This window comes from Pseudarthrobacter humi (assembly GCF_024294965.1).
GTDB classification, from domain to species: domain Bacteria; phylum Actinomycetota; class Actinomycetes; order Actinomycetales; family Micrococcaceae; genus Arthrobacter; species Arthrobacter humi.
Genome location: NZ_JANCLV010000005.1, coordinates 165,732 through 222,385, shown reverse-complemented (window position 1 = coordinate 222,385; position 56,654 = coordinate 165,732). Strand labels below are relative to the sequence as shown.

Here is a 56,654-nt window from a genome sequence, read left to right as displayed (position 1 = left end):
TGTTTTTCGCCTTTGTGCTGGTGGCAGTCGCCCTCGCCTGCACCCCCGGCGTGGACTGGGCCTACTCCATCACGGCCGGTCTGCGGCAGCGCAGCTTCGTCCCGGCCGTGGCCGGACTCTGCGGCGGCTACCTCCTGCACACACTGCTGATGGTGGCCGGCCTCGCGGCCCTGCTGTCCGGCCTGCCGGGCGTCCTGGGCTGGCTCACCGTGGCCGGCGCGGGCTACCTGCTGTGGCTGGGCATCAGCACCCTCCGCTCGTGGCGCGGGGCCTCCTTCAGTGCGGCAGACGCCGTCGGGAAGCCCGCCAACCAGCTCCGCACCTTCCTTCAGGGCATGGGAACCAGCGGCATCAACCCCAAGGGGCTGCTGTTCTATGTGGCGCTGGTGCCGCAGTTCGTCAGCCCGGAGGCCTCCCTCCCGGTCCCCGTCCAGTCCGGCCTGCTGGGCCTGACGTTTGTCCTGCTTGCTGGAACCGTCTACACCTGCGTGGCGCTGCTGGCCCGCAAACTCCTGCAGTCCCGGCCCGGCGCCGCGCGGACAGTCACCCTGGCCAGCGGCATCATCATGGTTGCCCTCGGCGTGGTGCTCCTCTCAGAGCAGCTGGTTCCTCTGGTTGCAGGGCTCACGCAGCAAACCTAGGCCCTGCGCTCCATAAACCATTCCGTGAACTCCGACGCCCGGCCGTCCGGTTCGAGGCGGATGACCCACAGGTTGTCGTAGCTGGGACGATCACCAAGGTAGTCCGTGAACCCCTGCACAAAGGCCAGCCCGCCGTCGGTCCCCAGCCCGCTATCCGCGCCCAACAGCGTCCAGTCGAAGGTCCAGGTCCCTGGGTCGTCCCGCGCCTCCAGCCAGCGGTCCACGATCTGCTCGCGGCCCCGCCATGCGTCGGCATCGTGCGGCCGGGTGGCGTAGACGGCTTCCTCGGTGAACAGTGCTCGGATGTCCTCCGGGTTGTTGGAGGTCCACGCCGCGATGTACTTTTCCATCCAGGACCGGACTGCGTCGCTCATGCCTCCGTTGTACTCCGGGGCGGCCCGGTCCACAAGGCAAGCCCACCAGGCAATGCCACCAGGCAAGTCCCTAAGGCCGCCCGCACCCGAAGCCTATTTCCCGTCCAGGTTTTCCCACTCCTGCTCCCACAGCCGGCGCTCATCAATGTCCTTGCGGATGACTTCGAACGTTTCCAGCTCCGCCGGCCGGCCGCGGAGCCAGTCCCGCGGGTTGAGGGATTTGCGGCCGTTGTCGAGCACCAACAGGGCACGGTCGGTGATGGCGTCGTTGCGGAGCACCACGTCTGTTTTCCGACGGCGGAGCACCTCTTTCAGGGCGTCGTGCGCTTGTGCGTGGGCGCCGAGCCGCCGCAGCGCGCGCCCGCGGAGCAGCAGCAGGGCCGCCGAGAGGTCATCGGAGTTCAGCAGCCCCTCGGTCCAGATCACCACCTCCTTGTCGCGTCCCAGCGCGAACGCCAGCGCGCAGCGGGCCAAGGCTGAAGGCAACGACGGCGGCAGCCCGGCCACCGTCTGCAGCGCGGCTTCCAGCTGGCCTGTCTCCCGCAGGGAGTGCGACAGGGCCAGGAAGACCGATTCCTGGCTGAACAGCACGGGGACTTCGATGCGTTCGGCGACCTCCACGCGGGTGACCACGCGCGTGAGGTAGGTGGCCGCATACTGGTTGGCGTCGTCGTCGTTCCTGATGGACAGGCCGCGCTGGAGGAGTTCGGACGCACGCAGGTAGCCGCCGTGCTGGTAGGCCAGGAGCCCGGCCATAACGGAGCAGAGCCCCGCCCAGCCCGGATACATGCGGCCCACGGCGATGAGCCGCTCAGGTTCCCTGCTGGTGAAGATGGCATCGTGGACTGCTTTGGGCGCCTTGCCCGGCATCCGCTTGAGCCTGGGGACCTCGCCGTCCACGGCGATCAGCGCGGCGTCCCGGCCGCCCAGCACACCGTGGATCAGCCCGCCCACGCTGCCGGCGAGCTCCCGGACGGGGGTCTGCAGGTGGACGTTCCCGAACGGCGTCAGGTCACGGGTATCCCGGTAAATCGGTCCTCTGGCATCCCCCGCAGTCATCTCTCCATGCTACGTGGCGGACTGAAGGTGAACGCCTAGGTGGCGGCCGCAACCCAGAGCCCGATCACCCAGGTGCTGGCCGCCAGGCACGCCAGCCCGAACTCCACCAGCATGCCCAGGCCGGTGGCCTTCAGGGCGGCCCAACTGGTGGACGTTGCCGTGCCGAAGTTCCGCGTACGGGCGAATTCGCTGAGCAGCAGGCCAGCGGCGAAGCCCACAAAAAGCCCCACCACCGGGATGACGAACATGCAGGCAACGCCCGCCGCAAGGCCGATCACCACACTGCGGCTGGGGATGCTGTGCTGCCTGAGCTTCCGTCCGGTCAGCACGGCGCTGGCTGCCATCCCGGCCAGCACAAACACCATTCCCACCGCGAATACCACCCAGCCAGTGGTCCCGGCGCCGCCCCAGATGGCCCACGCCACCAGGCTGAGCCCGATCAGGAAGCTGCCGGGCAGGATGGGGATGATGGTGCCCGCCACGCCCACCAGGATCGCCAGGCCGCACAGGACGCTCACCACGGTTTCGGAGTTCATGGGCCCCAGTTTAGGGCGGCGGGGCTGTCAACCCTGCCGCTTAACGCCCGACGGCGACGCGTCCCCTGCGCGGGGAGGCACCGCCGTCGGGCGTTGTGGCAGTGTGTGGCGGCGGAGGTTACTCGGCTTCCACTGCGGCGGCTACGGCGGCCGTCACTGCCGGGGCAACACGCGGATCCAGCGGGCTGGGCACGATGTAGTCCACCGAAAGGTCAGCTTCCGCGAGTTCGGCAATGGCGCGGGCCGCGGCGAGCTTCATGGCAGGCGTGATCCGGCGGGCGCCGGCGTCCAGCGCGCCGCGGAAGATTCCCGGGAAGGCCAGGACGTTGTTGATCTGGTTGGGGAAGTCGCTGCGGCCGGTGGCCACAACGGCGGCGTACTTGGCGGCCACCTCGGGCAGGACTTCGGGGTCCGGGTTGGAGAGGGCGAACACGATGGAGTCGGGGTTCATCAGCTTCAGATGCGCCTCGTCCAGCTTCGAGGAGGAAACCCCGATGAACACGTCGGCGCCGAGCAGCGCTTCGCCGGGGCCGCCCGCGACGCTGCGGGGGTTGCTGCGCTGTGCCATCTGGGACTTTTTGCTCTGCGGGTCGGCGGCGATGTCCGCCCGCTCCCGGTTGATGACGCCCTTGGAGTCGAGCAAGACTACATCCGTGATGCCGGCGGCGAGCAGGATTTCGGCGACGGCGATGCCTGCGGCTCCGGCGCCGGAAACCACCACGCGGAGGTCTGCGAGTTCGCGGCCGGTGACCTTGGCGGCGTTCGTCAGGGCGGCGAGGGCCACCACTGCGGTGCCGTGCTGGTCATCGTGCATGACCGGGCAGTCCAGCGCCTCGATCAGCTTCTCCTCCAGCTCGAAGCACCGGGGGGCCGAGATGTCCTCAAGATTGACGGCGCCGAAGCTGGGGCGGAGGCGGACCAGGGTTTCCACAATCTCATCAACGTCCGTGGTGTTCAGGACCAGGGGAATGGAATCCAGCTCGCCGAACGTCTTGAACAGGGCGGATTTGCCCTCCATCACGGGCAGGGAGGCGGCGGCGCCGATGTTGCCCAGGCCCAGCACCGCGGTGCCGTCGCTGACCACAACCACCAGGCGCTGCGCCCAGGTGAGGGTCTTGGCGAGTTCCGGGTTGTTGTGGATGGCGCGGCTGACCTCGGCCACACCGGGGGTGTAGGCGATGGACAGGTCGCGCTTGTTGGACAGCGGGACCGTGCTGGTCACGGAGAGCTTCCCGCCCTGGTGGGCGTCGAAGATCTCGGCCTCGCTCAGGGCAGTGGCTGCTGAATTGTCGGACGGTGCGATTACGTCAATGGACACGTCGTTGTCTCCTGGGGCTAGCCGTGGGCGCACGGCGCAGAAAGGCTCAAGCACAGGGAGGCTCAAGGTGGTCATATTCGGCGCTTCGTGGGCCCAATGGTGGCGGGCCCGGGGTGAAGCCCTTGCAGATGCTGGTTGCCAGCCACTCCGGTCCTGCCATAATAATCAGCGCTGGCGGGCCAAAAAGTGCATTTGGACGTCCCGGGGCATGCCAAATCGTTTAATCAGGATGTTTTGTGAGCCACGTCACGGCATAAAGACGTATTTATTGGCTTACTGGTCTAGACCAGTTACGCCGATCGGTGGGCCGCACGGGCCCCGGAAGCTACCGGAGCAAGCAAGGTGCAGGCCTTTTTAAGGTCCTCTTCGGCCTCAAAGAGCGAAAGTCGGCGGTTGCGGACGGACTGGACCAGACCAGTGACGGTCAGCAGGAGCACCCGGGCCGCCACGGCGTCGTCGGAGGCGGTGGCTACAGCCGTTTCGCTCAGGGCATCGATTTCATGCAGGAGCGCCGTGGTGTCCTTGTCCTTGAGGTACACGCAGCGGGTCAGGCACTGCTCGACGGCGGGCTGCATCACGCGCATGTGGAAGATCTCCATCACCACTCCGGTGAGGGCGCGGCCGCCGAAGCTGGCCGCCGACGTGCGGGCCCTGCCCTGAAGCTCGTCCAGCTGCTGGCGGTAGAGGGACAGCATCAGGTGGTTGGCGGTGGGGAAATAGCGGTAGACGGTCCCCGACGGCACGCCGGACTTCTCCGAGATTTCCGCGAGGTCCACGGACTCCAGCCCCTTGCGGGCAAACCCTGCGGCAGACTCAAGGACGCGCGTGTAGCGCAGCCGCTGACGCGGCGTGGAGGGCCGGGCGGCCATGGACGGATGGGCTGAAAGTGTCTCGGGCATCAGGATTCCGGGGTTGTGTTCCTATGGTGCAGCGGCCGGCGGATCCCCATCCCGGCCGCCCTGCAGTCTGCCTCAACAATACGCCACGCGGCGTTGGCGCCTCAGTCCACGCCCTTGATCTTGACCACGAACACAGCGCCGAGCAGCCCAATGACGGCCGCAGTGGTGAACAGAGTGACGTACCCGCCGAACTGCGTCACCGCGAGGAAAGCGAGGCCTGTCGCGAACACCTGCGGCAACGAGGCGGCCACGTTAATGACTCCCATATCCTTGCCGCGGTCCGCGGCCTGCGGCAGCACCTGCGTCAGCAGCGCAAAGTCAACGGCTTGGTAGGCGCCGTAGCCGATACCCAGGATGGCGGCCCCAACCAGGGCGCCGGTCCACACGGGGAAGAACGCCATAGTCAGGCCCGCCATGGCAATCATGACGGAGGAAGCGATCACGAAGGGCTTGCGCTTGCCCACCCGGTCGCTCCACGGCCCCGCAATCACCGCAGTAACCATGACCAGCGCCGCATAGATCCCGGTCAGGGTCAGGACTCCCAGCGCCGGGTTCTCATGCTTGAGGACGTCTCCGAGGAAAAAGATCAGGTACACAATGGTCAGCTGGTTGCAGACGTTGACCAGGAAGCGGGTGAGCCAGGCCCAGGCGAAGTCCGGGTGGCGGGCCGGGCTGATCCAGAAGCCGCGGAGAAAACTGCCCCACGAGAACGGCGGCCGGAGCTCCCTGGGCAGCGGCGGGTCATTCCGGTGGAACAGGTAGGGCACCACGGAGAACAGCAGGGCGGCCGCACACATGGTGTACCCCACCATGAAGTTTCCCGAAACCACCGCCCCGAAGACTGCGCCCAGGAGGATGCCCGCCGTTTGGCCCAGGGCCGCCAGTCCCCCCACTCCGCCGCGCTGCAGCACCGGCACCCGGTCCGGAATGGCGGCAGTGATGGCCGCATAGGCCGCGTTGGCGCCCAGCTGGACCAGGGACCAGAACAGGACCATCAGGGCAACAGCCGTGGCTCCGGACATCGCCAGCAAGGCGGCGGTGGCCAGGACGGCGCCGGCCAGGACCCAGGGGGAACGACGGCCGAAACCGGAGACCGTCCGGTCGGACAGCGCCCCGAAGAGTGGATTGGCCACCAGGGATACGGCGGCGCCGCACCCAAGTACGAGGGAAGCGATGGCTTCCTTGTTTGTTTCGTCGATGCCAATGGCCTGCTGGGCGATGAAGATGTTGATGGGTCCGAAGAACGCGGCGTTGATGCCAACATTGACCAGTACCAGACCGGTCACCCAGCGCGCGGTGACCCTCTGCGTCGGCTCGGCGAGTGCCGCCGTCGGGCCTTCCGCTCCCGCTTCGGGAGCCGATGCGGCGCTGGGATCCGGTGCTGCGGGTGTGTCGGACAGGCTCATGGCTGGTTCCCCCTGGAACGGTTGGTGATGCTGAAAATCAGACTATCGTGGGCTGCATCGCCCCGCTTTGCTATTCGGAGCCCAACTTGTGCGGCTAAGGAAAAGCGCGGAGCCCGCCACGACAACAACTGGAGATCCAATGACCGCATCTGCCGCAGGCAACACCATCCGCCCCGTCAACACCGCCGACCTCTACGACGAGCGCGGCGAGGACCTGGCGTCCGTTTCACTCCAGTTCCAGTCCCTCGGCGGCCGTTCACATTTCAGCGGCCCGGTTCGGACGATCCGCTGCTTCCAGGACAACGCCCTGGTCAAGTCCACGCTGGCCACGCCCGGCGATGGTGCCGTGCTGGTGGTGGACGGCGGCGGTTCGCTGGGCACAGCCCTGATGGGGGATATGATCGCCGAGAGCGCCGTGGCGAACGGCTGGGCCGGCGTCGTCATCAACGGCGCCATCCGCGACCGCGAGGCGATCGCCCGACTGGATCTGGGCGTCAAGGCGCTGGGCAGCAACCCGCGCAAGAGCGCCAAGGCCGGCGCCGGTGAGGTTGACGTGGATGTAGTGCTCGACGGCGTGATCTTCCGTCCCGGCGCCACCGTCTGGTGCGATCCGGACGGCATCCTCGTGGAGCGCTGAGCGGGGTCCTCCAGTTCGGGCGGGGCCCGGCAGGAGCGCCGGTTTCGGAAGAAATATCTGGCAGCGGGAATGAAACGCGAACTAACATAGTTACTGAAAGCAACTATCGAGTGTAATCCCTTTTCTTTCCTGGAGTAGCCCATGTCCAAAACAACCGCTGTGCGTGCCGCCGGCGAAACCCTGACACAGCGTCAGATCGTCACCGTGATGGTGGGGCTGATGCTGGGTATGTTCCTGGCGTCGCTGGACCAGACCATCGTGTCCACCTCCATCTACACCATCGCCAACGACCTCGACGGGCTGTCCCTGCAGGCGTGGGCCACCACCGCATACCTCATCACCTCCACCGTCAGCACGCCGCTGTACGGCAAGCTGAGCGACATTTTCGGCCGCCGTCCGCTGTACCTGATCGCCATCGTCATCTTCCTGGTCGGCTCGCTCTACGCCGGCTCAGTGCACTCCATGACTGAACTGGCCATCGCCCGCGGCGTCCAGGGCCTGGGCGCTGGCGGCCTGTTGGCCCTCGCGCTGACCATCATCGGGGACATCGTGTCCCTCAAGGACCGGGCCAAATACCAGGGCTACTTTATGTCGGTGTTCGGCATCTCCTCCGTGCTCGGCCCCGTGGTGGGCGGCGCGTTCGCGGGTTCGGCCAACATCCTCGGCTTTGACGGCTGGCGCTGGGTGTTCTTCATCAACCTGCCCATCGGCCTGGCAGCCCTGGCCGTGGTGTTTATGTTCCTGCACCTGCCGGCCAAGCACGTGAAGCAGAAGATCGACTACTTCGGCGCAGCCGCCATCACTCTCGCCATCGTCCCGCTGCTCCTGGTGGCGGAACAGGGACGCAGCTGGGGCTTTGCGTCGCTGAACTCCTTCCTTTGCTACGGCCTGGGCGCGGTGGGCATCATCTGGTTCCTGCTGGCCGAAAAGCGCGCCGGGGACTACGCCCTGATCCCGCTCCGGCTCTTCCGGAACGCTACGTTTGGCCTGTCCTCGCTGCTGAACTTCATCATCGGCATCGGCATGTTCGGCGCCATCGCGATGCTGCCCATGTACCTGCAGCTGGTCAAGGGGCTCACCCCTACAGAAGCCGGCCTGATGATGATCACCTTCACGCTCGGCATCCTGACCGGTTCCATCACCGCGGGCCGCACCATTTCGGCGTCGGGCACGTACCGGATCTTCCCCATCGTGGGTACGGCCATCCTCACTGCCGCCGCCGTGGCCATGGGCCTGTCCTTGGGCGTGGATACCGGCCTCTGGGTTCCCGGCGTGATCGCCGTGTTCTTCGGCATGGGCCTGGGGTTCTGCATGCAGCCGCTCACCCTGGCCATGCAGGTCTCCGTGCCCCCGAAGGACATGGGCGTGGGCACGTCCTCCGCGGCGTTCTTCCGTTCCATGGGCGGCGCGGTGGGCACGGCGGTCTTCATCTCGATGCTCTTCAGCGTGGCCGCGGGCCGAATCGCCGAAACGATGAAATCAGCCATGGCCAGTGCCGACTACCAGGCCGTGCTGCGCGACCCGGCCGTGGCCGCGGACCCCGCCAACGCCAAGCTGTACGAGTTCTTCCAGAACGGGGCATCGAACGAATCGCTCAATGACACCAGCTGGCTCCACTCCGCCAACAGCGTGCTCACCCGGCCCATTACGGAGGGCTTCGCGTACGCGATCGACACCGTGATGATCACCGCGGCCGTCCTCACCGGGATCGCGTTCCTGATCAGCTTCGCGCTGCCGAACAAGAAGCTGACGGACCCGAAGGTCGCCCCGCGGGGAAACACAGCTGCGGTGGCGGCCCACTAGGGCGCCTCGCTGAAACAGACAGACGACGACGACGGCGCACCCGCCGTCGTCGTCTTTCTGTTTCGGAAGGCAAAGGTCCCTAAGTGGAACCACGGGCGGTGACGTGCCACACTGTTTAGCGCGTGTGCGCCGGCCTGCGGGCCGGTACCGCAGCCGACGACGTCCGCACCCGCATCCACCCAACCCCAAACCCAGGGAGCACCATGTCCACCGCCAAGGAGCAGACCACCGCCAAGATCCCGCAGCGGGTGATCTGGCTGGCACTCGCAGGCGCGGTAGGCGGCTTCCTGTTCGGCTTCGACTCCTCCGTGGTGAACGGTGCAGTGGATGCCATCAAGGACGAATTCGCGCTCTCCGAGGCTGTGACCGGCTTCGCCGTGGCCATCGCCCTGCTGGGTTGCGCCGCCGGCGCGTTCCTGGCCGGAAAAGTTGCCGACCGCTACGGCCGCATTCCCGCCATGAAGCTGGGCGCGGCACTGTTCCTGGTCAGCGCCCTCGGAACCGGCTTCGCCTTCGGCGTCTGGGACCTGATCTTCTGGCGCCTGGTGGGCGGCCTGGGCATCGGCCTGGCCTCGGTGATCGCACCGGCGTACATTTCCGAGATCTCCCCGCGGCAGGTCCGTGGCCGGCTGGCATCGCTGCAGCAGCTGGCCATCACCACCGGTATTTTCGCCGCGCTCCTGTCTGACGCGCTCTTCGCCACCACTGCCGGCGGCGCGGACCAGTCCTTCTGGCTGGGCCTGGAGGCCTGGCGCTGGATGTTCCTCGCCGCAGCGCTCCCCGCCGTGGTTTACGGCTGGATCGCGTACACCCTCCCGGAATCCCCGCGGTTCCTGGTGTTCCAGGGCAAGGAAGACGAAGCCCGCAAGGTGTTCGACTCCATCGCCCCGTCCGAGGACACCGACCGGCACATCCGCGAGATCCAGGACGCCATCGAAGAGGACAAGCTGTCCGGTCAGAAGGGCTCGCTCCGCGGTAAGACGTTCGGCCTGCAGGCAGTGGTCTGGGTGGGCATCGTTCTCTCCGTCCTGCAGCAGTTCGTTGGCATCAACGTGATCTTCTACTACTCCACCACGCTGTGGAAGGCCGTCGGTTTCCAGGAAAAGGACTCGCTCACCATCTCGGTGGCAACCTCCATCACCAACATCCTGGTCACGCTGGTGGCCATCGCCCTGGTGGACCGGATCGGCCGCCGCCCCATTCTCCTGGCAGGGTCCATCGGCATGGCCGTCTCATTGGGCACCATGGCGCTGGCGTTCTCCGCCGCGGTCGGTTCAGGCTCCGAGATCTCCCTGCCGGGCGCCTGGGGTCCGGTGGCCCTGGTCGCAGCCAACATCTTTGTGGTCAGCTTCGGTGCCTCCTGGGGCCCGCTGGTCTGGGTACTGCTCGGCGAGATGTTCCCGTCGCGGATCCGGGCCCGCGCCCTGGGCCTGGCCGCCGCCGCGCAGTGGGTGGCCAACTTCGCCATCACGCTCAGCTTCCCCGTCATGGCCGCGGCTTCCCTGCCCCTGACCTATGCCATGTACGCACTGTTCGCCGCGGCGTCGTTCTTCTTTGTGATGTTCAAGGTGCCGGAAACCAACGGCATGTCCCTGGAACAGGCCGAGACGCTGTTTGTGCCCAAGGGTTCCAAGAAGGCCTGACGCCGGGTCAGAGAGTAAGCTTCATGCCCTCATGGCTGGCGTCAAAGCCGAGCCGTTCGTAGAACCGGTGGGCGGCTGTCCGGGACTTGTGAGTGGTCAGCTGCATCAACGAGCAGCCGCGGCGCCTGGCCTCGTCAATCGCCCACCCCACCATCAGGTTTCCCAGGCCCTGGCCACGAAGACTGCCCGCCACGCGGACCGCCTCAAGCTGGGAGCGCCATGAGCCCTGCCGCGAGATGCCGGGCAGGAAGCTCAACTGGAAGGTGGATACGACGCGGCCGTCAGCTGCCCCGGCCGGCACGTGCTCGCCCACGACAAGCAAGTGGCAGGGGTCGGCGTCGATCGCTTCGAAGGCCTGCTCATACGGCGCCATGTCGTGGCCCAGTTCTCGGGTGGCCCCGAGGGAATCGTCGGCCAGCAGCGCCACAATGGCGGGCAGGTCCGCGGACACGGCGTGCCTGAGGCGGAACGTCCCGCCGTCGACGTCGGCAGTCAGCAAGGCGGTCAGGGCACCGGGGTTCGTGGTCATCTCCCCAGCATTCCACAGCCGGGTTCCTTGTGATCCAGGCGGGCTCGTGCTTGGCTGGGGCGGCCAGCACGGAACAACAGTCGTTGGGGGGAAGGTCTGGAATGGATCAGCACGCGGTCTCACGTTTGCCGGCAACAACTCTGCGGACAGGAATAATTGCGGGCGTCATCGGCGCCTTCTCGATCATCCTTGCACCGCAAATCATGCAGTCGCTGGAGTCAGGGCCAGCCTATTCACAGGCGCCCGGCGTGGTCCTGCACACAGCCTTCCAACTGGTCACCTTGTTTTTCCTCCCGTTTTCCGCCGCCCTGCTAGCCGCCTCACTGGTCATGCGCTATCTGGGTGGAGTACTCGCCCGGGTGAGCCAGCCGGACTCCTGAGGCGCGAGGGTCGCCGAAGAACGTAACGCACGACGCCGGCACTCAGGTGAGTGCCGGCGTCGTACTTTACTGCGAAGGGGTTCCCGAAAAACCCGCATTATCTGCGAGAGGGTTGCTCGAAAACCCGCATCTAGTGAGAGAGCGTCCTGGGGGTGGGTGCGTGCGGTGGGGGTCAGGCCGGGGCCTTCGCCCCTTCCGCCTGGCGTTCCTCCACCAGCGTGGATACCGCTGCAAACAGCGGGTGCTCCGGTGCCAGCCCGGTAATCCTGGCCGTGGCGTCGGCAGGCGATGAGGAAGCCAGGATCTGCGCGAGCTCGGTGGCCTCGGCGTCGGCGGGGTCCGTGAAGCGCAGGGCCGCGGCGATGGCACCCAGAAGCGCCTCGGGCACGATCCCGCGTTCGGCCAGCTCAGCCGCGGGGCCGATGAACCGTTCGTGCCGGCTGAGCTTGCGCATGGGGGCTCGGCCCACGCGGTTCACCGTGTCCGGCAGGTGCGGGTTGGAGAACCGGACCAGGATCTTCTGGACGTAGGCTTCCTGCTCGTCGTTGCTGAAGCCGTGCTTGGCCACCAGCAGCTCCTTGGTCTCTTCAAGGACAGCACGGACGTCCTCGGCCACATCCTGATCCGCCATGGCCTCGGAGATCTTTTCCAGCCCGGCCTCAAAGCCGAAGTACGCTGCGGCCGCGTGCCCCGTATTCACGGTGAAGAGCTTCCGCTCGATGTAGGGCGAGAGCTCGTCCACGAACGTTGCGCCCGGGATGACCGGGGCCGCATCGCCAAACGCTGTCCGGTCGATGACCCACTCATAGAACGTTTCCACGGTCACGTCCAGGCCCTGGCCCGGCTCCTGGTTGGGCACAATCCGGTCCACGGCGGTGTTCGCAAACACCGCAAGGGAATCCAGGGAGCCGGCGGCGTCATCCCAGAGCGCGGCCACTTCGGCCCGCAGGATGTCCGTGGCGTTGATGGCGTTCTCGCAGGCCATGACCTGCAGCGGCGCCAGCCCGGCAGCCCGCGCGGCGATGCCCTTGGTGATGGCGGGCGCCACGAACTTCAGGATGTGAGGCCCCACGGCGGTGGTGACGATGTCCGCCGTCGCGATTTCCCGCACCAGCTCCGCTTCCTGCGTGCCGGAGTTCAGCGCGCGGAAGTTGTCCACCCTCCGGACGGTGGGGTTCTCCCCCACCTCGTGGACGTTGTAGCTGTCTGCTGCCGCGAGCTGGTCGATGAGTGCGTCCGCGACATCCGCGAAGACCACCTCATAACCGGCCTGGTGCAGCAGCAGCCCCACGAAGCCGCGGCCGATGTTCCCGGCTCCGAAATGTACCGCCTTCACTATGCGTTCACCTTTCCGAAGAGCTCCAGGACTTCCTCAACGGACGTGGCCGCTTCCAGCTGGGCCACCTGGGCCTTGTTGGTGAAGACCTTCGCGATGGAGGACAGGATGTGGAGGTGTTCGTTGTTGATGCCGGCCACGCCTACCACGAACTTGACCTGCTTGCCGTTCCAATCGATGCCGTCCGGGTAGCGGATCACGGACACCGCGGACTTCAGGATGTGGTCCTTGGCGGCGTTGGTGCCGTGCGGGATGGCAAGGAAGCTGCCCATGTAGGTGGACACGGATTCCTCGCGCTCGTGCATGGCCGCGAGGTAGCCCTCGTCCACGGCGCCGCGGGCCAGGAGCAGCTGGCCTGCTTCGTCGATGGCGGCATCGCGGGTGGTGGCGGTGCCGTTGAGGATGACGCTCTCGGCCACGAGGATGTCGGACGGCGCCGCCGTCTCCGCAGCCTCGGTGGGTTCCGTACCGCTGCCGGCTGTGGGTGCCGCATCCACCGGGGCACTGGCAACGTGCGCGCCGTGGCCGGCGGCGGCAGCGGCGGCGGCGGCGGCAGCACCGGCGTCGGGCGTTGCGCCTTCAGTGTTGTGCTCCTTGACCAGCTCCACAATCTCGTCGTACCGCGGGCTGTTCATGAAGTTATCCACCGAGAAGTGCGCAGCGCTGGACGTGACGGGCTTGGCGCGTTCGGTCAGGTCCTGGTGCGTGATCACCACGTCGTACGTGTCACTGAGGTTGGCGATCGCGGCATTGGTGACCTTGACGTCCGGGAAGCCGGCAGCCTTGATCTTGTTCCGCAGCACCGAGGCGCCCATCGCACTGGAGCCCATGCCGGCGTCGCAGGCGAACACGATGTTCTTGATGGGGCCGGCGAGGACAGCGGTGCCCACGCCGGCACCGGCGCCGGTCAGCACCGAGGAGACGGAGCTCTTTTTGCCCTTCATCGCTTCCATCTTGGACGTGGCGTCGCTCAGGTCCACTTCGTCGCTGTGCTTGGTGGTCTTCAGGATCACCGAGGCCACCAGGAACGAAACCGTGGTGGCGAGCACTACCGCCAGGATCACTCCGACGTAGCTGTCCCGGGACGTCTGGGCGAGCACCGCGAAGATGGATCCAGGGGCCGCCGGCGCAACGAGTCCGGAGCCGGTGACCGAAAGGGTCGCAATGCCCGTCATACCGCCCGCAATCGCCGCGAGAATCAGCAGCGGGCGCATGAGGACGTAGGGGAAGTAGATTTCGTGGATGCCGCCGAGGAACTGGATGACGGCCGCACCTGGCGCTGAAGCCTTCGCTGCGCCACGGCCAAAGAACATGTAGGCGAGCAGGATACCGAAGCCCGGGCCGGGGTTGGCCTCCAGCAGGAACAGGATGGACTTGCCCTGTTCCAGCGACTGCTGGATGCCCAGAGGCGTCAGTACGCCGTGGTTGATGGCGTTGTTCAGGAACAGCACCTTGGCGGGCTCGATGAAAATGCTGGTCAGCGGCAGCAGGCCATTATTGACCAGGAACTGGACCACGTTGCCGGCACCGGTGCTGAAGGCCTGAACCAGCGGGGCGATCCCGTAGAAGCCCAGCATGGCAAGCAGCGCGCCCCAGATCCCGGCTGAGAAGTTGTTGACCAGCATCTCGAAGCCCGGGCGGATCTTGCCCTCCCACAGGAGGTCGATCTTCTTCATGGTCCAGCCGCCGAGCGGGCCCATGATCATGGCGCCGATGAACATCGGGATGCCGGCACCCACAATGACGCCCATGGTGCCGATGGCTCCCACGACGCCGCCTCGGACGTCGTAGACCATCCGGCCGCCGGTGTAGGCGATCAGGAGCGGCAGCAGGTACGTGATCATGGGGCCAACCAGGCCCACATTGGGCACTCCTTCGGCGTTGGTGCCGAAGCCGCCCAGGGCCGGGACCGGGATCCAGCCCTTCTCAATGAAGAGGGCCGTGATAAGGCCCCACGCGATGAACGCGCCGATGTTGGGCATGATCATGCCGGACAGGAACGTCCCGAACTTCTGGACGTGAACCCGCAGGCTGGTGCGGGGTTTCGCAACTGTCTCTGTTGCCATGTGCTTTCCTAACCGTCATTCCTGCTGCAGCGCAGGATGGGTCCGATACTTACGACGACGTACTGGTGGAGATTCGGTGAAGCCATTCGAGGAAAAGTTTGAGTTCCGAGCTTGAGAGCTGGTCTGAGTGCGAAGCCTGAAGCGCGGCGTTCAGGGCAATCGCTGCCACCACTACCGAGGACTTGCCGGAATCTTCCGGGGCGGCCCCTTCGGCTTGTGCCGCAGACACCGCGAAGATCATGGCGTCCCGCGTCATGATGGACAGTTCAAGGTTCCGTTCGGCGGCGGGTTCCGCAATCAGCATCAGGGTCACACCCACGTTGGCGGCCAGGATGGACCTGGCTGCTTCCCTCGGCTGGACGTTCAGCTGGCCCGCTGCCGCTGCCTTATTCAGCATCTCCTCCATAAGAGCCTCGGCATCGGCAACGATGGCGGGGCGGCTTTCAGGACGGATATTGCCGAACATCACCAGGTACAGTTCCGGCTGCTTGAGCCCGAACTGGACGTGGTTATCCCACATCCGCCGGATGTCTTCCAGCGGATTTCCGGACGGGGCGAAGTCCCTCTCGCCCGCAACATACTCTTCAAAACCGGCGGCGACGACGGCGTCGAAAAGACCTTCCTTGTCACCGAAGTGATGGTAGAGCGTGGGTGCCGTGACCCCTGCCAACTGCGTGATCTGGCGGGTGGAGACGGCTGCTCCCGCGGACTTTGCCAGCAATTCGGCCGCTGCACGCAACAGACGCATTTTGGGGGGAAGCTGGCCATCCAAACTCATAGCCGCTACCCTATCACCTATAGCATTGCTATATGAACTGGATCACATACAATTTTTTCAGGCACGTTTCCGCCCCCGCACATAGTGGTCGCGGCGGCCCCGGCATGGCGCCGGGATAAACCTAGGCGGGCCTGGCTACCGGCAGAGAATGAGGACCTTCAGTGCAGACCTTCCCAGGAGTTGGCGTCAGCCCCGGCCGCATCATCGGCACCGTCCGGCAGATGCCCAAACCGATCAGCGAACCCCCCGCAGGCGAGCAGCTGGCCGGCGGGACGTCCGCCGAGGAAGCCACCGCCGCGCTCAAGGCAGCCTCGCAGTCCGTCCACGACGAACTTAAGGCCCGGGCCGCGCACGCCACCGGAGACGGCAAGGCCGTCCTGGAGGCCACAGCGCTGATGGCCAAGGACACCATGCTGATCAAGGGCGCGGCCAAGCTCATTGCCCGCGGCCTCTCAAGCGAGCGCGCCATCTGGGAATCCGGTTCCTCCGTCGCTGAAATGCTTCACAACCTGGGCGGCTACATGGCCGAACGCGCCACCGACGTCCTGGACGTGCGCGCCCGGATCGTCGCCGAGCTGCGCGGCGTCCCTGCGCCCGGCATCCCCACCTCCAGCACGCCCTTTATCCTGGTTGCCGAGGACCTGGCACCGGCCGACACCGCAACCCTGGACCCGAACAAGGTCCTGGCACTCGTGACAGCCGGCGGCGGCCCGCAGTCCCACACCGCCATCATTGCGCGTTCGCTTGGCCTGCCAGCCGTCGTGGCTGCCGTAGGGGTGGACGAACTTCCTGACGGCACGGAAGTCTATGTTGACGGCGCCGCAGGCAGCATCACCGCCGATCCCGACAACTCGCTGCGTGCCGCAGCGGATGCGTGGGCGGCCACAGCTTCCCTGCTGGCCGAGTTCAGCGGCACGGGCACGACGGCGGACGGCCACCTCGTGCCGCTGCTCGCCAATGTGGGCGGCGGCAAGGACGCCGAGGCGGCGGCCAAGCTGGGCGCCCAGGGCGTGGGCCTTTTCCGCACCGAATTCTGCTTCCTGGAACGCGATACCGAACCCTCCGTGGAAGAGCAGGCAGCCGCCTACAAGAGCGTGTTTGATGCCTTCCCGGGCAAAAAAGTGGTTCTGCGTACGCTCGACGCCGGCGCCGACAAGCCGCTTCCGTTCCTGACCGACTCCACGGAGCCCAACCCTGCCCTGGGCGTCCGCGGCTACCGCACGGACTTCACCACGCCGGGCGTGCTGGACCGCCAACTGGAAGCCATCGCCTTGGCCGAGAAGCAGTCCGAAGCGGACGTCTGGGTCATGGCCCCCATGATCTCGACGGCGGAAGAGGCCGCCCGGTTCGCCTCAATGTGCGCCGACGCCGGCATCAAGACGCCCGGCGTGATGGTTGAAGTCCCGTCCGCCGCACTCACGGCCGAGGCCATCCTGCGCGAGGTGGGTTTTGCGAGCCTGGGCACCAACGACCTCACGCAGTACGCCATGGCGGCCGACCGCCAGCTGGGCCCGCTGGCCAACCTCAACACCCCGTGGCAGCCTGCCGTGCTGCGCCTCGTGGGATTGACGGTGGAAGGCTCCCGTGCGGAAGGCCACAACAAGCCCGTGGGCGTCTGCGGTGAGGCGGCCGCTGACCCGGCCCTCGCCGTCGTACTTACTGGGCTGGGCGTCACCACGCTGTCCATGACCGCGCGGTCCCTGGCCGCCGTGGCCGCGGTGCTGAAGACCGTTACGCTGGCCGAGGCGCAGCAGCTGGCCAAGCTGGCGCTGTCCGCGCCCAGCGCCACCGAGGCCAAGGCCTGGGTCCGGGAAAAACTGCCCGTCCTCGAAGAACTCGGTCTCTGACCGGCCGCCGCCAGCCACAAAGAAGCACCCACCAGGAGGAACAATGCCCGAACGCATCGCCACCATCGCCAGCCGCTCCGGCCTGCACGCGCGCCCCGCCGCGCTGTTTGCGGAAGCCGCCGGAGACGTGGGAGTTGAGGTCACCATTGCCATGCAGGGCGACCCGGAGGACGACGCGCTGGACGCTTCGAGCATCCTGTCGCTGATGACCCTGGGCGCCGCCAAGGGCGATGTTGTGGTGCTCCGGGCTGAAGGTGACGGGGCCGACGCGGCACTGGATTCCCTGGTCAAGCTCCTGGAAACGGACCTCGACGCCGAATAGGGGCCCAGCTGGTGAGCGCCGCGGCCGCCGGCCCCGGGGCGGTGTGCTGGAACACATGGCCCTGCCCCGGGATCTCGGCCAGGCGGCCTTGGGGCGACTGCGCAACCAGCCGCTGGCACCAGGAGCGGCCAGCCACCGGGTCCCTGCTGCCGCGCAGCACCAGCAGCGGCTGGCTGATTTCGCGGATCCTGGCCTCAAGGGGATACTGCATCATCACGGGCAACTCGGTGAGGTACCAGCGTGGACCGGCCCGGAAATAGTCCGCGAAGACGACTGCATTCGCGGACAGGCTCTCGCTGAACATGGCGTCGCGGGTCAGCGCCAGCGCCTGCCGCGCTACTGACTTTCGGCGGGGGTCCACCACGGGGCCCATCAGCACCACTGCGTCCACGAGCTCCGGCTCCTGCAGGGCGAGTTCAACGGCATGCTGGGTTCCCATGGAATGCCCGACCACCACGCAGGACGTCACGCCGGCCTCGGCGAGCGCCGTCCGCACAAAGGCCGCGTATTCCCCTACCGTTACCTGGCGCCGGGGTTTGGGTGCATCGCCAAACCCTGGAAGGTCAAAGGAGTACACGTCGGCTGCCGGGGCCAGCTCCCGGTGCAGCCGCGCGAAGTAGCGGTGGGAAACGCCAATCCCGTGGAGCAGGACATACGTCGGTCGCGTCACATCGCCGGCTGGCGCCACGGAGCGGTACAGCCTGCCTGTCAGCCCGCCGGATTCAATGTCCTCGCCATCTCTGAGCTTCACCCCGCGAGCTTACCGCCGCCGCCCGGAAGTGCGCGGGTTAGGCTTCTGGCATGGCACTGATAGCTCCGAGAATGACGGCTGCGCTTCCACCCGAGGATGCCGGGAAACTGCAGCGGGCCCTGGCAGGGGGCGATGACATTACGGTTTTTGTGGATGGCACTGTCCACCGGCTGACACCCCAGGCGAGGGACGCCGTCGTGGACCTCCTCAGCCGCTTCAGCCGCGGCGAAGCGGTGACCGTCAGCAGCGTGGAGGAAATGCTCACCACCTCCCAGGCCGCCGAACTCGCCGGGATTTCCCACACATACCTGCGCAACATGACCGATCGCGGCGAGATCCCCGTGGAATACCGCGGCACGCACCGCCGGATCAGGCTGGCGGCCATCATGGCGTGGCTCGACGAGCAGAAGAAGGGCGAGCAGAAGAAGGGCGAGCAGGCCTAGGTCCGTAGAGGTATACGCCTCAGGGAATTAATTCCCTCCCGCGTTACATGGAATTGTCCGGCGCCCGGACCGAAGGCAATCACCGTATCAATTGCCCGCACCGTCCAGCCCGGCTACCACCGTCAGTTTGCCGCCTGGGCACCTGCCGGTCAGGAACTGGCGCATGAAGGGCCCGGCTACCTGCTGACGCCAATCATGACGTACCTGTTCCTGCCGTTGAGCACGCGGTTGCTTCGGCCGTGGCTGGAGGCCCCAAGGAAACGCGCGAAGGGCTCCGCCGGACGTTAGTCCTCTGACCGGCTCCAAAGTCCGCAAGCTAAATCCGCGGTCGCGATGCCCAGCGCCGCATTTTCAAGGCGGCGTGGAGTTCCAGCCGCGGCATCCCCTTCAGCGGGTCCACGCCCAGGAGCTGCCGGATGCGGCCCAGCCGGTTGTAGATGCTGCTGCGGTGCAGGTGGAGTTTGGTGGCCACGTCCTGGACCGATCCGTCGTTGTCATAGATGAGCTCAAGTACAGGGAGAAGCTCATCGTTGCGGTCGTGGTCCTCCAGCATCCGCACATAGACGGACCCGGAGTCGGCCCAGGCGCCGGCTCCCCCGCCTGCCGAGGCCAGCAACTGGTACACCCCGGTGGCACGGCAGTCCACCAGTTCGCCCAGCTGGGGGTCCACGGCCGCCGCCTGCGCCGCCAGCCGGGACTGCCGGTAGGCCTCGGCAAGCTCGCGCGGCTTGGCAAAGCCCTCACTGATGCCCAGGATGATGCGGTGCACGGGCCGGCCCGAACGTTTGGCCAGCTCCAGCTGGTAGTGGACCAGCACCTGGGCATGGTTTGCCCGGCCCACCGACTCACGGAACAGCACCACCGAATGGGTTTCCGTGCCGGCGCTGAACAGCGCCACGTCCACCCCCACCGTGGCCTGCAGGGCGGCTGAGCGGTGGATCAGTGTGGAGGCGATGGGATCCGGGCCGCCGGCCCAGCCGTCGGCGTCGAGCACCGTGACCATCTGCCACGGCCCCTTGCCCTGAATTTCCTTCCAGCCCGCAACGGCGGCCACTGCGTTGGCTTCGCCGGAACAGGCGGCCAGGAACTCGCGTTCGCGGCCCCGCCGGAACTCGGACTCGGCGGTGTTGGAGTCCAGCAGCAGGCCGGAAAGCAGCTCGATCTCCGGGGTCACATCCGGCAACTGGGAGAGGATCGCCGTCGGACTTTCCTCTGCCGAGTCCTGCTGCACCCAGAGGTAGCCGACGCGGAAACCGCGCACCATCAAGGGGACGCACACCCGGCCCAGCATCCCCAGCTCCTGGTTGGCGGGAATCGCTACCGGGCGGACCGCTGTGGCGATGCCATGGGAAAGCTGCCAGGCGCTGACATCGGCCGGTACCCGCTTGCTCAACAAAAAGTTCACCCGGACCCGGTCCGCGTGGGACTGGTTGGAACTGTAAGCGAGCAACAGGCCGTCCAGGTCCTCCAGCGACAGTCCCCGGCCAAGCTTCTGCGCCACCTGCTCCACCAGTTGTTCCACGTCCTGCTGCATGGGGTAACCCTACTGCTCCGGCAGGCATTCAGGCGAACGAACAGCAGGCGACACCTGACGCCCTGACGCTGAACATTTGTCGACTCGCGAAAGCAGAAACTCCCGGAATCACGGGAACCTTAAACGCCCCGAACCCTGCTTTCCTGTCAGTTGGGTCACAATCGGATTTATTCTGGAATCACAACTTCCCGCCGCAATTTCGGGCCTACCCGGCCCGAGAATATGGAGCCACAAATGATCATCGGTGTCCCCAAAGAGATCAAGAACAACGAATTCCGCGTCGCCATCACCGCTGCTGGCGTTCACGAGTTCCGCACCCACGGCCACACGGTCCTGGTAGAGCGCGGCGCAGGCTTGGGCTCAGGGATCACGGACGAGGAATACGCGATCGCCGGCGCCGAAATCGTTGCCGAGGCCGACAACGTCTGGGGCCGGGCCGACATGGTCATGAAGGTCAAGGAACCCATCAAGGCCGAGTACCACCGCTTCCGCAAGGGCATGATCCTCTTCACGTATCTCCACCTCGCCGCCGAGCCGGAACTCACGCATGAACTCATCAACTCCGGCGTCACCGCCATCGCCTACGAGACCGTGCAGGAAGGCCGCACGCTGCCGCTGCTGGCCCCCATGTCCGAGGTTGCCGGCCGGCTGTCCGTGCAGGTCGGCGCCACCTCCCTGATGGCACCCGCCGGCGGCAAAGGCGTCCTCCTGGGCGGCGTACCGGGTGTCCGCCCGGCGAAGGTGGTTGTCCTGGGCGCCGGCGTCGCCGGCACCAACGCCGCCGCCATGGCCCTGGGCCTGGGCGCCGACGTCACCATCCTGGACATCAACATCAACCGCCTCCGCGAGCTCGACGCCCAGTACCAGGGCAGGCTCAAGACGGTGGCGTCCAACAAGTACGAGATCGAAAAGTCAGTGGTGGACGCGGACCTGGTGATCGGTTCCGTCCTGATCCCCGGTGCCAAGGCCCCCAAGCTGGTCAGCAACGAACTCGTGTCCCGTATGAAGCCCGGCTCCGTGCTGGTGGACATTGCCGTGGACCAGGGCGGCTGCTTCGAGGACACCCACCCGACCACGCACCAGGAACCGACGTACAAGGTCCACAACACGATCTTCTACTGCGTGGCCAACATGCCGGGCGCCGTACCCAACACGTCCACCTACGCGCTGACCAACGTCACCCTGCGCTACGCCGTGGCCCTGGCGAACCTGGGAGTCCGGGCCGCCTTCGACCGCGACCCGGCCCTCGCCGCCGGCCTCAACATCGCCGCCGGCCACGTGGCACACCACTCCGTCTCCGAGGCGCACAACCTGCCCCTCGTGGCGGACTGGCACGAGCTGGTTTCCGCCTAGTCCTCTAGGTCGCCGCGTGCTTTACCCGCCGACCGCGCGGAGGGCGTTCACCTGGCCGTGGCCGTTGAAGCCGTTGTAGCTGGACCCCCCCTGGCACACCTGGGGTGCGCCGTTGTCCGTTGCAGGGAACGGGGCGTACACACTCATGTCGGCCGGGCAGTCCATCGTGTCGGCGGTGGTGTTGATCCGCGATGCCACGGTGCCCGGGTTGCTGACTCCGGTGCTGACCACCAGCGCCGCGACACCGGCAACGTGAGGTCCGGCCATCGATGTGCCTTGCAGGTAGCAATACGTGGCGCCGCTCGGGTCGATCACCGGCCGGGCGCACGGTGCGGCGGACGGCCACGCGGAGAGCACGCGGCCGTTAGGGGCCGCCGCAGTCTGCTGCAGGATCGAGTCTCCACCAGGCGCGATCACGCTGACGGCGCCCACACCGTAGCTGGAGTAGAACGATTTGATCAGCTTGTTGCCGTTGGCGCTCACGCCGATCACGCCGGGAACTTCCACCGGGACCACGGCGCAGGCGTTGGTGATGTCGCGCGTGACCGGAGTGGTGTTATCCGGGCTGGTGACATCCTGGGTGGGATGAGCCAGGTCGTCTGACTGATTGCCTGCCGAGGCCACAACTGTGGTGCCGTTTTGCTGGGCAAACTTGATGGCCCGGCGCTCGGCTTCCCAGATGGCCCGCTGGGTGGGGTCATTCTTGCAGTTGAAGAGCCAGGGATCGGCGAAGTAGCTGTTGTTCGTCACTTGGATCCCGTTGGTGCCTGCCCACATGAAGGCGCAGACCACGGCCTCGGGGAAGAAGAATCCGTCATCATTGCCGGCCTTGATCCCGGCAATCTTCACGTTGGGGGCAACGCCCACCATGCCGATGCCGTTCTTCGCGGCTGCGATGGTTCCCGCCGTGTGGGTGCCATGGCCGTTGTTGTCCATCCACGCAGCCGGGTCCGTGTTCGGGACGCCGCCAACGCAGGAAACGCTCCTGGAGAAATCAACGTTCGGGGCAAGGTCCGGGTGCGTGTGGTCCAGTCCGGTGTCGATGTCGCCCACCACCACCGAGGTGCTGCCGCCATTGATCGCCCGGGCGGCCGGGGCCTGGATCTGGTCCATATCCCATTGGAGTGCGGCCAGGCTGTCATCGCCGGGTGCCGGGGTGCCGGGTGCTATGGCCGCCACAGCGGCACCGGAGTTGTCGTCTTCGACAGCCACGGCGAAGCCTGCTGTGGAAGCGGCCCCCTGAATGGAAGAGTCTGCCGCGCGCAGGGCCGCATCAAAGCCGCCGCGGTCCGACTTTACGATGGCCACACCGATCTGCGGATAAGCCTGCACCACCGTGCCCCCGGCGGCCCGCACTGCAGCAAGCGAGGCGCCTGAAACCCCGTTGGCCTTGTACAGCACGATGTAGGTTTGGCTTCCGGCTTGGGCATTTGCCTGCTCTACGGTTTGGCCAGGCTGCCCATTGGCCGACAACGCCGCAGGAGCCGCGGCGGTCGAAAGGCCAATGGCGAGGGCTAGTGCCCCGAATGGCGCCACACGCTTGGTGAATCTTTGCATGGTGTTGCTCCAATTCCGCCGGCCGGCACCACGCGATCGCAGGTGCCGCTGGCAAGAGTCAATCGATCACGACCCTGACGGCTGTTTGCCTCGGATCCTTCCGGGCTACACCTGCCCAACAATTCGGCATCACCCGCAACAGAGACCTTAGTGACACACATCACGCAATTTCAATAGGCGGCGGTTCCGTAAGCCCGGGCTGATTCGATAATCTTCAGCACCTCGACTGCGTCTGCCGGGTCCACCGGGAGGGGCAGCGCGGAGGCGGTTCCGCCGTCGTCGATCTTGGCTGCCAGGAGCCGGTAGAACTCGAGGTAGGCACCCCGTTCCGTGGGCAGCGGATCGAGGTGGCCGTCGCGGCCCAGGGCTCCTGCCCATTCCGGTGCCTCAACGCCGTATTCAGTGTCCAGCGGGCTCCCGCCGGCAACAATGTACGGTTCCTGCGGGTCGATCCCGTGCTTGGTGAACGCGCCGGTGGATCCGAGAATGCGGAAGCGCGGGCCCTGCTGGGCGCAAAGCATGTTCATGCTCAGGTGGCTGGTCACCCCCGACTCGTGGGTGAGCACCAGGAAAACGTCATCGTCCACCTTCTCGTGCGGACGCCGCGCCTGCAGTTCCGCGTGGGCCACGGCGGCTGGACCGAAAAGCAAAAGCGCCTGGTCGATAAGGTGCGTGCCCAGGTCGAACAGCACGCCGCCGCCGTCCGCCGCCGTGGCGCTGGCTTTCCACGCCTTGGAGATGTCCGGGGACCAGCGTTCGAACCTGGACTCGAACCGGGTCACGCTACCCAGCGCTTCGCCGGCCAACAGCTTCCGGACCGTGAGGAAATCGCCGTCCCACCGCCGGTTCTGGAAGACCGTGAGCACCCGGCCCAGCCGCTCCGCGAGGGCGATCAGTTCCTGCCCCTCCTCGCTGCTGACGGCGAACGGCTTGTCGACGACGACGTCGAGGCCGGCCTCCAGGGCGGCCTTCGCCAGCGGGAAGTGAGTGGCCGGCGGGGTCCCCAGCACCACAAGGTCAAGGTCACCGGCGAGCGCAAGGACATCATCGCCGTCGGGCACTGTTTTGGTGCCCGGGTACCGCTGCCTCGCAGCAGCCTGCCGGCCGGCGTCGGACGTGGCGATGACGTCCAACGCGTAGCGGGGGTCCGCCGCGATGAGCGGTGCGTGGAAAACGCTGCCGGACAGGCCATAGCCGACGACGGCGGTGCGGATACGGTGGTCGGCTTCAGTCCAGGTCATAGGGGAAACGGTACCCGCACGCTCTCTCACTAGATGTGCATTAAGGCCAAACGCTCTCTCACCTCCCGCAGATGACGTGCCGGAAGTGAGAGAGCGTTGGCGAAAACCCTCCGTTAAGTGAGAGAGCGTTGCAGGGAGGGTGCTACTTCTTGATCCAGCCCAGGGTGGACCAGTCCGGAACCTGCGAGAGGCTCTGGAACAGGGACGGGCCGTAGTTGGCCAGGCCGGTGCGGACGAAGGAGATCTGCGGGCCGTTCATCACAACACCCATGGAGAAGTACTTCGCCATGTGCTCCTTTTCGACGTCCATGGCTGCCTTGTTGCGCGCGGCGTTGTCCTCGATGGAGGCGAGATCGGCGATCTTCTTGTCCAGCTCGGCATCGCCGAGACCGTTTTCGTTGACCTTGGAGTCGTAGTACTGCTTGACGGCATCGGTGGCGTCCGGGCCAACGGTGTAGCCGGAGACGCTCATGTCGAAGTCGCGGCCGCCGATCACCTTGCCGAAGTCGGCGGAGGCGCGCTGGTCGATGCCAACATCCATGCCGCCGGCCTGGAGCTGCTTCTGCAGGGTCTGGGTGAAGGCAAGGGTGGTGGGGTCGTCACCGAAGTTGCTGATCTTGAAGGCGGCGGGCTTGCCGTCCTTCTCCATGATTCCGGCGGCGTTGGGCGCGTAGCCGGCGTCCGTCAGGACCTTCTTGGCAACGTCCGCGCCGGTTTCCTTCACCGGGTAGTTGTCCTGGTAGTAGTCCGAGAACGGCAGGACCATCATGGAACCGGAGCTGGGCTCTTCCCAGTTCAGGCCATTGAAGCGGACCTTGCGGAGGGCTTCGCGGTCAACGGCGGCGAAGATGGCCTTACGGACGGCGACGTCGGTGATCTTCTGGGCGTTGATGTTCATGCCACCGGCGAAGAGGCGCTGGCCACGGCGGACCTCGGAGTCCTTGGTGCCCTCAAGCTGCTTGTAGAGGGCGATGGTGTTGGCGGACATGGCATCGATCTCGCCGTTCTTGAAAGCAGCGATCTGTGCGCTGGTTTCCAGCTGGCGGAAGACCACGCTTTCCAGGACCGGTTTGGTGCCCCACCACTTGTCGTTGGGAACCATGGTGACGGTCTTGGCTGCGGCGTCGTACTGGTCCACCTTGAAGGGGCCAGCCATCCATTCCGGGTGCATTTCGCCCACAAAGCCTTCGTTGAAGATCGCAGGCGTGTTCACGGCCGGGTGGATCAGGCCGAAGAAGAGCGAATCCACGGGGTAAACCGGCTGGGTGGTCTTGACGATGATTTCTTTGTCGCTGCTGCCGGCCTCGACGGACTCAACGAATTCGTAGGCGCCCGAGCTCACGATGTCGTAGCCGGCATCCGGGCTCTTCAGGATGTTCCAGGTGTTCTGGAAGGCCTTGATGTCGATCGGAGTGCCGTCGTTGTACGTGGCCTTGTCGTTGACCTTGATGGTGACGGTCTGCTTGCCATCCACCACCTTGCTCTCCACCGACTCGCAGAAGTCCTTGTTCGGCGTTGCCTTGCCGACGAAGTCGACCTTCCAGCAACCGCCGATGCCGCCACTGTTCACGGCCACCGGGTTGATCGGGGCCATCATCGCGGAGTTGTCCGAGCTGTTGCCGTTGTTGGAGAACCCGTTGAAATCCGGCCCGATGCTGCCCAGCGGCAGGGTGACCTTGCCGCCGGGCTCAAGATCAGCGGCGGGCTTCTCGTTGATGCTGATGAGCTTGGACAGGTCACTGCCTGTCCCCTGCCCCTTGGCAGTCTCCGGTCCGGTGGGCGTTCCGCCACCGCCGCAGGCCGTCAGCGTCAGGGCGGCAGCAATGGCCGCTACGCCGCCGATCTTGGTCAGATTCCTCATGGTTTTCCCTTCATAGGTGCGGGTGGTGCTTGTGATGGGTCGAAAAAATCTAGGGTGCATGGGGTTCCGCCGTTTCGTGGACAACCAGCATGTCCTCGGCCAGCTCGCCGTCCGGGAAGAAGCAGGCGAACTGCTGGTCCGGTGTAGGCGCCGGGCCGGCCTCCAAAATCTCCACGGCAGCGGAAGGCTGCACGGCCTCGAGCGGGGGCTCCAGGGTCAGGCACTTCTCCTGTTTCGCCGCGGGAAGCGCCGCGAAGACGGGGCAGCGGGTGGCGAAGTTGCAGCCCTTCGGGGCATCCAGCGGGGAAGGGAGGTCGCCTTGAAGGATGATCCGCTCCCGGGTGCGCTCGAACTGCGGGTCCGGGACAGGGATCGCGGACAGCAGCGCGCGGGTATAGGGGTGGCGGGGGTTGTCGAAAACCCGGTCCACCTCCCCGATCTCCACGATCTTCCCCAGGTACATCACCGCCACCCGGTTGGAGATGTGGCGGACCACGGACAGATCGTGGGCCACCATCAGGTAGCTGAGGCCCAGCTCGGCGCGGAGCTTGTCCAGGAGGTTGATGACGCCGGCCTGGACCGAGACATCCAGCGCGGACACGGGCTCGTCCAGGACCACCAGCTTGGGGTTCACGGCCAGTGCCCGGGCGATGCCCACGCGCTGCCGCTGGCCGCCGGAGAACTGGTTGGGGAACCGGTTGACGTGGTCCGGCTGCAGGCCCACCAGATTCATCAGTTCCATGATGCGTTTTTTGATGGCCCGCTTATCCATGCCGGCGTTCTGGAGCGGCTCGGCCAGGACCTCGTAGACGGTGAAGCGGGGGTCCAGGGCGCCGGTGGGATCCTGGAAAACCATCTGCATTTCCCTGCGCATGGCGCTCTTGGTCTTGGCGTCGGCGGCCTGCTTGTTGCTGATGCCGCCGATGATCACCTCGCCGTCCTGGTCTTTATGGAACTCCATGATTTCCAGCAGGGTGGTGGTTTTGCCCGAACCGGACTCGCCCACAATGGAGAAGCACTCACCTTCACGGATGTCGAAGCTCAGGCCGTCCACGGCCTTCACGGTGCCAATGCGGCGCTTAAGCAGAGCCCCCTTGGTCAGCGGAAAGTGCTTGCGGACATCCTTGAGTTCCAGCACGGTTGAGCGTTCCCCGCGGGGGATGAGGTCAAAGCGCGAGACCGGGACCGGCGGGGCGGAAAAGACCTCGTGGACATCCACGTCCCCGCCGAGGGAACCGGACCGGATGCAGGCCGCCTGGTGGTAGCCAGTCCCCGGAACAGGACTCAAAGAGGGCTCGCCGTCCAGGCAGGCATCGGTCACCAGCGGGCACCGCGGCGCGAAGGAGCAGCCGGTGGGGGTGTGCAGGAGGTTCGGCGGGATGCCGTCGATGGGGACCAGCGAGGATTTCTCCGCGACGTCCACGCGTGGCACCGCCCCGAGCAAGCCCATCGTGTAGGGCATCCGGGGATCGTAGTAGATGTCATCCACGCTGCCGGTTTCCACCGGCTTGCCGGCGTACATCACCATGATGTCGTCGGCGATGCCCGCCACCACGCCCAGATCGTGCGTGATCATCACGACGGCGGCACCCGTTTCCTCCTGCGCCTTATGCAGCACCTCAAGCACCTGGGCCTGGATGGTGACGTCCAGGGCCGTCGTCGGCTCATCCGCGATCAGTACGCGCGGGTTGTTGGCGATGGCAATGGCGATCATCACGCGTTGGCGCATACCGCCGGAGAACTCGTGCGGAAAGGCCCTGAGCCTGTTCCGTGGGCTGGGAATGCCCACCATCGCCAGGAGCTCGACAGCGCGGGTTTCCTTCGCCGCTTTGCTCATGCCCGGGTTGTGGATGGCAAGGGCCTCGGTGATCTGGGTTCCCACCGTGTACACCGGTGTGAGGGAGGACAGCGGGTCCTGGAACACCATGGCGATGTCGTTGCCGCGGTAGGCACACATGGCCTTGTCGCTCAGGCCCAGGAGTTCCTTGCCCTTGAGCCTGACCGAGCCGGAAATCTCGGCAGTGGCGGGCAGCAGGCCCATAATGGCCAGCGATGTCACCGATTTGCCGGACCCGGACTCCCCCACGATTCCCAGCGTTTTGCCGGGCATGAGGTCGAAGGTGACGCCCCGGACAGCATGCACAGCCCCGTTTTCGGAGTTGAAGCTGACGTTCAGGTCCCGGACGGACAGGACAGCGTCCGACGGCGAGTGGAGACCGGCGATATGGAGCCGCTCGGCCGCTGTGGGGGCCGGGTCAGCCGGCTCAAGGAAGGTGCTCATTTGCTCATCTTCTCTGCGCTGTTCTTTGTGGCACGGCCAACCGAGCTGGAGCTCGGGTCAAAGGCGTCACGCAGGCCATCGTTCATCATGGCCAGGGACCCCGTGAGCAGGAACATCACGGTGAGCGGGACCCAGAACATCCACGGGAAGGTCTGGACCTGGGACGTGGCGCCGCCAATCAGCACGCCGAGGCTAACATCCGGCACCTTGATGCCGATGCCGATGAAGGAGAAGGCCACTTCGGCCAGGATGGCCCCGGTGACGCCGCGGGTGATGTCCAGGACCAGCAGCGACCCGATATTGGGGACCAGGTGACGCCACACGATGCGCCGCGGCGGGACGCCCATGTACTGGGCCGCCTTGACGAAGTCCCGCTGCATCAGCGACATGGACATCGAACGGATAAGCCGCGCGGTCCCCATCCAGCTGAAGACCAGGAGCACGATGATCAGCAGGAGCCAGCTGGGGAGGTTCTTCTTCAGGCCGTCCCCTCCGCCGCTGGTGGCCACTGCCACTACCAGCAGGGCAGGCATCATGATGAGGGCCTCCAGGACGAAGAGCATCAATTTGTCCACTTTGCCGCCGAAGTAGGCCATGGTGCAGCCGTAGACCGCGGCAACCAGGACGGATACGAGGCCCACAATCAGGCCGATCATGATGGAGATCCTGGTGCCTTCGACAGTCATGGCGTAGAGGTCGATGCCGGCCTGCGACGTGCCGAGGAAGTGGTCACCGGAAGGAGGCATGCCGATATTGAACGGGTCGATGGTCTCCTTGTCCCAAGGAGTGAAGTACCCGCCGACGAAGGAGAAGAGGGTCAGGCCCAGGAAAACCGCCAGCCCGGCGACGGCAGTTTTGTTCCGCATAAAGCGGCGGAAAATGATGGTGGATTTGGCGATCACCACATCGGCATTTTCAAGATGCGCATCCTGCGCCACTGCTGCCGGATCAACGGCATTGAGGTTGGTCATGGCTACTGCACCCTCACTCTCGGGTCAACAAGCGTGGTGGCGAAGTCGGCGAGGATGGCGCCCAGGGCGAAGATGACCGAGCCGTAGGCGAGGGTGGCCGTGGCCGCATTCACATCCTGCAGCGAGATAGCGTCAATGCTCCAGGACCCCACTCCTGGCCAGGCGAAGATCTTCTCGGCGAAGAAGCCGCCGGCGAAGATGGCCGGGATAGTGAAGGCGATGCTTTGGGCGACCGGGATGAAGGAAACCCGGAGGGCGTGACGGGTGATGGCCTGGTTCCGGGTGAGCCCCTTGGCCCGTGCCGTCCGGACGAAGTCCGCATTGACGTTGTCCAGCAGGTACTGGCGCTGCGCGATCTGGTACGAACCCCAGCCGACGAGCGTGATGGCGATGGTAGGAACTGCATAGTGGGCCACCATGTCCACAAACTGCGCCCACCCGGGTTGCATGCCGGGCGTGGAGATGCCTGTCACGAAGAAGATGCGTTCCCCGACGGTTTCGTTGATGTTGATGGCACCCAGCTGAACCAGGAAGTAGGCAATGGGGGCGGGCACGATGTACGCGAGGTAGCTGTAGGACGTGATCACCCTGTCCTGGAACTTGTACTGCCGGGCCGCCGAGTAGACACCGAGGGCGACGCCGATGACGAGGGTCAGGATGATGGATGCGAGGAAGAGCCGGGTGGAGATCCACACACGGTCCCCGAATTCAGCGTTGATGAAGGCGCCGTTGGGGCTGCGTCCCCAGTCCCATCGGGTCACGATCCCTGTGAGCCATTCAACGTAGCGCTCCCAGGGGCTGAGGTCCGGATCCAGACCCTTCAGGCGCATGGAGTTGGCGACCTGCTCGGGTGTGGGCCGGGGAATCCGCTCCTGCTCGAGGAGGGCCGGCTTGAGGGAGCTGACCGCCAGGAAATAGCCGGCCGACGTGGTCAGGAAGATCATAAAGACGTAGGTGATGCCGCGCTTGGCGAGGTACCTGATCATGTGGCAGCTACTTCAGCGTCGTTGCCGCCGGGATTCCGGAAGAACACTGCAGGGAATCATCCTGGGCCGGCAACGGAGTCCCTGCCTTGATTACATCCACGTTCCAGATCCTTCCGATTTCCCCGCCAGCAACGGGTCTCGCCGCCACCGGGTCTCGACCAGCGTGTGGCCGGCTCCCGCGACCAGCACAGAGTAAGTCCGGGTGGACTATGTTGCGGGTCACATTCCAGAGGAAACTACCACAGAGTAGCGCCCGAAATGCGGGCACATGAGCGGAAACTCGGCGCTCCGTATCAGATCGTTATGAATAATTCAGCGGAATTGATTTGACTGGACGAGCCACTGGATTCAGGCGTAATCTACCGCCCGCGGACCACCCGCGTGACAAGTTCGCGCCAGGAGTCCGTCAGCCGCTCGGGCGCCAGGCCCTGGACGCGGACGGCGTGCAGGAGCCGGTCGGGATCCAGCGTGGCGGCCAGGGACATGGCCATCAGCAACGGGTCCGCGTCCATGCCTGCTTCCCGCAGGAGGTGCTCGATATGTCGCTGCCACAGCATGACAGCAGGGACCTCGTAGCGGCTGTGGGCCGAAGACTCGGCAGCCCTCGCCAGGTCCCCGTGTTCCATCACATACGCGATCCGCTCCGCACCGAAGGCGATCAGCCGCTCCAGCCCCGGGGCGCCCGGCCCCAAGGGCGGCGGCCCGAACATAAAGCGGGCCTGGAAGGCGGCCTCGGAATCACTCAGGAGCGTCATCATCAGCCCCGCACGGCTGCCGAACCGGCGGAAGACGGTGCCCTTGCCCACGCCGGCGCGCTCGGCCAGCCGGTCCATGGTCAGGGCGTCCGGGCCACACTCGGCAATCAGCTCCCGCGCCGCGCCCAACAGCCTCTCACGGTTCCGGGCAGCATCACTGCGCTCAGCGGGCGGGCCGGAGAGCGAACCGGGCAGCAGCGGGATAAAGCTCACAGTCCATATCCTAGACCCGGGAATAATAATCGGACTGCGGTCCGTTTAGTCCATGAAGGCACCAAGCCTCCACCCTTCCACCGGCCAGCGGTCCCGCCGCGGCCCACTAAAGGAGTCCGTATGTCGAAGAGCACCGTCCTTACCCTTGTTGGCAGCCTCCGCGCCGAATCCACCAACCAGAAGCTCGCCGAAGCCATCCAGCTGAACGCTCCCGAGCAGGTTGACGTGGTCATCCACGAAAGCCTGGGCAACATCCCGTTCTATAACGAGGACATCGACGTCGAGGGCCAGGTTCCCGCCGCGGCCGCCGCCCTCCGCGCAGCAGCCAACGACGCCGACACCATTCTCCTGGTGACCCCGGAGCACAACGGCACCGTGCCCGCATCGCTGAAGAACGCCATCGACTGGCTGTCCCGCCCCTTCGGTGCCGGCGCCCTTTCCGGCAAGCCCACCGCCGTCGTCGGTACGGCATTTGGCCAGTTCGGTGGCGTGTGGGCACAGGACGAAGCCCGCAAGGCAGTGGGCATTGCCGGCGCCCAGGTGCTCGAGGACGTCAAGCTCGCCGTCCCGGGCTCCATGGTCCGCTTTGCCGAGCTGCACCCGAAGGACGATGCCGAGGTAGTGGAGCAGATCAAGGGCGTCTTCGACGCACTCGCCGCCGCCCAGCCGGCAGCGTAAGGCGGCCGCACGCCGCAGCGCCAAGCTACCAAATGCCCCGGGCACCGCAAGGTGGCCGGGGCATTTGTTACCGCACCGTAAGCGGCCTGGCGCTCACGCCCGTACGTGTGACCAAGTCTTGTTCCAACCGGTACCTCGCGGGCATTTTCAGGGCTGAGGGACCGCCGTAACGTTTAATGCACGGAAGCATTCGGGGATGGAACGCGGTGCGGACATGGCAGGCAGGCGGAGCGCCGGAAAGTTGATGGCGACGGCGGCAGCACTCACGCTTCCGCTGTGGCTGGGATGCGGCGCCCCCACCTCCAACCCGTCTGCCGGGAGCAGCGTCGCGCCCGGCGCAACCACCAGTGAACACTCGGACCGCGTCCAGCCGCCCCTGGTTCCAATTCCCCAGCCGCAGGCACCCCCGCCGGTCGCCGCTCTGCCCGCCGACACCATCGGCCCGTCCGCCGCTTCTCCCCCCGAGCCCTCGGGCCACGCGTCAGGCGGGACGCTCGGAACACCTGAGCAGAGCTTCGGCACCACTCCCTCGTCCGGAACTACTTCACCCGGAACTGCCGCGCCCGGAGCCGCCGCGGCACCCGGTACACCTACTGCCTTGGGAGCAAGCCCCTCGCCGGCCCCCGAGTCCTCGGCCCCGCCCCCCGCCCGGCCGGCTCCTGGCCAATCCGGCGGATCCCAGACCGTGACCGCCTACTACGTGCTGCTCGACGACGGCGGGGCCGGAGGTGTGCGCTTTGGCTGCAACGACAGCCTGGCCGGCGTCCGCCGCACCGTGGCGGGCTCCTCGGAACCGTTGGCCAATGCCATGCGCGCCCTGCTGGACAGCCCCGCTGAACCTGCCCCCGGCCTGTACAACTCCCTGTCCGGCTCAACCCTGACCTTCCTGTCCGGCACCTTCGACGGCACGGCCGTGACGGTCTACCTGGCCGGCTCGATCCGTCCGGCGGGGGTGTGCGACATCCCGCGCATCGAGGCCCAACTCACGCAGACTGCCGTCACCTCAGTGGGGGCCATCCGCGCCGAGGTCTACGTCAACGGCGTGAGGCTCGCCGAGGTACTACGCCTCCAGTAACCCAGTTGATCAACAGATGTTGCCTTATTGGCAACTGCTGGCTGTATCCTGAAGATGTGAGCCACGAAACACTTGATGCCGGCGCAGTGCAGTTGCCGGCCGAAGCCATTGATGCCATCGAGCGCGCGGCCACGTCCGCCCACCGCGCCGCCCATCCCCACGAGGCGCTGTTTTCGGAGCGCGCAGCCAACATTAAGCAGTCAGCAGTGCGGGACGTTTTCGACATTTCCATGCGCCCCGGACTGGTGTCCCTTGCCGGGGGCAGTCCGTACCTGCAATCACTTCCGCTTGAGCGGCTGGCCGCCGCGGCGGCAAGCATCATCGCCAACGAAGGGCTCACTGCCCTGCAGTACGGCGGCGGGCAGGGCACGGAAGAACTGCGCACACAGATCTGCGAGGTGATGGCGGCAGAAGGAATCCTGGACGCGGTCCCGCAGAATGTGGTGATCACCGCAGGCTCCCAGTCGGCCCAGGATGTGGCCACCAAAGTCTTCTGCAACCCGGGCGACGTGGTGCTGGTCGAGAACCCCACCTATGTGGGCGCCCTCAATACGTTTGAGGCGTACCAGGTGGAGGTGGCCACCGTGGAGATGGACGACGACGGCCTGGTGCCTGAGCTGCTCGAGGCCCGGATCGCCGCCCTCCAGACAGCCGGGAAGAACATTAAGTTCCTCTACACCATCCCCAACTTCAACAACCCCTCAGGAATCACCCTGGCCGGGGAACGCCGCCAGCGGGTCGTTGATATATGCCGGAACGCGAATATTCTCGTGCTGGAAGACAACCCGTATGGGCTCCTCCGGTACAAGGGGACACCGCTGGAACCGCTCCGCGCGGCCAACCCCGCCGATGTCATCTACATGGGATCGTTCTCCAAGATCTTTGCCCCTGGTCTTCGCATCGGCTGGGCATTGGTCCCGGAGCACCTCCAGCGGCGCTACTACCTGGCATCCGAATCTGTCACGCTGTGCCCTCCGACGCTGAACCAAATGCTGGTGTCCGCCTACCTCAGCGACTATGACTGGAAGGGCCAGATCGAGACTTACCGCGGACTCTACGCCGAACGATGCACGGCGATGTTGGCCGCCCTGGACGAATACATGCCAGCCGGCACCAGCTGGACCAGCCCGGAAGGCGGCTTCTTCGTCTGGGTCACGCTGCCGGCAGGCGTGGATACCTATCCCTTGCTGCAGAAGGCGATCGAAGCCGGCGTTGTCTTTATCCCAGGAGCTGCTTTCACTCCGTCCGATTCGCCGTCCAATAAGCTGCGGCTGGCGTTCAGCGCGGTGCCGCCCGACGCCATCAAGGAAGGTGTCCGCCGTTTGGCCCCCGTACTGCGCGAAGCACTGGCAGCGCTGTAACGTTGGCCGGACTGAGTGTGGCCCGGAGTGAAACTGAAAGAGGAGTACAAAGCATGAGCGGAATTATTGTTGTTGGCGTTGACGGCAGCGGCACCGCCAAGAAGGCCGCCGAATCGGCCCGGGATCTCGCCGCCGCCGTGGGCGCCTCGCTGCACGTCGTCTCGGCCTTCGACAGCGACCGTACCGAGGTCTTCGGCTCTGGCAGCGACCAGTGGATCGTTTCCGACGCCGATGGTGCCGAGCATGTTGCGAAGACAGTGGCCGAGGCCCTGGCCGGTTCCATCAAGGTGACTTACTCGGCCGCCCGCGGCAAGCCTGCCGAAGCGCTCATCAAGGAAGCCGAGCGCCTGGGCGCCAAGATGATCGTGGTGGGCAACCGGCGGATGCGCGGCATCGGCCGGGTCCTGGGAAGCGTAGCCAACAGCGTGGCCCACAACGCCACGTGCGACGTCTACATCGCCAACACCTACGACGCCGACTAACTGGCAACGGGACACCATGCACCGGCCGCACCGCGGCCGTGCATGGTGTCTGTTCTCACCCCTTGAAGGCAGGTTTCAGCACCGGCCAGGCGATAAAGTGGAAGTGCCCTCAACGGAGCGGACAACCACTCTCCACTCCAGCCAAAGGGGCCCCTTGCTTACTCTTCAGCGCCGCCAACTTGTTGGCCACGATATTCTCCTGGCCCGCCACGGCAACCACATCTGCTCCATGCGGGTGGACCGCGGCAACGGCCGCGTCATTGCGCTGCTGGATGACGGCTCCGTGGACAGCGCCCCCAACCTCATCGCGCCGGGACTGCGCCTGCCGGAGACCGTGGAGAGCGTCCTGCGCGAGGACTGGAAATTCTTGGCGGCCGCCTCAGGCATTGGCCTGATCCTCGGTGGCCTGGTTTTCGCCACCTTCGCTGCCTGGGCAGGCGCCATGGCGGGTAATCCCGAGATGGTCGAGATGATGACGGCCTACTCCGCCTACGGCTACTGACGCCAGGGTTCCGCTAGATGAGCCAGCCGCGCAAAAGCCACCACAGGCCGGCCATCACCAGGCCGCCGAACAGGGACCCGGCCACCACCTGCGCCAGGGTGTGCGCGCGGAGCACCACCCGGGACCAGCCGACGGCGGGAACCAGCAGGAGTAACGGCAGCCAGGCCGGACCGAGCATCAGGACGGAAATAACCGCCGCCGACGACACCGCCGCCGCGTGGCCGCTGATCTTCCAGAAGGGGCTTACGGCGGCCAGCACAACGATGCCGCCGACGATGGCCAGCACCATGACCATCACGCTTCGCGGCGCATCGGCGGCTTGCAGCACCAACAGGCCGGCGGCCACGGACGCCAGTGCCATGAGCAGTACGGGTGCCCGCTGTTTGCGGTTGCTCACGTGATGGTCCGTGACCTTGCCCAGCCTTACGAGCCCCAGGAGCACAACAAGCGGCAGTACGCACACAAACAGCGCGGCCAAGGCTCCATAGCCGACGGCGCCTGGGAATCCGGCCTCGACCACAGGGCTGGCCAGGAGCAGAAGCGTCACCACCACCGGCGGCTGGAACGCCTCCGTCAGCCATCTGGCGGCCCGGTTCCTGGACTGAATCGCGGTTTGGTCCACGGTGTTGATGCTAGTCCCGGCGTCCTAGTCCAGCAGGAGCGCTGGCTCCTCAAGGATCGCTGCGACGTCGGCCATAAAACGGGCGGACAGGTCCCCGTCCACCACACGGTGGTCAAAGGAGCCGCCGAGGGTGGTGATCCAGCGCGGGATGACCTCTCCGTCCAGGACCCAGGGCTTCTGCTTGATGGTTCCGAAGGCAACAATGGCCACTTCACCCGGGTTGATGATCGGCGTTCCGGTATCAATGCCAAGCGCACCGATGTTGGTGATGGTGAGTGTTCCGCCTTGCATTTCGGCGGGCTGGGTCTTGCCCGCCCGGGCCGTGGTGGCCAGGTTGTTCAGGGCCAGCGCCAGCTCCTTGAGCGACAGGTCCTGGGCGTCCTTGATATTGGGAACCATCAGCCCGCGCGGGGTGGCTGCGGCGATGCCGAGGTTCATGTAGTGCTTGACCTGGATCTCGGCGGCGTCGGTCCCGTCCACGTTGTCCACCCAGGTGGCGTTGACGCTGGGATTCCGGGCGGCAGCCCAGATGACGGCCTTGGCAAGGATCAGCAGCGGGGAAACCTTGATTCCCTCAAAGTCGCGCGAAGCCTTCAGTCGCTTGACGAATTCCATGGTTCGGCTGGCATCAACATCAACAAAGATGCTCACGTGTGGTGCAGAGAAAGCCGATTCCACCATCGCCCTGGCTGTTGCCTTGCGGACGCCCTTGACCGGAATCCGTTCAATCCGCTGGTCCTGGGGCCTGCCTGCCTTGCCCCAGAAGCCCTCGGCCTGGTCCAGCTCTGCATCGCGCTGGGACTGGTAGCTGACCAGGTCTTCGCGCGTGACTTCGCCGCGGGAGCCGGTGGCCACCACATCGGCGAGATCGATCCCCAGATCCCGGGCGATCTTGCGGACGGGCGGTTTGGCCAGGACGCGGTTCACGAGCCCTGTGATGGTTCCGCCGAGAGTGGGACGGTTGTCGAGCGCTTCGGACTGACCCCGGGCGGTCCCTTGCCGCTTCGCGGAGACTTCGGCCGGCGTGTGCGGCTGGACAGGCTCGACCTCCGGGGCGTTGCGGGACACGGCGGCGGCGGGTTGCGCCGCCTTCCGGGGACGGCGCTTGACGGCGTCGGCCTTGGGGCCTGAACCCACCAGCGGACCGCCGGCCAGGACGCTGCCTGAAGTGCCGCCGTCGTCCGCGGGAAGCTTGCCGTAGAGGGGCTGGACGGGAGTTTCAGGGGCCGGGACATCGGCCGGCGTCGGGTCACCGGAGACGGCGTCAGAGACGCTGATGATGGCCGTTCCGACGTCGATGGTCACGCCCTCGGGGACCAGCAGTTCGGTGACGGTGCCGGCGAAGGGGGACGGTAGCTCAACGAGCGACTTGGCGGTCTCAATCTCGCACAGGACGTCGTTGATGGCAACGGTGTCCCCCGGCTTGACCTTCCAGGCGACGATTTCCGCCTCGGTAAGGCCTTCGCCCACGTCGGGCAGGTTGAACTTGTTCAGAGTCATGATGTCCTCTTTCGCGGCAAGCGTGAGCGGGAAGCGTGTACGGGAAGTGCCTGCGCCTAGTAGGCCAGGGCGCGGTCCAGCGCCTCGAGGATGCGGTCGATGTCGGGGAGGTAGTCTTCCTCGACCTTGGCCACCGGGTACGGCATGTGGAAGCCGCCCACACGGATCACGGGAGCCTCCAGTGACAGGAAGGCCCGCTCGCTGACCCGGGCCGCGATCTCGCCGCCGATGCCGCCGAAGGTGGGTGCCTCATGCGCCACAACAAGCCGGCCTGTCTTCCTGGCCGACGCCGTGACGGTGTCGAAGTCGATCGGCGAAATGGAGCGCAGGTCGATGACCTCGATGCTGTGGCCGTCCTCGGCAGCGGCGTCAGCGGCGGCAAGGGCCACCGGCACGAGCGGTCCGTAGGCCACTACCGTGGCGTCCGTACCCTCGCGGAGCACGTGCGCCTTGAAGGGGTCGGCCGACGCGCCGGGGTTCCGGGTGTCGACCTCGCCCTTGAGCCAGTAGCGGCGCTTCGGTTCGAAGACGATCACGGGGTCCTGGCACTCCACGGCCTGCCGTGTCATCCAGTACGCGTCGTGGGCGTTGGACGGTGTGATGATGCGCAGGCCTGCGGTGTGGGCGAACAGCGCCTCCGGTGATTCCGAATGGTGCTCAATGGAGCCGATGCCGCCGCCGTAAGGGATCCGGACAACGACGGGAACGGTGAGGTTGCCGTTGCTGCGGGCGTGCATCTTGGCCAGCTGGGTGGTGATCTGGTTGAAACCGGGGAACACAAACCCGTCGAACTGGATCTCGCAGACGGGCAGGTAGCCGCGCAGGGCCAGGCCGATGGCCGTGCCGATGATGCCCGACTCGGCCAGCGGCGTGTCCACCACTCGGTCCGCGCCGAACTCCGCGAGGAGTCCGTCCGTGACGCGGTAGACGCCGCCCAAGGCCCCGATGTCCTCGCCCATGAGCAGGGTACGCGGGTTGTTGTCCAGGGTGGCGCGGAGGCCCTCGTTAATGGCCTTGGCTATGGTCATGGTGGTCATCAGCGGGCCACTCCTGTCGGTGCGTCATCCGGGTCCGGGCTGCCGGGTTCAGCGCTGTTGTGCTGCGGCGTTTCGGCAAATCCTGCGCTGTACTCCTCGAACCAGGCCAGTTCCTCGGCCACCAGGGGGTGGGCCTCGACATAGGTGTTGGCGAAGGCGGTCCGGATGTCCGGGGTCTCAAGGTCATAGGTGGTCTTGCGGACGTAGGCGGCGAGTTCGTCGCCGTCGGCCTTGACCTGGTCGAAGAAGGCGTCATCGGCCAGCCCCTGCGCCCGAAGGTACTTTTCCAGGCGGTCCAGCGGATCCTTGGCCCGCCACAGGGCTTCCTCGGCGGATTCCCGGTACTTTGTGGGGTCATCAGCCGTGGTGTGCGCACCGACGCGGTAGGTGAACGCCTCGATCAGCACCGGCCCCTTGCCCTCGCGCGCGTGTTCGAGCGCCCACTCGGTCACGGCGTGGACGGCGATCGCATCGTTGCCGTCCACCCGGATGCCCGGGAAGCCGTAACCCTTGGCACGGTTGGACAGCGGAATGCGGGTCTGTACCGAGCTGGGAACGGAGATGGCCCAGTGGTTGTTCTGGCAGAAGAACACCACCGGCGCGTTGTAGGAGGCGGCGAAGACCATGGATTCGTGGACATCGCCCTCGGAACTGGCCCCGTCACCGAAGTAGACCATCACCGCGGCCTTGGGCTCGGCCGGCCGGTCCTGCGCGCCATCCGCGGCGACTGCGGCGGCCGCCTTCTGGTCCCGCTGGATCCCCATGGCGTAGCCGACGGCATGCGGCGTCTGCGCGGCGAGGACCAGGGTGTACAGATGGAAGTTGGTGTCCTTCGGGTTCCAGCCGCCGTTGGAAACCCCGCGGAACTGGCGCAGAAGCTCCGCCAGGTCCACATTGCGGGTCAGCGCCACGCCGTGCTCGCGGTAGGTGGGGAAGATGTAATCCTGCGGCTGACTGGCCCGCCCGGAGCCGATCTGGGCGGCCTCCTGGCCGGTCAGCGGGACCCACAGCGCCAGCTGCCCTTGACGCTGGAGTGCCGTTGCCTCGACGTCAAAGCGGCGGATCTTGGCCATGTCAGCGTAGAAGCCACGCAGCTTTTCACCGTCCAGCCGGTCCGCATACGCGGAGAAGACCGGATCCGTCCCCAGGGTCCCGTCAGGCGCCAGCAGCTGCACCATGGGCGCGGCCGGGCTGCCCAGGTGGGCTTCGGCTTCTGCCTCAAGCTGGTCGTCTGCCGCTGTCTGATCGAACTCGGTGGAGGGCAGATGTGTGGCGCCCATACCGTCTCCTTGCTTGCCGCATGCGGATGCATTGCAATGTCGCTGGGATATATGCCGTTGGGGGAATGCATTCCCTTGTTGGCATATATATTGGCTTACTGGTCCTTACTTTATCTTCAGTAGGTGCCGCTGCTGGTGCATGTTAAGCACTAGGAACGCTGCGGCGCCTTTGTATAGTGTGCACAGAGCTCGAGGAACCGGCTGTTGGCCTCGACCTCACCGATGCTGACCCGCACGCCTTCGCCGCCGAACGCGCGCACAGAAAGTGCCTGCTTTCCTGCCAGCTCGGCAAATTCCGAGCTGTTTTCGCCCAGGTTCAACCAGACGAAGTTGCCCTGCGCCTCGGGTACGAACCAGCCGAGTTCACGCAGTCCGGAGGTTACGCGGGTTCGTTCGTCCACGATGCTTTGTACCCTTTCTACAACCAGGGGGTAATTCTGCAGCGACGCTATGGCTGCATTTTCAGCGATCTGTGACACGGCGAAGGGTGTGGCCGCCACGCGCAGGTACTGGGTCAGCACAGGGTTCGAGACGCTGTAGCCCACCCGCAGGCCCGCCAGTCCGTGTGCCTTGGAGAACGTCCGGAGCGCCACTACGTTCGGGTATTTGCGGTACATCGCGATGCCGTCCACAGCATCGCCGGCGCGGACGAACTCTTGATAGGCCTCATCAATCACCACCACGACGTCGGAGGGGACCGCGTGGATGAACCGCTCCGTTTCGGCAGTGGTCAGGATGGGGCCGGTGGGGTTATTCGGGGTGCAGAGCAGGATGACTTTGGTGCGGACCGTTACGGCTGCAGCCATGGCATCCAGGTCGTGGCGTCCCTCGGCCGTCAGCGGAATGCGGACGCTCTCCGCACCCACAAGGCCCACGCTGATGGGATACGCCTCGAAGGACCGCCACGCATAGATCACCTCGTCCGCCTTGCCGTCGTCGTTCTGGCCGGCGAACGTGGACAGCAACTGGTTGAGGGCGCCGAGGCTTCCGGCGCCGGTGACCACGTCTTCGGCCGGCACTGCCAGGAACTCGGCGAGCGCCGCACGAAGCCTGCTGCTGAGGGGATCGGGGTAGCGGTTGAAGTCCGTCTGGTTGGAAATTGCCTCCAGCACTGCCGGAAGAGGGGGCAGGGGGTTCTCGTTGGAGGACAGCTTGTAGCTGGCCAGCCCATCCACGGCGACGGGAGGCTTTCCTGCGGCGTACCGGGGTAGCCGGCTAACCACGGGGCGCGGCCGGATTTCGCCAGGCAGGATCTCGGGTGAAGTCATGCAAACTAGCCTACTTCGCGTGAACGGCACGGGGCGGGCAGGAACGGGCTCGAACCCGGGCGGGGCACAGGGCGGTGTGACAGCATGGGCGTATGCGCTCTTTTATTGTTCGAGTCCTTATCAACGGGCTGGCCCTCTGGATTGCCAGCTGGATACTGCCGGGCCTCGATATCTCCACTTCGGCCACTACCGAGGCGGTGGCCAACTCGGGCGTCACGCAGGGCACCGACACCATCGGCATCATCCTGGCGTACTTGTTCGTCGGTTTGATTTTCGGCGTGGTCAACGCGTTCGTCCGGCCCCTGGTCAGCCTCTTGTCCCTGCCCATCACCATCCTCACGCTGGGCCTCTTCACGATCGTCATCAACGCCGCCATGCTCTACCTGACGTCCTGGCTCAGCAGTTACACGCCGGTGCACTTCACCATTGACTCTTTCTTCTGGACTGCGGTCCTCGCGGCCATCATCATCACCCTCATTTCGCTGGTGGCAGGACGGCTGACAGGGGCCGGCAAGCGCTGACCGGCGGTTACCTCGCCCGGTCAATCTCAGAGGCCCTCTGTGGAGCGTCCGGCTTGGGCCTCGGTAGCAGTTCAGGTGGCTTCGAACGGGACAGCGCGAAGCGGGTGGCCGTTGCCGTGCCGCCTGCCCCCAGGGCGCCGCCAAGAACCGCGGTTGACGCCATCAGAGAGGGATCGTCGCTTGCTGCGACGAGCCGCGCGGCTCCCTGGTAGTTGTTGAGATTGTGGCCGGGCCCAATACCGAATGCACCACCTTCTGGCGTGGTTACTGGGCTGTTGAGAGTCACCGTAACCCGGTTTCGGGCGTCCGGGTTCGGTGTACCGTCGCTGCCGGGCACCCAATCCTGCCGGTGCTCCAGATGTAAAGCAGTGACGTCGGCGTCCGGAACAATGCCACCCACGGGAGACCCCGCGGTGAGGACATATTTCATGTCGTACTCGTTAAGGAAGAGATCGTCGGCCGCCAGGTTCATCGCATGGATTCCACCCTGGCTGTAACCCACGGCCACGACGGGCGCCCCCTTTTCCGCGCCGGCAGCCTGCAGGGCCTGAAACACCGCTGGATTGATTTCTGCGGAGTTGTGGCCCAGCCCTTCAACGATGCCGGCTTCGTCGAACGGATTAACGCCGCCCATTTCACCTCCCGTCTGCGTTCCGGGAATGACCACCACGTAGGCCTTCTGCCCTCCGTTATCCACTTCGACGACTTCGATGTAGCCTTCACCGCGTTCATCGATGATCCGGGCCCGTTCCAACAACGCAGCCGGAGAGCCGTCGAATTCAATGGGCAGCGACTCCTTCTTTTCCAACGTGACCGAACGCGGCTGAAGGATTCGGTTTGAACGCCCGGACACACCGGCGAGCAAAGGTACCGCCGCCGCAATATGCCTGCCCGCCGCCATGTCTGCCCCGAGCGCTACCCAAAAGCGCTCCGGGGAGACTGCCAGCAAGGCAGCCATGGCAAGAGGTCCCACGGCGAGTTCCGTGACTTCCCTGTTGGGAACCGGACCCAAGCCGAGGTCTACCGCCTGCCGGCCAAGGGTTTCGGGGCTCGTCAGTCCGCCGCCAATTCCGCGCGAGAATCCCGCCCACGCTTCCGCCGTTTCGTAGTCCCTTTTGCAGTCCCGCACCTGTCTGCTGATTCCCTGCAACTCCGTCCGGACCGCCTGGACGCTCCATTGGGCCTCCCCGACGTCCATCAGGGCCGCCGTTCCGGTGGGACGCGCTTCATCCTGGTACAGGCACAGGTCTTCCCAGATGCGGCGGACCTCCACTTCGACGGCAGCCAGCTCCCCCGCAGCAGCCTCCAGCTTTTCCGCGCCGCCTACGAGCTCCTCCAACTGAAAACTGATGCCACCAACGCCGCCCCTGATTTCCATGCCTCCGTCCACCGCAGGCCCTGTCAGCCGAATAGGGCCGCCGCTGCCGGATGGCGTCACTTCGGCCATCAGTACCGCCCCGCCGGGTTGCCGGCGGACATTCCCACCGCCTGCGCATGGCGTCTCACCGAAGCCAACGCGTCCTCGAGCCGTACCTTGGCCGTTCCAAGCGCCACCTCCTGCAACGCCACCGAGTTCCGGTACGCCCTCCCGGCAGGTGACTGCCAGTCCAAAAGCTGGATCTCGCGAAAGCCGCCGAGGACCTTTTCCACCCTCCCCAAGCAAAGGTCAACCCGGGCCGCCAACTGCTGAACCTCATAACCTCGGGACATGCATACCGCCATGTCGGCTGCCGTCACGTCACTGCCCATGCCCGTTCCCCCTTCCGGATACCCGCCCGAACCTCTCGTCCGTCAAGGCCCAACTCCTGAACCCCGACGCTACGGAATGCCGTCACACGGCGGAAGCACCGCCGTCGGCTATGTGGACAAGTCACGCCGTTGTTCACATGCGACGGACCGCTTCAGCGGCGGTGAAGAGTTCATGAAAGAATCAGCACATGCCTGAAACTGCCGCCACAGCTGATACCCGCACGCCCTCCGGACGCCTGGCCCTCGCCGCGTCACCGGACCAGATCGCCCTGGGTCCGCTGGACGGCCGTTACCAGTCCGCTGTTGCGCCCCTCGTTGACTACCTGTCCGAGGCAGCCCTGAACCGGGACCGCGTGGCCGTGGAAGTCGAGTGGCTCATCCACCTGACCAGCAACAATGTCCTTCCCGGCGCAGGCGCGCTCACCGCGGAACAGCAGGAAAAGCTCCGCGCGATCGTCACCGAATTCAACTCCGCCTCGGTGTCCGAGCTCGCCGAAATCGAAGCGGTCACTGTCCATGACGTGAAGGCCGTGGAGTACTACATCGGCCGCCGGCTGCCCGCCATCGGCATCGAGAACCTGACCGCCATGGTCCACTTCGGCTGCACGTCCGAGGACATCAACAACCTCTCCTACGCCCTGGGCGTCAAGGGTGCTGTGGAGGACGTGTGGCTGCCCGCCGCACGCGCCCTCGTGGCCCAGATCAGCAAGATGGCAGAGGACAACCGCGCGGTCCCCATGCTCTCCCGCACGCACGGCCAGCCCGCCACGCCCACCACCCTGGGCAAGGAACTGGCAGTCATCGCGCACCGCCTGACGCGCCAGCTGGACCGGATCGCGAAGACCGAATACCTGGGCAAAATCAACGGCGCCACCGGAACTTACGCAGCCCACGTGGCTTCCGTCCCCGGCGCCGACTGGCAGCAGGTGGCCAAGTCCTTCGTCGAGGGCCTGGGCCTGACCTGGAACCCGCTGACCACCCAGATCGAAAGCCACGACTGGCAGGCCGAGCTTTACGCCGACGTCGCGCGGTTCAACCGGATTCTGCACAACGTCTGCACGGACATGTGGAGCTACATCTCCATCGGCTACTTTGCGCAGATCCCCGTGGCCGGCGCCACCGGATCCTCCACCATGCCGCACAAGGTCAACCCCATCCGGTTCGAGAACGCCGAGGCCAACCTGGAAATCTCCTCCGGGCTCCTGGACGTGCTGGGCTCCACGCTGGTGACCTCCCGCTGGCAGCGCGACCTCACCGATTCCTCCAGCCAGCGCAACATCGGCGTGGCGTTCGGCCACTCCCTCCTGGCGATCTCCAACGTGGCCAAGGGCCTGGACCGCCTCGACGTTGCCGAAGACGTTCTCGCCGGCGATCTGGACACCAACTGGGAAGTCCTGGGCGAGGCCATCCAGATGGTCATGCGCGCCGAGGCGATCGCCGGCGTCGAAGGCATGGAAAACCCGTACGAGCGGCTCAAGGACCTTACCCGCGGCCAGCGGGTGGACGCCGCCCGCATGCAGGAATTCGTCCACAGCCTGGGGCTCTCCCCCGAGGCCGAGGCGCGGCTGCTCGCCCTCACGCCCGGCAAGTACACCGGCATCGCGGACCAGTTGGTGGACCACCTCAAGTAAGCCCGCCCGCGGGCACCAGAAGTACGACGGCGGCGCCGGGTCCTTGGAGGGCCCGGCGCTTTTCGGTGGTTGAGCTTGCCGAAGCCGGTTGCCGTGGGCACGCTCGACGCCGGCCGGGCAGGCAGGCGCCGGATCTCGCCGCCGGATGCGAAACTGGAGTCATGAAGCTGCTCCTCATCCGCCACGGACAGACTCCCGGAAACGTTCTCGGCCAGCTGGACACCGCCCACCCCGGGCCCGGGCTGACCGAGCTGGGAGAACGCCAGGCCGAGTCCATGGCACGGTCCCTGGCCAACGAGCAGATAGGCGTAGTGTACGCATCAACACTTCTGCGGACCCAGATCACGGCCGCCCCGCTGTCCCGGCTCCACGGGCTTGAGGTTGAAGTCCTGCATGGGCTGCACGAGATCGAAGCCGGGGCGCTGGAGAAACTGACCGACCACGAGTCGCACATGCGCTACATGGGGACAGTGTTCGCATGGGCAGCCGGTGACCTGGACCGCCGGATGCCGGCGGGCCCGGACGGCCACGAGTTTTTCGAACGGTACGACGACGCCATCAACCGGATTGCCGAGCGCGCGGCCGGCAATGGTGGCTCCGCCGTCGCGGCCGTGGTGAGTCACGGCGCGGCCATCCGCACCTGGACCGGGCTCCGCGCCGCCGGCGCCGACCATGAGTTCGCGGCCCGCCACGTCCTGTCCAACACGGGCATCGTGGCCCTGGAAGGGGACCCCGGCGCCGGCTGGAAGCTGATCCACTGGGACGGGAGCCCGGTGGGCGGCCTCGCTCTCGCGGATCCGACCGCCGAGGACCCCACGGGCGGCTCCGCGTAGCCGCTGGAAACACTGGACGCCATGTGGCGGGGCGTCCATGATGAAGTCAGGCATGAGGCTTCCCCAGGGGACCACGGCCAGTGGTGCCAGCCCTTGCCGTGGAGGCTCAGTGGAATGTCACGCGAAACCGCACCGGCTGCCCAGGGAGGGGCTGCCGGTCCGTTCGAGGCCAACGCTTCCTTCTTCACGGACTACTACGAGCACGTCGCGGCGGAGGACCTCCAGGACTACAATCCGGAGACCCTGGGCCGGCGGGCTCGGTACCACGCGGAAATAGCGGGCATCCGCGCTCCCGGACAGTCCGTCGTCGGGGTCCTGAATGAAACCGATGCGAGCATCGTGATGGTGGTCGCCAATGACATGCCCCATCTGGTTCACTCGGTGACAGCCGAGCTGACCAGGGAGAGTGCGTCGATCCGGCTGCTTGTGCACCCCACGTTCCGGGTGCGGCGGGACCCTGAAACGCATGCGTTGCTGGACGTCGCGCATGGGCCATCGCGGGCCGGACTGACAGCGGCGAACGCCGGCCACGCGGAAATCCCGGATGCCCTTCCGGACGAGTTGGGCGGCATCCAGGATGGGACCACAGAGACTTGGGTGGCCGTGGAAATCGGCAGGCTGCCTGGGGACTCGGGCTCCGAGGAAGTCATCGCGAACCTCCACGGGGTGCTGGCCGATGTTCAGGCAGTCGCCGAAGATCTCCCAGCCATCCACGCCCACGTGACAGCCGCCGTCGGCTCCGTTGACGGATTCCCCAGCGCCACGGTCCCGGCCCCGGATCAGCTCCGGGAACTGCTGCTCTGGCTGGACAACGGCAACTTCGTGTTCCTCGGGTACAGCGAATATGAGCGCACGACGGCGGGCGGCCGGGATGCCCTGCGCGTGCGGGCGGGCGCGGGGCTGGGGCTGCTCCGGGAGGACCGTCCGGAAGGCGGGACTGGTCCGGCCTCCGGCGCACCGCACACGGAGGAGTCCGGGGAGGCAAGCCTCCACAGCCAGCGGGCACTCACGCTCGCTACGTCGGATCTGCGTTCCTCGGTCCCCCGGCCGGCCTACCTGGACGAGATCCGTCTTCGGATCTTCGACGAAGGCCGCGTGGCCGGAGAGCGACGCTTTGTGGGCCTGCTCGCCCCGGGCGCCGCCGGCCAGTCCATACGGCGCATACCGGTGGTCCGGGACAAGGTCCTGGCCGTGCAGGAACACCTTGGTTTCAAGACTGCCTCGCACCAGGGCAAGGAACTGCTGGCGGTGCTGGAGTCGTTTCCACTCGACGAGCTGTTCCATATGGAACAGCTCGATCTGGCCCACTTGGCCACGGAGATCCTGCGCCTGCAGCAGCGCCGCCAAACGCGGCTTTTCCTGCGGCCGGACAGCATCGGCCGCTTCATGTCCGCCCTGGTTTTCCTTCCCCGGCGCCGCTACAACACTGCCGTCCGGCTCAGGATCGAGCAGGAACTCAGGCACGCCTTCAAATCCCCATCCATCGAGTTCGAGGTCCGGCTGGGCGACTCCCCCATGGCCCGGGTGTTCTTCCGGATCCTGCTGGGATCCGGGACGCCAGCGCCCGACGTCGACCCCGTGGAGCTGGAGCGGCGTGTAGTGGCGGCAAGCCGCTCGTGGACGGAGGGCCTGGACGAGTCCCTCCGTGACCGATTCACCGCAGAGGAGGCGGCGCGGCTCTCGACACTGTGGCAGGGCGCGTTTCCGCCAGGCTACCGGGCGGACCACGACGCCGAGGACGCGGTCCGCGACATCGCCGCCTTCGAGGAATTCGATCTTGACGGGACGGGCGGGCGGGCGCTGGACGACCCTCTGTTGACTGTCTATGTCCGGCCGAAAGCCACACGGCCGCCGGCGGAGGACGCGCGGATGCGCCTCTACCTGACCAGCGCCCAAAGCCTCACCCGGTTCCTGCCATTCCTCCACAACCTGGGGCTTGAGGTGCTGGACCAGCGTCCCTTTGAGCTTCGGCGCGCCAGCGGACAGGACCTCTTCCTCTACGACCTCGGGCTGAAGTACCCGCCCGGTATCGATCCCCTGGAAACCAGCATGCTGCTGGCGGATTCGTTCTGCGCCGCCATGCGCGGAGACATCGAGTCGGACGGCTTCGATGCCCTGGTGATCAGGGAGGGGATCAGCTGGCGCCAGACCGTGGTCCTCCGCAGCTACGCCAAATACCTGCAACAGCTGGGCACCCTGAATTCCTATGGCTTCATGGCGGACACCCTTCGCTCCAACCCCCGGGCCACACAGGCGCTGCTGGCACTGTTCCATGCCAAATTCGTTCCCGGCATCGACTGGACCCGGCGGCTCCGCGACACAGCCGCCGCCAGGAAGGAACTGACGGCCGCGATCGAAGACATCCCCAGCCTCGACGCCGACCGGCTGCTGCGCACGTTCATGACCCTCGTCGAGGCCACGTTGAGGACCAACTACTTCCTGGACAGGCCGCATGTGAGCTTCAAACTCAGCCCTGCGGCCATCCCCCACGCACCTCTTCCGAGGCCCAAGTTCGAAATCTGGGTCTACTCGCCGCAGGTGGAAGGCGTTCACCTGCGGTTCGGCATGCTGGCCCGTGGCGGACTGCGCTGGTCGGACCGCAAAGAGGACTTCCGTACAGAAGTCCTGGGGCTGGTCAAGGCCCAGAACGTCAAGAACTCGGTCATTGTGCCCACCGGGGCCAAAGGCGGTTTCTATCCCAAACGGCTTCCGGATCCTGCGGTCGACCGGGCCGCATGGATGGCCGCCGGCCAGGAGAGCTACCGGATCTTCATCCGCGGAATGCTCGACCTCACCGACAACCTCCTTGGTTCCGGAAACGGCGGTACGGTGGTGGCCCCCAAGAATGTTGTCCGGCACGACGGCGACGATTACTACCTGGTGGTGGCCGCCGACAAGGGGACGGCTGCCTTTTCAGACACCGCCAACGAGGTGGCCCGCGCGTACGGCTTCTGGCTCGACGACGCGTTCGCCTCCGGCGGGTCCGTAGGCTACGACCACAAGGAAATGGGCATCACCGCGCGCGGTGTGTGGGCGTCGGTGAAGCAGCACTTCAGCGAGCTGGGCCTGGACACGCAGCAGGAGAATTTCACGGTCGCGGGCATCGGCGACATGAGCGGCGACGTCTTCGGCAACGGGATGCTGCTTTCCCGCCATATCCTGCTGGTGGCAGCCTTCGACCACCGGCACATCTTCCTGGACCCCAACCCCGATCCGGACGCCTCCTACGCCGAACGTCGGCGGCTTTTCGGGTTGCCCCGTTCCTCCTGGGCCGACTATGACGCCCGGGCCATCAGCGCGGGCGGCGGAGTCTACTCCCGGCAGGCAAAGACCGTCCCGATCAGCGATACGGTCCGGATCGCCCTGGGCCTCGAAAAAGGCCGGAGCAGCATGGCGCCGCAGGAACTCCTGCAGGCCATCCTCCGAGCGCCGGTGGACCTGATCTACAACGGCGGCATCGGCACCTACATCAAGGCCTCCACCGAGACGCACGCGGAGGTGGGTGACAAAGCCAACGACGGCATCCGCATCAACGGAAACGAGCTGCGGGTGCGGGTCATTGCAGAAGGCGGGAACCTCGGCATCACCCAGCGGGGCAGGATCGAGGCGGCGCTGGGCGGTGTCATCCTGAACACCGATGCGATCGACAACTCCGCCGGGGTGGACTGCTCGGACCACGAGGTCAACATCAAGATCTTCGTTGACACCATGATCGCGGCCGGGCGGATGCGCCGGGACGAACGGACCGGGTTCCTGCATTCCCTCGCCGATGAGGTGGCCCGGCTCGTCCTAAAGGACAACACCGAGCAAAACACGCTGCTGGTCACCGAACGCCAACTGGTGCTGAACTGGAGCCCCGGCTTCGAACGGACCATGGACTGGCTGGAATCCACCACGGACCTGGACCGGAACCTTGAAGGACTGCCAACCACGGAGGCGCTGCATGCCCGCCTGCAGCGCGGGGAAGGGCTGACCTCCCCGGAACTCTCCGTGCTGGCCGCATACGCCAAGATCGAGCTGGCCCGGGAACTGAACGCCAGCGACCTGGCCGATGACCCCTGGTTCAGGCAGATGCTGCGCAGCTACTTCCCGCGGCAGATCGTGGAACGCTTCGGCGACGAGCTGGAGAGGCATCCGCTGCGCCGCGAAATCGTGGGCACCATGATGGCCAACGACGTGATCAATATCGGCGGGATCACCTTCGCCTTCCGCGCCATCGAGGAAACCACGGCGAGCGCAGCCGCCGTTGCCAGGGCCTTCGTGGTCCTGCGTGAGGCCTACAAGCTGGATTCAATGGTGGCGACCCTCGCGGCCCTTCCACCGGGCTTCCCCATCAAGGAAAGCGCCGGAGTGGCCCTGCACATGCGCCGGCTTCTGGACCGGGGCACCCGCTGGTACGTGACCCACGATCACCGGGACCAACCGATCGCTGAAGCGCTGGCGCGGATCACACCCGCGCTGGACACCCTGCAGGGGAGCATTTCGCCCTACCTGCGGGGAGCCGATTTGGACCTTGTGCAGGAACGGCTGACGCACTGGGACAACGCCGGGCTGCCGCCGGAGCTCAGCAAACGGGCCTCGGACCTGCTGGAAAGCTTTATGATCCTGGACGCTTCAGTGATCTCCGAACTGGTCTCGGAACCTGTCACCGCAGTCATTGACGTGTACTGCGCGATCCTGGAGCGCATCGGCGCGGTCAGGCTGCTGCTGCGCATCACGGACCTGCCCCGGGCAACGCGCTGGGAAGCCCTGGCCCGGGCGGCGCTGCGCGACGATGTCTATTCGGCCGTCGCTGACATGGCCACGTCCGTTATGAAGTCCACTCCGCAGCATGCCGCAGGAGTCGATGCCGTGGAACGGATCGTGGCCTGGGAGCGCGGGTACCAGGAGCAGCTGGCCCGGATCAAGGACACGTTTGCTGAAGTGACCAAACCTGGGGACGTGGACATCGCGTCGATCTCCGTGGCATTGAAGCTGCTGCGCACCCTGGTCCGCCGGTAGCCCGAAGTTCTCCGGACGCTTACGCCAAGGAAACACCACGGTAACCGCGGCTTCCTAGGCTTGATCTGCATAACCCCTCCGGCGAAAGAGGCTCGCGATGCAGACCAACCCACGGCTCAACATCAGGCAGGTCACCTGGGCCAACCCTGTGGGTGCCGATCTGCGCAGGGCCCAGCAGGCGGAACTGGACGCCCGCTTCGGTACCCCTGACCACGAACCGGGGACCCCGCCGTCGGGCGCCGACTGTGCCGTGTTCCTGGTGGCGTACGACAAAGGCTCGGGCCAGCCCGTTGGCTGCGGCGGACTGAGGCTCCTGGACAGTGCCACGGCCGAAATCAAGCGGCTCTACGTGCTCCCCTACACAAGGGGCTCCGGCGTGGCCAGTTCCATCCTGGCGGCCCTCGAAGCCGAGGCGCACAAGCAGGGCATCACACGCATCAAGGCCGAAGCAGGCTCGGCGCAGCCGGATGGCCGGAACTTCTACGAGAACTCCGGCTTCGATCCTGTCCCCAACTTCGGAGCCTACGCTGGAGTGGAGCACTCGTACTGCTACGCCAAGGCGATTGACTCGCACAGCGCCGCCCACACCGCCATGGCCTGAGCCAAATCCGGCCGGCAGCCCGTTACACAACAACTGCTACGACGTAACGTGCGCCGCGGCAGGCTAACCTCGCCATATGGAATCCACTGACATCACCTTCCGCACCCGCAAATGGATCCGGCCGGAAGACCTGAACGCCAACGGCACCCTCTTCGGCGGAAGCCTGCTCAAATGGATCGACGAGGAAGCGGCAATCTACGCCATCCTCCAGCTTGGCAACGGGCGTGCGGTTACGAAGTACATCTCGGAGATCAACTTCGTGAGCTCCGCAGTGCAGGGAGACCTGGTGGAAATGGGCCTGACGGCCACCCGCTTCGGCCGGACGTCGCTGACCATGCGCGCCGAAGTCCGCAACATGATCACGCGCCAAAGCATCCTCACCATCGAAGAGATCGTCTTCGTGAACCTCAGCCCGGCCGGCAAGCCCGAGCCCCACGGCTACACCGAAATCACCTATGAGCGGGACCGGATTCCCACGCATCACCTGACGGAAACCCTCATTCAGGACTGACGACGGCGGGACGTGCCCCGCGCGGGCTGGGCGGGGCGGGTGAAACCCGGGCGGGCGTGCCGGCAGTCGGGGCGCCGGCCGTTTGCGATGGATCCCTGGGACGGACGGCATAAGATCGATAGCCGGACTCCATTGAAAGGACCCCCTTGGCCAAGCTCTACTTCCGCTACGGCGCCATGAACTCGGGAAAGTCCACCGGGCTCCTGCAGGCCGCCTTCAACTACGAGGAGCGGGGCCAGCGCGTCCTGCTCGCCAAGCCCGATGTGGACACCAAAGGCGATACCGACATTGTGTCCCGGTTGGGCATGACCCGGTCGGTAGACTTCCTGATTTCCGCCACCACGCCAGTGCGCGAGCTCTTCGCCGCCCATGCGGCCGGCGATGACCCGGATGCCCTGCTGGAGCACATGGACCAGAAGCCGGTGGCCTGCCTGCTGGTGGACGAGGCCCAGTTCCTGACCCCGGACCAGGTGGATGACCTGTTCCGCATCGCCGTCCTGGACAACGTGCCGGTACTCGCCTACGGCATCAGGACAGACTTCCTGACCCGGGCCTTCCCGGGGTCACGCCGGCTCATGGAGGTCGCCCACACTCTGGAGGAGCTCAAGACCATTTGCCGGTGCGGGCGCAAGGCCATCTTCAACACCCGGCGCGTTGGCAACAAGGTGGTGTTCGACGGCGACCAGGTGGCCATCGACGGCCAGGACGTCTGGTACGAGTCCTTGTGCGGTTCGTGCTACCTCGAGGAATCCGGCGGCCGACTGGGGTCGTGAGCCTGCACCCGCCACCTGTTCCCACAATCGGAACGGCAGGGCAACGCCGCCGAAACACCCCGCTGTGATCCTTGAGGCATGAAGCCCACTGCAAGGAACCCTGCCGCGGCTGATTTGAGCTGTGAAGTCTGCGGCCTGATGCCGGAACCCACCAAGACGCGCCTGACCTTGGCAAACGTGGCCGTTATGCTCCCGATCGAACTGCTGGTCCACGCCCTGGTGGTGGAAACGCACCTGCCGTACCTTGCCAAGGTGCTGGTCCTGACGCTCACGGCCACCGTGCTGGTGATCTGGGTGGCGGAGCCGTCCGCCGCCCGGATGCTCCGCGGCTGGCTGCACGCGCCGGCGCTCCGGCACCGCCGGAAGCTGGGCAGCGCACCGGCGTTGTGGCGGGCGCGGACGGTGCTCCAGGACCACCCGGGTTCGCTGCAGAAAATCACCCGGGCGCTGGCCCGACTGGACACCAACATCCTCAGCATCCACGTCCACCCCGTTGCCGGCGGCGTGCTGGACGAGTTTGTGCTCTCGGCGCCGGGAAACCTCAGTGAACGGCACCTGCTGGAGGCACTGCACGACGGCGGCGGCTCAAGTTCGCGGGTCTGGCCCACCACCGCGCTGGCCATGGCGGACGGCCAGACGAAGGCGCTGAGCCTGGCGGCGCGGATCGCCGATGCACCGGATGAACTGCCGCTGGCAGTGGCCGAACTGCTTCGCGCCCGCATCCTCACGCCTGCGGAAGCCGTCCTGGAAGCGGACGACGGCGGCACCCGCCTGAAGATCCCCACCGCCTGGCACGGACCCATCATCTTCGCCCGTCCCGGCGAACCGTTCACACCCGCCGAGTCAGCCCGCGCACACCGGCTCGCCGAGCTGGCCGAAATCCTAGCCCACCGGCGGGCGCCCGCATCTCCCATGTAAGTAGCAGCAGATGTCGTTCTGAGCCCTCAATACGACATCTGCTGTTACCTAGTTGGGCCGGTTACATCCGGATGGTCAGCGCGCCGGGCTCAATGGTCATCAGGACGTGCTTGCCGTCGCCTTCGTGGTCGCCGTCGAGCTGGTAGTCGTCGTTGTGTTCGAGCGTGATTTCCACGGATTTTCCCTGGTAGTACTCCACGGACGTGTCCTTGCCGCGGCCCTTGCCGATCATGCCGGCCACCACGGAGAACCATCCGAATTTCCCCCTCGGTGCCAGCACGGCCACGTCCAGCAGGCCGTCATCCATCTTGGCATCCGGGAAGATCTCCAGTCCGCCCTGGACCTTGCCGCAGTTGCCCACCATCACGCTGCGGACCCCGCGGTGCACTACTGACTTGCCGTCGAGGACGATGGTTGCCTTCACCGGCTTGCCGGGTAGGTTCCGGATGCCGGCGTCCACGTAAGCCAGCCAGCCCACCTTGTCCTTGAGGTCCTCGTTGGTGTCGGCCATGATGGTGGCGTCGTAGCCCACTCCGGCCATGACCAGGAAGACCTGCTCCTTGTCCGGATCATTGCGGGCGGCCCGGACCACGTCGATCTTCCGCTCCGTGCCCGCCAGGGCCCCTGCCATGGCGCCGTCAAAGTCGGTAACGTCCATGCCCAGGTTCCGGGCCAGGAGGTTGCCGGTGCCGAACGGAAGCAGCCCCATGGGCACGTCCCCGCCGGAAAGGACCTCGGCCACACACCGCACGGTGCCGTCGCCGCCGGCAGCAATGACGACGTCGGCCCCCTGCTTGAGTGCCTCCTTCGCCTGGCCGACGCCGGGGTCCTCCTTGGTGGTCTCCAGCCAGATGGGATCTCCCCAGCCGTTCTCCGAGCAATGCTTGGCCGCCAGGGCACGCACGTCGATGTCCACCGGCTTGGCAGGATTGATGATGATGGCCGGGCGCTTGAGGGAAGTGGAGCTGTTGGCTGTCATGGTGTCCTTCGCTGACATGGGAATGTGGGCCTGGGGGACAGCGTACTTCGTTAAAGTGCCTTCACCGCGCCCAGCACCTTGGCCAGGGAATCCTTGGCGTCGCCGAAGAGCAGGGAGGTCTGCGGCTCGTACAGGAGCTCGTTCTCGATTCCCGCGAACCCTGGCCGCATGGAGCGCTTCAGGAAGATCACCTGCCGGGCGTCGGCCACTTCCAGGATGGGCATGCCGTAGATCGGCGAGCCGGAGGACGTCTTCGCCGCCGGGTTCACCACGTCGTTGGCGCCCACGACTAAAGCGACGTCGGCCATCCGGAACTCGGAGTTGATCTCACCCATCTCCTTGAGCGATTCGTACGGCACGTTCGCCTCGGCCAGGAGCACGTTCATGTGCCCCGGCATGCGGCCCGCCACGGGATGGATGGCGAAGTCCACCTCGATGCCGCGGGCTTCGAGGGCCAGGGCCAGCTCGGCCGCGGTGTGCTGGCCCTGCGCCACCGCCAGGCCGTAGCCGGGGACAATGATCACGCGCTGCGCGTAGCCCAGGAGCACCGCCACGTCCTCCGCGCTGGAGGACCTGACGGGACGTTCACTCACGGCGGTGGATCCCGCCGTCGAACCTCCCTTGAAGGCGCCAAAGAGGATGCCGGCCACGCTGCGGCCCATCGCGGCCGCCATGGCCCGGGTGAGGATGGTACCGGAGGCGCCCACCAGCGTGCCGGCCACCACCAGCAGCACGTTGCCGAGCACCACGCCGGACGCCGCCACGGCCAGCCCGGTGAACGCGTTCAGCAGCGAGATGACAATGGGCACATCCGCACCGCCCACCGGCAGCACCAGCAGCGCACCGGCGGCCAGGCCCAGCACCATCAGCAGCACCGCGAGCGCCAGGGAACCGGTCAGGACAACGGCGACGGCGGTGCCCACGGCGGCGAGCAGCACCGCGGCCATCACCACGGGGAGGCCCGGAAAAACGATGGGACGGGTGGTCATGAGCTCCTGGAGTTTGGCGAAGGTGACCCCGGATCCGGCGAAGGACACGGCCCCAACCAGCAGGGTGAACACGATGGCGACGCGGACCCAGGGGTCGGCCGTGTGGCTGAGTTCCAGCAGCGCCACCAGGGCTGCGGCGCCGCCGCCCACGCCATTGAACAGGGCCACGAGCTGCGGCATCTGGGTCATCTGCACCCGCCGGGCCACCGGCGCGGCCACCGCGGACCCCACCGCGATGGCACCGATGATCCAGGGGATGTTGTCCAGCCGGGCCGAAACGAAAACCGTGACGACGGCGAGCAGGGCACCGAAGGCACCGATCAGGTTGCCGCGGCGGGCAGTCCGGGGCGAGCTCAGGCCCCGAAGGGCAAGGATGAAGAATACCGCGGCGGCGAGGTAAAGGAGCGAGGTCCAGACCGGATCGAGGAGGGTCACTTTGTTTCCTCCCCGCCGGTTGCTTCATTGAGCGGGGCTTCCTGGCGGACCACGTCTTTCCGGGCACGGAACATGTGCAGCATCCGGTCCGTCACCACAAAGCCGCCCACCAGGTTGGCGGTGGCCAGCACCACGGCGAGCAGCGCCACGGCCAGGATCCCCGGGTCCGCCGCCTGGCCGGCCACGATGATGGCGCCCACCAGGATGATGCCGTGGATGGCGTTGGCTCCGGACATCAGCGGCGTGTGCAGGGTGCTGGAGACCTTGGAAACCACTTCGAAGCCCACAAACACCGCCAGCACGGTGACCGTCAAGAGGCTCATGCCGTCCATCAGATTCCCCCCTCGTTCTGGACCCGATCGCCCTGGACCCGGGGCGCATGGTCGGG

The 56,654-nt window shown here is 66.0% G+C and carries 52 protein-coding genes (2 of these 52 cut by a window edge); 22 read left to right on the top strand and 30 right to left on the bottom strand.

Features of this window, described 5'->3' with window-relative positions; all coding sequences use genetic code 11:
• Window positions 1-641 carry the 3' portion of a LysE family translocator gene (locus NFC73_RS09975; protein WP_254749773.1) on the top strand. The gene continues 13 nt to the left of window position 1, outside the view, so the window shows 641 of its 654 coding nt (coding positions 14-654); its start codon lies off the left edge, out of view; it ends in the stop codon at window positions 639-641.
• Here the strand turns inward: NFC73_RS09975 and NFC73_RS09970 are convergent.
• The 6 genes from NFC73_RS09970 to NFC73_RS09945 form a co-directional block, all read right to left on the bottom strand.
• Entirely contained in the window at window positions 638-1,015 is a 378-nt protein-coding gene (locus tag NFC73_RS09970) for a nuclear transport factor 2 family protein (protein WP_254749771.1), read from the bottom strand. The two genes, NFC73_RS09975 and NFC73_RS09970, sit on opposite strands and share 4 nt — an antisense overlap.
• Before the next feature lie 93 nt (window positions 1,016-1,108).
• The gene (locus tag NFC73_RS09965) at window positions 1,109-2,074 is read right to left on the bottom strand and encodes a hypothetical protein (RefSeq protein ID WP_254749769.1); all 966 of its coding nucleotides are present in this window, start codon (window positions 2,072-2,074) and stop codon (window positions 1,109-1,111) included.
• Between the two features lie 35 nt (window positions 2,075-2,109).
• On the bottom strand, window positions 2,110-2,610 hold the full coding sequence (locus NFC73_RS09960; protein ID WP_254749767.1) for a DUF456 domain-containing protein: 501 nt from the start codon (window positions 2,608-2,610) through the stop codon (window positions 2,110-2,112).
• Between the two features lie 118 nt (window positions 2,611-2,728).
• Window positions 2,729-3,928, bottom strand: coding sequence for an NAD(P)-dependent malic enzyme (locus NFC73_RS09955; RefSeq protein ID WP_254749765.1), 1,200 nt, complete (start codon window positions 3,926-3,928; stop codon window positions 2,729-2,731).
• 290 nt (window positions 3,929-4,218) lie between these two features.
• Window positions 4,219-4,827, bottom strand: a complete 609-nt coding sequence (locus NFC73_RS09950) for a TetR/AcrR family transcriptional regulator (protein ID WP_141138777.1) — start codon at window positions 4,825-4,827, stop codon at window positions 4,219-4,221.
• 101 nt (window positions 4,828-4,928) lie between these two features.
• Complete coding sequence (locus tag NFC73_RS09945; RefSeq protein ID WP_254749763.1) at window positions 4,929-6,233, bottom strand: MFS transporter; 1,305 nt, start codon at window positions 6,231-6,233, stop codon at window positions 4,929-4,931.
• A gap of 139 nt (window positions 6,234-6,372) precedes the next feature.
• On the opposite strand from NFC73_RS09945, the gene rraA reads away from it, so the two are divergent.
• From rraA to NFC73_RS09930, 3 genes are all read left to right on the top strand, one after another.
• Window positions 6,373-6,870 carry a ribonuclease E activity regulator RraA gene (gene rraA, locus NFC73_RS09940; RefSeq protein WP_254749761.1) on the top strand — a complete coding sequence of 166 codons (498 nt, stop codon included), beginning with the start codon at window positions 6,373-6,375 and terminating at the stop codon, window positions 6,868-6,870.
• 141 nt (window positions 6,871-7,011) lie between these two features.
• Window positions 7,012-8,673: an MDR family MFS transporter gene (locus tag NFC73_RS09935; protein ID WP_254749760.1), complete on the top strand. Its 1,662-nt coding sequence runs from the start codon at window positions 7,012-7,014 to the stop codon at window positions 8,671-8,673.
• A gap of 203 nt (window positions 8,674-8,876) precedes the next feature.
• On the top strand, window positions 8,877-10,316 hold the full coding sequence (locus NFC73_RS09930) for a sugar porter family MFS transporter (protein ID WP_254749759.1): 1,440 nt from the start codon (window positions 8,877-8,879) through the stop codon (window positions 10,314-10,316).
• A gap of 7 nt (window positions 10,317-10,323) precedes the next feature.
• Here the strand turns inward: NFC73_RS09930 and NFC73_RS09925 are convergent, their stop codons facing one another.
• Window positions 10,324-10,845, bottom strand: coding sequence for a GNAT family N-acetyltransferase (locus NFC73_RS09925; protein WP_254749757.1), 522 nt, complete (start codon window positions 10,843-10,845; stop codon window positions 10,324-10,326).
• 101 nt (window positions 10,846-10,946) lie between these two features.
• On the opposite strand from NFC73_RS09925, the gene NFC73_RS09920 reads away from it, so the two are divergent.
• Window positions 10,947-11,225 (top strand): hypothetical protein, encoded by a 279-nt coding sequence (locus tag NFC73_RS09920; RefSeq protein ID WP_254749755.1) that lies wholly within the window; start codon window positions 10,947-10,949, stop codon window positions 11,223-11,225.
• A 172-nt stretch (window positions 11,226-11,397) separates the two neighbouring features.
• Here the strand turns inward: NFC73_RS09920 and NFC73_RS09915 are convergent, their stop codons facing one another.
• Genes NFC73_RS09915 through NFC73_RS09905 form a run of 3 tightly spaced genes read right to left on the bottom strand, consistent with a single transcriptional unit; the run spans window position 11,398 to window position 15,405 of the window.
• Window positions 11,398-12,561 carry a mannitol-1-phosphate 5-dehydrogenase gene (locus NFC73_RS09915; RefSeq protein WP_254749753.1) on the bottom strand — a complete coding sequence of 388 codons (1,164 nt, stop codon included), beginning with the start codon at window positions 12,559-12,561 and terminating at the stop codon, window positions 11,398-11,400.
• Complete coding sequence (locus NFC73_RS09910; RefSeq protein ID WP_254749751.1) at window positions 12,561-14,627, bottom strand: PTS mannitol transporter subunit IICBA; 2,067 nt, start codon at window positions 14,625-14,627, stop codon at window positions 12,561-12,563. Before NFC73_RS09910 ends, NFC73_RS09915 begins: the two co-directional genes overlap by 1 nt.
• Window positions 14,628-14,676: 49 nt before the next feature.
• A complete protein-coding gene (locus NFC73_RS09905; RefSeq protein ID WP_254749749.1) occupies window positions 14,677-15,405 on the bottom strand; it encodes a TetR/AcrR family transcriptional regulator in 729 nt (242 codons plus the stop codon).
• Window positions 15,406-15,566: 161 nt separating this feature from the next.
• Here NFC73_RS09905 and ptsP point away from each other — a divergent pair, with 161 nt between their 5' ends.
• Both ptsP and NFC73_RS09895 read left to right on the top strand, forming a co-directional pair.
• Window positions 15,567-17,252 (top strand): phosphoenolpyruvate--protein phosphotransferase, encoded by a 1,686-nt coding sequence (gene ptsP / locus NFC73_RS09900; protein WP_254749747.1) that lies wholly within the window; start codon window positions 15,567-15,569, stop codon window positions 17,250-17,252.
• Window positions 17,253-17,295: 43 nt separating this feature from the next.
• A complete protein-coding gene (locus tag NFC73_RS09895; protein WP_056341927.1) occupies window positions 17,296-17,574 on the top strand; it encodes an HPr family phosphocarrier protein in 279 nt (92 codons plus the stop codon).
• Here the strand turns inward: NFC73_RS09895 and NFC73_RS09890 are convergent.
• On the bottom strand, window positions 17,540-18,325 hold the full coding sequence (locus NFC73_RS09890) for an alpha/beta fold hydrolase (protein WP_254749745.1): 786 nt from the start codon (window positions 18,323-18,325) through the stop codon (window positions 17,540-17,542). The two genes, NFC73_RS09895 and NFC73_RS09890, sit on opposite strands and share 35 nt — an antisense overlap.
• A gap of 50 nt (window positions 18,326-18,375) precedes the next feature.
• On the opposite strand from NFC73_RS09890, the gene NFC73_RS09885 reads away from it, so the two are divergent.
• Window positions 18,376-18,768, top strand: coding sequence for a helix-turn-helix domain-containing protein (locus NFC73_RS09885; RefSeq protein WP_254749743.1), 393 nt, complete (start codon window positions 18,376-18,378; stop codon window positions 18,766-18,768).
• A gap of 316 nt (window positions 18,769-19,084) precedes the next feature.
• On the opposite strand, the gene NFC73_RS09880 is transcribed toward NFC73_RS09885, so the two are convergent.
• Entirely contained in the window at window positions 19,085-20,302 is a 1,218-nt protein-coding gene (locus NFC73_RS09880) for a PucR family transcriptional regulator (protein WP_254749741.1), read from the bottom strand.
• Window positions 20,303-20,536: 234 nt separating this feature from the next.
• Here NFC73_RS09880 and ald point away from each other — a divergent pair, with 234 nt between their 5' ends.
• Window positions 20,537-21,655, top strand: a complete 1,119-nt coding sequence (gene ald / locus NFC73_RS09875; protein ID WP_254749739.1) for an alanine dehydrogenase — start codon at window positions 20,537-20,539, stop codon at window positions 21,653-21,655.
• A 21-nt stretch (window positions 21,656-21,676) separates the two neighbouring features.
• On the opposite strand, the gene NFC73_RS09870 is transcribed toward ald, so the two are convergent.
• The 7 genes from NFC73_RS09870 to NFC73_RS09840 form a co-directional block, all read right to left on the bottom strand.
• Entirely contained in the window at window positions 21,677-23,212 is a 1,536-nt protein-coding gene (locus tag NFC73_RS09870) for a S8 family peptidase (protein WP_254749737.1), read from the bottom strand.
• 170 nt (window positions 23,213-23,382) lie between these two features.
• Entirely contained in the window at window positions 23,383-24,453 is a 1,071-nt protein-coding gene (locus tag NFC73_RS09865) for a Gfo/Idh/MocA family protein (RefSeq protein ID WP_254749735.1), read from the bottom strand.
• 142 nt (window positions 24,454-24,595) lie between these two features.
• The gene (locus NFC73_RS09860) at window positions 24,596-26,314 is read right to left on the bottom strand and encodes an ABC transporter family substrate-binding protein (protein ID WP_254749733.1); all 1,719 of its coding nucleotides are present in this window, start codon (window positions 26,312-26,314) and stop codon (window positions 24,596-24,598) included.
• Window positions 26,315-26,363: 49 nt separating this feature from the next.
• Complete coding sequence (locus NFC73_RS09855; protein ID WP_254749731.1) at window positions 26,364-28,595, bottom strand: ABC transporter ATP-binding protein; 2,232 nt, start codon at window positions 28,593-28,595, stop codon at window positions 26,364-26,366.
• On the bottom strand, window positions 28,592-29,566 hold the full coding sequence (locus NFC73_RS09850; RefSeq protein WP_254749729.1) for an ABC transporter permease: 975 nt from the start codon (window positions 29,564-29,566) through the stop codon (window positions 28,592-28,594). Before NFC73_RS09850 ends, NFC73_RS09855 begins: the two co-directional genes overlap by 4 nt.
• 2 nt (window positions 29,567-29,568) lie before the next feature.
• The gene (locus NFC73_RS09845; RefSeq protein WP_252564522.1) at window positions 29,569-30,552 is read right to left on the bottom strand and encodes an ABC transporter permease; all 984 of its coding nucleotides are present in this window, start codon (window positions 30,550-30,552) and stop codon (window positions 29,569-29,571) included.
• Between the two features lie 359 nt (window positions 30,553-30,911).
• Entirely contained in the window at window positions 30,912-31,520 is a 609-nt protein-coding gene (locus NFC73_RS09840) for a TetR/AcrR family transcriptional regulator (protein WP_254749727.1), read from the bottom strand.
• A gap of 120 nt (window positions 31,521-31,640) precedes the next feature.
• Between NFC73_RS09840 and NFC73_RS09835 the strand changes: the two genes are divergently transcribed.
• The 5 genes from NFC73_RS09835 (at window position 31,641) to NFC73_RS09815 (ending at window position 35,618) form a co-directional block, all read left to right on the top strand.
• A complete protein-coding gene (locus NFC73_RS09835) occupies window positions 31,641-32,198 on the top strand; it encodes an NAD(P)H-dependent oxidoreductase (protein ID WP_254749725.1) in 558 nt (185 codons plus the stop codon).
• A gap of 196 nt (window positions 32,199-32,394) precedes the next feature.
• The gene (locus tag NFC73_RS09830) at window positions 32,395-33,273 is read left to right on the top strand and encodes a hypothetical protein (RefSeq protein ID WP_254749723.1); all 879 of its coding nucleotides are present in this window, start codon (window positions 32,395-32,397) and stop codon (window positions 33,271-33,273) included.
• A gap of 56 nt (window positions 33,274-33,329) precedes the next feature.
• Entirely contained in the window at window positions 33,330-34,634 is a 1,305-nt protein-coding gene (locus tag NFC73_RS09825) for an aminotransferase-like domain-containing protein (RefSeq protein ID WP_254749721.1), read from the top strand.
• A gap of 53 nt (window positions 34,635-34,687) precedes the next feature.
• Window positions 34,688-35,116, top strand: coding sequence for a universal stress protein (locus NFC73_RS09820; RefSeq protein ID WP_248763517.1), 429 nt, complete (start codon window positions 34,688-34,690; stop codon window positions 35,114-35,116).
• Window positions 35,117-35,270: 154 nt separating this feature from the next.
• Entirely contained in the window at window positions 35,271-35,618 is a 348-nt protein-coding gene (locus tag NFC73_RS09815) for a hypothetical protein (RefSeq protein WP_254749719.1), read from the top strand.
• Window positions 35,619-35,631: 13 nt separating this feature from the next.
• Here NFC73_RS09815 and NFC73_RS09810 read toward each other — a convergent pair whose 3' ends face one another.
• The 5 genes from NFC73_RS09810 to NFC73_RS09790 form a co-directional block, all read right to left on the bottom strand.
• The gene (locus tag NFC73_RS09810; RefSeq protein WP_254749717.1) at window positions 35,632-36,240 is read right to left on the bottom strand and encodes a phosphatase PAP2 family protein; all 609 of its coding nucleotides are present in this window, start codon (window positions 36,238-36,240) and stop codon (window positions 35,632-35,634) included.
• 24 nt (window positions 36,241-36,264) lie between these two features.
• Complete coding sequence (locus NFC73_RS09805; protein WP_254749715.1) at window positions 36,265-37,740, bottom strand: dihydrolipoamide acetyltransferase family protein; 1,476 nt, start codon at window positions 37,738-37,740, stop codon at window positions 36,265-36,267.
• A 56-nt stretch (window positions 37,741-37,796) separates the two neighbouring features.
• Window positions 37,797-38,777, bottom strand: a complete 981-nt coding sequence (locus NFC73_RS09800) for an alpha-ketoacid dehydrogenase subunit beta (protein WP_254749713.1) — start codon at window positions 38,775-38,777, stop codon at window positions 37,797-37,799.
• Window positions 38,777-40,057, bottom strand: a complete 1,281-nt coding sequence (locus NFC73_RS09795; protein ID WP_254749711.1) for a thiamine pyrophosphate-dependent dehydrogenase E1 component subunit alpha — start codon at window positions 40,055-40,057, stop codon at window positions 38,777-38,779. Before NFC73_RS09795 ends, NFC73_RS09800 begins: the two co-directional genes overlap by 1 nt.
• 149 nt (window positions 40,058-40,206) lie before the next feature.
• Window positions 40,207-41,325 carry a histidinol-phosphate transaminase gene (locus NFC73_RS09790; protein ID WP_254749709.1) on the bottom strand — a complete coding sequence of 373 codons (1,119 nt, stop codon included), beginning with the start codon at window positions 41,323-41,325 and terminating at the stop codon, window positions 40,207-40,209.
• Between the two features lie 92 nt (window positions 41,326-41,417).
• Here NFC73_RS09790 and NFC73_RS09785 point away from each other — a divergent pair, with 92 nt between their 5' ends.
• Window positions 41,418-41,846 (top strand): phage holin family protein, encoded by a 429-nt coding sequence (locus tag NFC73_RS09785; protein WP_254749707.1) that lies wholly within the window; start codon window positions 41,418-41,420, stop codon window positions 41,844-41,846.
• Window positions 41,847-41,853: 7 nt separating this feature from the next.
• On the opposite strand, the gene NFC73_RS09780 is transcribed toward NFC73_RS09785, so the two are convergent.
• Together NFC73_RS09780 and NFC73_RS09775 are read right to left on the bottom strand one after the other, a co-directional pair.
• Complete coding sequence (locus NFC73_RS09780) at window positions 41,854-43,224, bottom strand: hypothetical protein (protein ID WP_254749705.1); 1,371 nt, start codon at window positions 43,222-43,224, stop codon at window positions 41,854-41,856.
• Window positions 43,225-43,292: 68 nt separating this feature from the next.
• Window positions 43,293-43,595 carry a hypothetical protein gene (locus tag NFC73_RS09775; RefSeq protein ID WP_254749703.1) on the bottom strand — a complete coding sequence of 101 codons (303 nt, stop codon included), beginning with the start codon at window positions 43,593-43,595 and terminating at the stop codon, window positions 43,293-43,295.
• 188 nt (window positions 43,596-43,783) lie between these two features.
• Between NFC73_RS09775 and purB the strand changes: the two genes are divergently transcribed.
• The 7 genes from purB to NFC73_RS09740 all read left to right on the top strand — a co-directional run bounded on the left by purB (window position 43,784) and on the right by NFC73_RS09740 (window position 53,863).
• A complete protein-coding gene (gene purB, locus NFC73_RS09770; RefSeq protein ID WP_254749701.1) occupies window positions 43,784-45,226 on the top strand; it encodes an adenylosuccinate lyase in 1,443 nt (480 codons plus the stop codon).
• Window positions 45,227-45,387: 161 nt separating this feature from the next.
• Entirely contained in the window at window positions 45,388-46,059 is a 672-nt protein-coding gene (locus NFC73_RS09765; RefSeq protein WP_254749699.1) for a histidine phosphatase family protein, read from the top strand.
• Between the two features lie 114 nt (window positions 46,060-46,173).
• The gene (locus NFC73_RS09760) at window positions 46,174-51,060 is read left to right on the top strand and encodes an NAD-glutamate dehydrogenase (RefSeq protein WP_254749697.1); all 4,887 of its coding nucleotides are present in this window, start codon (window positions 46,174-46,176) and stop codon (window positions 51,058-51,060) included.
• Window positions 51,061-51,157: 97 nt separating this feature from the next.
• Window positions 51,158-51,661 carry a GNAT family N-acetyltransferase gene (locus NFC73_RS09755; protein ID WP_254749695.1) on the top strand — a complete coding sequence of 168 codons (504 nt, stop codon included), beginning with the start codon at window positions 51,158-51,160 and terminating at the stop codon, window positions 51,659-51,661.
• Window positions 51,662-51,737: 76 nt separating this feature from the next.
• A complete protein-coding gene (locus NFC73_RS09750) occupies window positions 51,738-52,172 on the top strand; it encodes an acyl-CoA thioesterase (RefSeq protein WP_082575848.1) in 435 nt (144 codons plus the stop codon).
• 146 nt (window positions 52,173-52,318) lie between these two features.
• A complete protein-coding gene (locus tag NFC73_RS09745; RefSeq protein WP_254749693.1) occupies window positions 52,319-52,945 on the top strand; it encodes a thymidine kinase in 627 nt (208 codons plus the stop codon).
• Between the two features lie 78 nt (window positions 52,946-53,023).
• Window positions 53,024-53,863, top strand: a complete 840-nt coding sequence (locus NFC73_RS09740) for an ACT domain-containing protein (RefSeq protein ID WP_254749691.1) — start codon at window positions 53,024-53,026, stop codon at window positions 53,861-53,863.
• A gap of 61 nt (window positions 53,864-53,924) precedes the next feature.
• Here NFC73_RS09740 and NFC73_RS09735 read toward each other — a convergent pair whose 3' ends face one another.
• The 4 genes in view from NFC73_RS09735 to NFC73_RS09720 are tightly spaced (at most 50 nt apart) and all read right to left on the bottom strand, a layout consistent with a single transcriptional unit that may run on beyond the window.
• Window positions 53,925-54,842 carry a diacylglycerol/lipid kinase family protein gene (locus NFC73_RS09735; RefSeq protein ID WP_254749689.1) on the bottom strand — a complete coding sequence of 306 codons (918 nt, stop codon included), beginning with the start codon at window positions 54,840-54,842 and terminating at the stop codon, window positions 53,925-53,927.
• Between the two features lie 50 nt (window positions 54,843-54,892).
• Entirely contained in the window at window positions 54,893-56,266 is a 1,374-nt protein-coding gene (locus NFC73_RS09730; protein WP_254749687.1) for an NAD(P)(+) transhydrogenase (Re/Si-specific) subunit beta, read from the bottom strand.
• Complete coding sequence (locus NFC73_RS09725; protein ID WP_254749685.1) at window positions 56,263-56,598, bottom strand: NAD(P) transhydrogenase subunit alpha part 2; 336 nt, start codon at window positions 56,596-56,598, stop codon at window positions 56,263-56,265. Before NFC73_RS09725 ends, NFC73_RS09730 begins: the two co-directional genes overlap by 4 nt.
• A protein-coding gene (locus tag NFC73_RS09720; protein ID WP_254749683.1) for a Re/Si-specific NAD(P)(+) transhydrogenase subunit alpha crosses the window boundary here: on the bottom strand, window positions 56,598-56,654 show its end. The gene runs 1,152 nt beyond the window's last position; 57 of the gene's 1,209 nt are visible here — the last part of the coding sequence; its start codon lies off the right edge, out of view; the stop codon is at window positions 56,598-56,600. Before NFC73_RS09720 ends, NFC73_RS09725 begins: the two co-directional genes overlap by 1 nt.

Coding starts and splice junctions, on each gene's coding strand:
- NFC73_RS09805 (WP_254749715.1), bottom strand. CDS start 37,740: ATGACTCTGAACAAGTTCAACCTGCCCGACGTGGGCGAAGGCCTTACC.
- NFC73_RS09835 (WP_254749725.1), top strand. CDS start 31,641: ATGTCGAAGAGCACCGTCCTTACCCTTGTTGGCAGCCTCCGCGCCGAA.
- NFC73_RS09860 (WP_254749733.1), bottom strand. CDS start 26,314: ATGAGGAATCTGACCAAGATCGGCGGCGTAGCGGCCATTGCTGCCGCC.
- purB (WP_254749701.1), top strand. CDS start 43,784: ATGCCTGAAACTGCCGCCACAGCTGATACCCGCACGCCCTCCGGACGC.
- NFC73_RS09780 (WP_254749705.1), bottom strand. CDS start 43,224: ATGGAAATCAGGGGCGGCGTTGGTGGCATCAGTTTTCAGTTGGAGGAG.
- NFC73_RS09910 (WP_254749751.1), bottom strand. CDS start 14,627: ATGGCAACAGAGACAGTTGCGAAACCCCGCACCAGCCTGCGGGTTCAC.
- ald (WP_254749739.1), top strand. CDS start 20,537: ATGATCATCGGTGTCCCCAAAGAGATCAAGAACAACGAATTCCGCGTC.
- NFC73_RS09930 (WP_254749759.1), top strand. CDS start 8,877: ATGTCCACCGCCAAGGAGCAGACCACCGCCAAGATCCCGCAGCGGGTG.
- NFC73_RS09945 (WP_254749763.1), bottom strand. CDS start 6,233: ATGAGCCTGTCCGACACACCCGCAGCACCGGATCCCAGCGCCGCATCG.
- NFC73_RS09970 (WP_254749771.1), bottom strand. CDS start 1,015: ATGAGCGACGCAGTCCGGTCCTGGATGGAAAAGTACATCGCGGCGTGG.
- NFC73_RS09925 (WP_254749757.1), bottom strand. CDS start 10,845: ATGACCACGAACCCCGGTGCCCTGACCGCCTTGCTGACTGCCGACGTC.
- NFC73_RS09775 (WP_254749703.1), bottom strand. CDS start 43,595: ATGGGCAGTGACGTGACGGCAGCCGACATGGCGGTATGCATGTCCCGA.
- NFC73_RS09895 (WP_056341927.1), top strand. CDS start 17,296: ATGCCCGAACGCATCGCCACCATCGCCAGCCGCTCCGGCCTGCACGCG.
- NFC73_RS09790 (WP_254749709.1), bottom strand. CDS start 41,325: ATGACTTCACCCGAGATCCTGCCTGGCGAAATCCGGCCGCGCCCCGTG.
- rraA (WP_254749761.1), top strand. CDS start 6,373: ATGACCGCATCTGCCGCAGGCAACACCATCCGCCCCGTCAACACCGCC.
- NFC73_RS09880 (WP_254749741.1), bottom strand. CDS start 20,302: ATGCAGCAGGACGTGGAACAACTGGTGGAGCAGGTGGCGCAGAAGCTT.
- NFC73_RS09765 (WP_254749699.1), top strand. CDS start 45,388: ATGAAGCTGCTCCTCATCCGCCACGGACAGACTCCCGGAAACGTTCTC.
- NFC73_RS09725 (WP_254749685.1), bottom strand. CDS start 56,598: ATGGACGGCATGAGCCTCTTGACGGTCACCGTGCTGGCGGTGTTTGTG.
- NFC73_RS09735 (WP_254749689.1), bottom strand. CDS start 54,842: ATGACAGCCAACAGCTCCACTTCCCTCAAGCGCCCGGCCATCATCATC.
- NFC73_RS09950 (WP_141138777.1), bottom strand. CDS start 4,827: ATGCCCGAGACACTTTCAGCCCATCCGTCCATGGCCGCCCGGCCCTCC.
- NFC73_RS09845 (WP_252564522.1), bottom strand. CDS start 30,552: ATGATCAGGTACCTCGCCAAGCGCGGCATCACCTACGTCTTTATGATC.
- NFC73_RS09935 (WP_254749760.1), top strand. CDS start 7,012: ATGTCCAAAACAACCGCTGTGCGTGCCGCCGGCGAAACCCTGACACAG.
- NFC73_RS09885 (WP_254749743.1), top strand. CDS start 18,376: ATGGCACTGATAGCTCCGAGAATGACGGCTGCGCTTCCACCCGAGGAT.
- NFC73_RS09960 (WP_254749767.1), bottom strand. CDS start 2,610: ATGAACTCCGAAACCGTGGTGAGCGTCCTGTGCGGCCTGGCGATCCTG.
- NFC73_RS09920 (WP_254749755.1), top strand. CDS start 10,947: ATGGATCAGCACGCGGTCTCACGTTTGCCGGCAACAACTCTGCGGACA.
- NFC73_RS09865 (WP_254749735.1), bottom strand. CDS start 24,453: ATGACCTGGACTGAAGCCGACCACCGTATCCGCACCGCCGTCGTCGGC.
- NFC73_RS09820 (WP_248763517.1), top strand. CDS start 34,688: ATGAGCGGAATTATTGTTGTTGGCGTTGACGGCAGCGGCACCGCCAAG.
- NFC73_RS09760 (WP_254749697.1), top strand. CDS start 46,174: ATGTCACGCGAAACCGCACCGGCTGCCCAGGGAGGGGCTGCCGGTCCG.
- NFC73_RS09800 (WP_254749713.1), bottom strand. CDS start 38,777: ATGACCACCATGACCATAGCCAAGGCCATTAACGAGGGCCTCCGCGCC.
- NFC73_RS09785 (WP_254749707.1), top strand. CDS start 41,418: ATGCGCTCTTTTATTGTTCGAGTCCTTATCAACGGGCTGGCCCTCTGG.
- NFC73_RS09870 (WP_254749737.1), bottom strand. CDS start 23,212: ATGCAAAGATTCACCAAGCGTGTGGCGCCATTCGGGGCACTAGCCCTC.
- NFC73_RS09965 (WP_254749769.1), bottom strand. CDS start 2,074: ATGACTGCGGGGGATGCCAGAGGACCGATTTACCGGGATACCCGTGAC.
- NFC73_RS09905 (WP_254749749.1), bottom strand. CDS start 15,405: ATGAGTTTGGATGGCCAGCTTCCCCCCAAAATGCGTCTGTTGCGTGCA.
- NFC73_RS09750 (WP_082575848.1), top strand. CDS start 51,738: ATGGAATCCACTGACATCACCTTCCGCACCCGCAAATGGATCCGGCCG.
- NFC73_RS09855 (WP_254749731.1), bottom strand. CDS start 28,595: ATGAGCACCTTCCTTGAGCCGGCTGACCCGGCCCCCACAGCGGCCGAG.
- NFC73_RS09755 (WP_254749695.1), top strand. CDS start 51,158: ATGCAGACCAACCCACGGCTCAACATCAGGCAGGTCACCTGGGCCAAC.
- NFC73_RS09795 (WP_254749711.1), bottom strand. CDS start 40,057: ATGGGCGCCACACATCTGCCCTCCACCGAGTTCGATCAGACAGCGGCA.
- NFC73_RS09830 (WP_254749723.1), top strand. CDS start 32,395: ATGGAACGCGGTGCGGACATGGCAGGCAGGCGGAGCGCCGGAAAGTTG.
- NFC73_RS09850 (WP_254749729.1), bottom strand. CDS start 29,566: ATGACCAACCTCAATGCCGTTGATCCGGCAGCAGTGGCGCAGGATGCG.
- NFC73_RS09740 (WP_254749691.1), top strand. CDS start 53,024: ATGAAGCCCACTGCAAGGAACCCTGCCGCGGCTGATTTGAGCTGTGAA.